At 37.4% G+C, this 57,671-nt stretch carries 54 protein-coding genes, 6 pseudogenes and 2 riboswitches (1 of these 62 running past the window's edge); of the genes and pseudogenes, 35 read left to right on the top strand and 25 right to left on the bottom strand.

Translation table 11 applies throughout. The features are described 5' to 3' along the window. Together G5W_RS0113770 and G5W_RS0113765 are read right to left on the bottom strand one after the other, a co-directional pair. Window positions 1-91: the start of a hypothetical protein gene (locus tag G5W_RS0113770; protein WP_010097533.1), read on the bottom strand. 131 nt of this gene lie to the left of the window's left edge; the window shows 91 of its 222 coding nt (coding positions 1-91); it begins with the start codon at window positions 89-91; the stop codon falls past the left edge of the window. 24 nt (window positions 92-115) lie between these two features. Then, on the bottom strand, window positions 116-829 hold the full coding sequence (locus G5W_RS0113765; protein ID WP_010097531.1) for a GAP family protein: 714 nt from the start codon (window positions 827-829) through the stop codon (window positions 116-118). A 96-nt stretch (window positions 830-925) separates the two neighbouring features. Between G5W_RS0113765 and G5W_RS0113760 the strand changes: the two genes are divergently transcribed. From G5W_RS0113760 to G5W_RS23365, 6 genes and pseudogenes are all read left to right on the top strand, one after another. Continuing rightward, entirely contained in the window at window positions 926-1,531 is a 606-nt protein-coding gene (locus G5W_RS0113760) for a TetR/AcrR family transcriptional regulator (protein WP_010097529.1), read from the top strand. A gap of 281 nt (window positions 1,532-1,812) precedes the next feature. Continuing rightward, window positions 1,813-2,399 (top strand): annotated as a pseudogene (locus G5W_RS22315) (GrpB family protein). Between the two features lie 279 nt (window positions 2,400-2,678). Then, window positions 2,679-3,500 (top strand): helix-turn-helix domain-containing protein, encoded by an 822-nt coding sequence (locus tag G5W_RS0113745; RefSeq protein ID WP_010097527.1) that lies wholly within the window; start codon window positions 2,679-2,681, stop codon window positions 3,498-3,500. A gap of 128 nt (window positions 3,501-3,628) precedes the next feature. Beyond that, window positions 3,629-4,072 carry a VOC family protein gene (locus G5W_RS0113740; protein WP_010097526.1) on the top strand — a complete coding sequence of 148 codons (444 nt, stop codon included), beginning with the start codon at window positions 3,629-3,631 and terminating at the stop codon, window positions 4,070-4,072. A gap of 393 nt (window positions 4,073-4,465) precedes the next feature. Next, a complete protein-coding gene (locus G5W_RS0113735) occupies window positions 4,466-5,164 on the top strand; it encodes a DUF2306 domain-containing protein (RefSeq protein WP_010097524.1) in 699 nt (232 codons plus the stop codon). Window positions 5,165-5,320: 156 nt separating this feature from the next. Further along, window positions 5,321-5,500, top strand: a complete 180-nt coding sequence (locus tag G5W_RS23365) for a TetR family transcriptional regulator C-terminal domain-containing protein (protein ID WP_010097522.1) — start codon at window positions 5,321-5,323, stop codon at window positions 5,498-5,500. 230 nt (window positions 5,501-5,730) lie between these two features. Here G5W_RS23365 and G5W_RS0113730 read toward each other — a convergent pair whose 3' ends face one another. Together G5W_RS0113730 and G5W_RS23360 are read right to left on the bottom strand one after the other, a co-directional pair. Next, window positions 5,731-6,243, bottom strand: coding sequence for an SRPBCC family protein (locus tag G5W_RS0113730; RefSeq protein WP_010097521.1), 513 nt, complete (start codon window positions 6,241-6,243; stop codon window positions 5,731-5,733). A 19-nt stretch (window positions 6,244-6,262) separates the two neighbouring features. Continuing rightward, window positions 6,263-6,502: pseudogene (locus G5W_RS23360) on the bottom strand (ArsR family transcriptional regulator); the annotation flags it as partial. On the opposite strand from G5W_RS23360, the gene G5W_RS21185 reads away from it, so the two are divergent. Together G5W_RS21185 and ppsA are read left to right on the top strand one after the other, a co-directional pair. Continuing rightward, complete coding sequence (locus G5W_RS21185) at window positions 6,470-6,760, top strand: GNAT family N-acetyltransferase (RefSeq protein ID WP_010097519.1); 291 nt, start codon at window positions 6,470-6,472, stop codon at window positions 6,758-6,760. The pseudogene G5W_RS23360 and the gene G5W_RS21185 overlap by 33 nt on opposite strands. Window positions 6,761-7,145: 385 nt before the next feature. After that, window positions 7,146-9,760, top strand: a pseudogene (gene ppsA, locus G5W_RS22310) (phosphoenolpyruvate synthase). A gap of 248 nt (window positions 9,761-10,008) precedes the next feature. On the opposite strand, the gene G5W_RS23810 reads toward ppsA, so the two are convergent. Next, window positions 10,009-10,185: a hypothetical protein gene (locus G5W_RS23810; RefSeq protein WP_010097518.1), complete on the bottom strand. Its 177-nt coding sequence runs from the start codon at window positions 10,183-10,185 to the stop codon at window positions 10,009-10,011. A gap of 295 nt (window positions 10,186-10,480) precedes the next feature. Here G5W_RS23810 and G5W_RS23805 point away from each other — a divergent pair, with 295 nt between their 5' ends. Continuing rightward, window positions 10,481-10,729: a hypothetical protein gene (locus G5W_RS23805; protein ID WP_157998052.1), complete on the top strand. Its 249-nt coding sequence runs from the start codon at window positions 10,481-10,483 to the stop codon at window positions 10,727-10,729. Between the two features lie 98 nt (window positions 10,730-10,827). On the opposite strand, the gene G5W_RS0113705 is transcribed toward G5W_RS23805, so the two are convergent. The 15 genes and pseudogenes from G5W_RS0113705 to G5W_RS0113640 form a co-directional block, all read right to left on the bottom strand. Beyond that, a complete protein-coding gene (locus G5W_RS0113705) occupies window positions 10,828-11,739 on the bottom strand; it encodes a conjugal transfer protein (RefSeq protein ID WP_010097516.1) in 912 nt (303 codons plus the stop codon). 14 nt (window positions 11,740-11,753) lie between these two features. Then, window positions 11,754-12,764, bottom strand: a complete 1,011-nt coding sequence (locus G5W_RS0113700; RefSeq protein WP_029191135.1) for a bifunctional lytic transglycosylase/C40 family peptidase — start codon at window positions 12,762-12,764, stop codon at window positions 11,754-11,756. A 70-nt stretch (window positions 12,765-12,834) separates the two neighbouring features. Continuing rightward, a pseudogene (locus tag G5W_RS22305) lies at window positions 12,835-14,944 on the bottom strand (CD3337/EF1877 family mobilome membrane protein). Between the two features lie 4 nt (window positions 14,945-14,948). Further along, window positions 14,949-17,401, bottom strand: a pseudogene (gene tcpF / locus G5W_RS22300) (conjugal transfer ATPase TcpF). Next, on the bottom strand, window positions 17,385-17,777 hold the full coding sequence (locus G5W_RS0113685; RefSeq protein WP_010097511.1) for a conjugal transfer protein: 393 nt from the start codon (window positions 17,775-17,777) through the stop codon (window positions 17,385-17,387). Before G5W_RS0113685 ends, tcpF begins: the two are co-directional and overlap by 17 nt. A gap of 61 nt (window positions 17,778-17,838) precedes the next feature. Beyond that, a complete protein-coding gene (locus G5W_RS0113680; RefSeq protein WP_010097510.1) occupies window positions 17,839-18,339 on the bottom strand; it encodes an antirestriction protein ArdA in 501 nt (166 codons plus the stop codon). Between the two features lie 166 nt (window positions 18,340-18,505). Further along, window positions 18,506-18,727, bottom strand: coding sequence for a hypothetical protein (locus tag G5W_RS0113675; protein WP_010097509.1), 222 nt, complete (start codon window positions 18,725-18,727; stop codon window positions 18,506-18,508). 298 nt (window positions 18,728-19,025) lie between these two features. Further along, window positions 19,026-20,366 carry an FtsK/SpoIIIE domain-containing protein gene (locus G5W_RS0113670; RefSeq protein WP_010097507.1) on the bottom strand — a complete coding sequence of 447 codons (1,341 nt, stop codon included), beginning with the start codon at window positions 20,364-20,366 and terminating at the stop codon, window positions 19,026-19,028. Then, window positions 20,366-20,746: a YdcP family protein gene (locus G5W_RS0113665; RefSeq protein ID WP_010097505.1), complete on the bottom strand. Its 381-nt coding sequence runs from the start codon at window positions 20,744-20,746 to the stop codon at window positions 20,366-20,368. Before G5W_RS0113665 ends, G5W_RS0113670 begins: the two co-directional genes overlap by 1 nt. A 13-nt stretch (window positions 20,747-20,759) precedes the next feature. Continuing rightward, complete coding sequence (locus G5W_RS0113660; protein ID WP_010097504.1) at window positions 20,760-21,074, bottom strand: YdcP family protein; 315 nt, start codon at window positions 21,072-21,074, stop codon at window positions 20,760-20,762. 107 nt (window positions 21,075-21,181) lie between these two features. After that, on the bottom strand, window positions 21,182-21,385 hold the full coding sequence (locus G5W_RS0113655) for a hypothetical protein (RefSeq protein WP_010097503.1): 204 nt from the start codon (window positions 21,383-21,385) through the stop codon (window positions 21,182-21,184). A gap of 78 nt (window positions 21,386-21,463) precedes the next feature. After that, the gene (locus G5W_RS24330) at window positions 21,464-21,955 is read right to left on the bottom strand and encodes a DNA cytosine methyltransferase (protein ID WP_237706222.1); all 492 of its coding nucleotides are present in this window, start codon (window positions 21,953-21,955) and stop codon (window positions 21,464-21,466) included. A gap of 42 nt (window positions 21,956-21,997) precedes the next feature. Continuing rightward, on the bottom strand, window positions 21,998-22,552 hold the full coding sequence (locus G5W_RS24325) for a DNA cytosine methyltransferase (protein WP_237706221.1): 555 nt from the start codon (window positions 22,550-22,552) through the stop codon (window positions 21,998-22,000). An 87-nt stretch (window positions 22,553-22,639) separates the two neighbouring features. Then, entirely contained in the window at window positions 22,640-23,743 is a 1,104-nt protein-coding gene (locus tag G5W_RS0113645) for a UvrD-helicase domain-containing protein (protein ID WP_010097501.1), read from the bottom strand. Next, window positions 23,743-25,380 (bottom strand): ATP-dependent nuclease, encoded by a 1,638-nt coding sequence (locus G5W_RS0113640; RefSeq protein ID WP_010097500.1) that lies wholly within the window; start codon window positions 25,378-25,380, stop codon window positions 23,743-23,745. The genes G5W_RS0113645 and G5W_RS0113640 overlap by 1 nt, the downstream gene beginning before the upstream one ends. Window positions 25,381-25,784: 404 nt before the next feature. Next, window positions 25,785-25,885, top strand: a riboswitch (purine riboswitch). Between the two features lie 148 nt (window positions 25,886-26,033). Between G5W_RS0113640 and G5W_RS0113635 the strand changes: the two genes are divergently transcribed. After that, complete coding sequence (locus G5W_RS0113635) at window positions 26,034-27,323, top strand: NCS2 family permease (protein ID WP_010097498.1); 1,290 nt, start codon at window positions 26,034-26,036, stop codon at window positions 27,321-27,323. 83 nt (window positions 27,324-27,406) lie between these two features. On the opposite strand, the gene G5W_RS0113630 is transcribed toward G5W_RS0113635, so the two are convergent. Then, entirely contained in the window at window positions 27,407-28,570 is a 1,164-nt protein-coding gene (locus tag G5W_RS0113630) for an MFS transporter (protein ID WP_010097496.1), read from the bottom strand. 131 nt (window positions 28,571-28,701) lie between these two features. After that, window positions 28,702-29,226 (bottom strand): peptide-methionine (S)-S-oxide reductase MsrA, encoded by a 525-nt coding sequence (msrA, locus tag G5W_RS0113625; RefSeq protein ID WP_010097495.1) that lies wholly within the window; start codon window positions 29,224-29,226, stop codon window positions 28,702-28,704. Between the two features lie 194 nt (window positions 29,227-29,420). Between msrA and G5W_RS0113620 the strand changes: the two genes are divergently transcribed. The 13 genes and pseudogenes from G5W_RS0113620 (at window position 29,421) to fabG (ending at window position 43,846) form a co-directional block, all read left to right on the top strand. Continuing rightward, window positions 29,421-32,678 (top strand): AfsR/SARP family transcriptional regulator, encoded by a 3,258-nt coding sequence (locus G5W_RS0113620; protein ID WP_010097494.1) that lies wholly within the window; start codon window positions 29,421-29,423, stop codon window positions 32,676-32,678. A 43-nt stretch (window positions 32,679-32,721) separates the two neighbouring features. Next, window positions 32,722-33,429, top strand: a complete 708-nt coding sequence (locus G5W_RS0113615) for a hypothetical protein (RefSeq protein ID WP_157998051.1) — start codon at window positions 32,722-32,724, stop codon at window positions 33,427-33,429. A gap of 237 nt (window positions 33,430-33,666) precedes the next feature. Beyond that, window positions 33,667-34,011: a YhfM domain-containing protein gene (locus tag G5W_RS21160; protein ID WP_010097492.1), complete on the top strand. Its 345-nt coding sequence runs from the start codon at window positions 33,667-33,669 to the stop codon at window positions 34,009-34,011. Window positions 34,012-34,166: 155 nt separating this feature from the next. After that, window positions 34,167-35,144, top strand: a complete 978-nt coding sequence (locus tag G5W_RS0113605) for an HD domain-containing protein (RefSeq protein WP_010097491.1) — start codon at window positions 34,167-34,169, stop codon at window positions 35,142-35,144. 140 nt (window positions 35,145-35,284) lie between these two features. Continuing rightward, complete coding sequence (locus G5W_RS0113600; protein WP_010097487.1) at window positions 35,285-35,986, top strand: class I SAM-dependent methyltransferase; 702 nt, start codon at window positions 35,285-35,287, stop codon at window positions 35,984-35,986. Between the two features lie 292 nt (window positions 35,987-36,278). Continuing rightward, window positions 36,279-37,427, top strand: coding sequence for a substrate-binding domain-containing protein (locus G5W_RS0113595; protein WP_420178510.1), 1,149 nt, complete (start codon window positions 36,279-36,281; stop codon window positions 37,425-37,427). Window positions 37,428-37,804: 377 nt separating this feature from the next. Then, a pseudogene (locus G5W_RS22290) lies at window positions 37,805-38,570 on the top strand (ABC transporter ATP-binding protein). After that, entirely contained in the window at window positions 38,554-39,261 is a 708-nt protein-coding gene (locus tag G5W_RS0113575; RefSeq protein WP_010097480.1) for an ABC transporter ATP-binding protein, read from the top strand. The pseudogene G5W_RS22290 and the gene G5W_RS0113575 overlap by 17 nt, the downstream one beginning before the upstream one ends. Before the next feature lie 13 nt (window positions 39,262-39,274). Beyond that, window positions 39,275-40,135 (top strand): branched-chain amino acid ABC transporter permease, encoded by an 861-nt coding sequence (locus G5W_RS0113570; protein ID WP_010097479.1) that lies wholly within the window; start codon window positions 39,275-39,277, stop codon window positions 40,133-40,135. Next, window positions 40,135-41,133: a branched-chain amino acid ABC transporter permease gene (locus G5W_RS0113565; RefSeq protein ID WP_010097478.1), complete on the top strand. Its 999-nt coding sequence runs from the start codon at window positions 40,135-40,137 to the stop codon at window positions 41,131-41,133. The genes G5W_RS0113570 and G5W_RS0113565 overlap by 1 nt, the downstream gene beginning before the upstream one ends. A 15-nt stretch (window positions 41,134-41,148) precedes the next feature. Beyond that, a complete protein-coding gene (locus tag G5W_RS0113560; RefSeq protein WP_010097477.1) occupies window positions 41,149-42,159 on the top strand; it encodes a 3-oxoacyl-ACP synthase in 1,011 nt (336 codons plus the stop codon). 14 nt (window positions 42,160-42,173) lie between these two features. Then, window positions 42,174-43,088 carry an intracellular short-chain-length polyhydroxyalkanoate depolymerase gene (gene phaZ, locus G5W_RS0113555; RefSeq protein ID WP_010097475.1) on the top strand — a complete coding sequence of 305 codons (915 nt, stop codon included), beginning with the start codon at window positions 42,174-42,176 and terminating at the stop codon, window positions 43,086-43,088. Between the two features lie 14 nt (window positions 43,089-43,102). Continuing rightward, complete coding sequence (gene fabG / locus G5W_RS0113550) at window positions 43,103-43,846, top strand: 3-oxoacyl-ACP reductase FabG (protein WP_010097473.1); 744 nt, start codon at window positions 43,103-43,105, stop codon at window positions 43,844-43,846. Window positions 43,847-43,948: 102 nt separating this feature from the next. Here fabG and G5W_RS24520 read toward each other — a convergent pair whose 3' ends face one another. Next, a complete protein-coding gene (locus G5W_RS24520; protein WP_010097472.1) occupies window positions 43,949-44,080 on the bottom strand; it encodes a hypothetical protein in 132 nt (43 codons plus the stop codon). A gap of 55 nt (window positions 44,081-44,135) precedes the next feature. On the opposite strand from G5W_RS24520, the gene adh reads away from it, so the two are divergent. The 3 genes from adh to G5W_RS0113530 all read left to right on the top strand — a co-directional run bounded on the left by adh (window position 44,136) and on the right by G5W_RS0113530 (window position 47,800). After that, complete coding sequence (gene adh / locus G5W_RS0113540) at window positions 44,136-45,656, top strand: aldehyde dehydrogenase (protein WP_010097471.1); 1,521 nt, start codon at window positions 44,136-44,138, stop codon at window positions 45,654-45,656. Window positions 45,657-45,787: 131 nt separating this feature from the next. Then, window positions 45,788-46,150, top strand: a complete 363-nt coding sequence (locus tag G5W_RS0113535; protein WP_010097470.1) for a DUF779 domain-containing protein — start codon at window positions 45,788-45,790, stop codon at window positions 46,148-46,150. Between the two features lie 150 nt (window positions 46,151-46,300). Beyond that, complete coding sequence (locus G5W_RS0113530; protein WP_010097469.1) at window positions 46,301-47,800, top strand: class I adenylate-forming enzyme family protein; 1,500 nt, start codon at window positions 46,301-46,303, stop codon at window positions 47,798-47,800. Between the two features lie 40 nt (window positions 47,801-47,840). On the opposite strand, the gene G5W_RS0113525 is transcribed toward G5W_RS0113530, so the two are convergent. Then, window positions 47,841-48,665, bottom strand: coding sequence for a MerR family transcriptional regulator (locus G5W_RS0113525; RefSeq protein WP_010097467.1), 825 nt, complete (start codon window positions 48,663-48,665; stop codon window positions 47,841-47,843). Between the two features lie 124 nt (window positions 48,666-48,789). Between G5W_RS0113525 and G5W_RS0113520 the strand changes: the two genes are divergently transcribed. Continuing rightward, window positions 48,790-49,977: an MFS transporter gene (locus G5W_RS0113520; RefSeq protein WP_010097465.1), complete on the top strand. Its 1,188-nt coding sequence runs from the start codon at window positions 48,790-48,792 to the stop codon at window positions 49,975-49,977. Between the two features lie 65 nt (window positions 49,978-50,042). On the opposite strand, the gene G5W_RS0113515 is transcribed toward G5W_RS0113520, so the two are convergent. Beyond that, window positions 50,043-50,477, bottom strand: a complete 435-nt coding sequence (locus G5W_RS0113515) for an Hsp20/alpha crystallin family protein (RefSeq protein ID WP_010097464.1) — start codon at window positions 50,475-50,477, stop codon at window positions 50,043-50,045. A 146-nt stretch (window positions 50,478-50,623) separates the two neighbouring features. Between G5W_RS0113515 and G5W_RS0113510 the strand changes: the two genes are divergently transcribed. The 8 genes from G5W_RS0113510 to purL all read left to right on the top strand — a co-directional run. Then, on the top strand, window positions 50,624-51,184 hold the full coding sequence (locus tag G5W_RS0113510) for a DUF2179 domain-containing protein (RefSeq protein ID WP_010097463.1): 561 nt from the start codon (window positions 50,624-50,626) through the stop codon (window positions 51,182-51,184). 166 nt (window positions 51,185-51,350) lie between these two features. Continuing rightward, a riboswitch (purine riboswitch) is annotated at window positions 51,351-51,450 on the top strand. Between the two features lie 251 nt (window positions 51,451-51,701). After that, window positions 51,702-52,193, top strand: a complete 492-nt coding sequence (gene purE / locus G5W_RS0113505; protein ID WP_010097462.1) for a 5-(carboxyamino)imidazole ribonucleotide mutase — start codon at window positions 51,702-51,704, stop codon at window positions 52,191-52,193. Next, complete coding sequence (gene purK, locus G5W_RS0113500) at window positions 52,180-53,301, top strand: 5-(carboxyamino)imidazole ribonucleotide synthase (RefSeq protein WP_010097461.1); 1,122 nt, start codon at window positions 52,180-52,182, stop codon at window positions 53,299-53,301. Before purE ends, purK begins: the two co-directional genes overlap by 14 nt. Beyond that, window positions 53,298-54,599: an adenylosuccinate lyase gene (gene purB, locus G5W_RS0113495; RefSeq protein WP_010097460.1), complete on the top strand. Its 1,302-nt coding sequence runs from the start codon at window positions 53,298-53,300 to the stop codon at window positions 54,597-54,599. Before purK ends, purB begins: the two co-directional genes overlap by 4 nt. A 5-nt stretch (window positions 54,600-54,604) precedes the next feature. Further along, window positions 54,605-55,318 carry a phosphoribosylaminoimidazolesuccinocarboxamide synthase gene (gene purC / locus G5W_RS0113490; RefSeq protein ID WP_010097459.1) on the top strand — a complete coding sequence of 238 codons (714 nt, stop codon included), beginning with the start codon at window positions 54,605-54,607 and terminating at the stop codon, window positions 55,316-55,318. After that, complete coding sequence (gene purS / locus G5W_RS0113485; protein WP_010097457.1) at window positions 55,315-55,566, top strand: phosphoribosylformylglycinamidine synthase subunit PurS; 252 nt, start codon at window positions 55,315-55,317, stop codon at window positions 55,564-55,566. The genes purC and purS overlap by 4 nt, the downstream gene beginning before the upstream one ends. Beyond that, window positions 55,563-56,249, top strand: a complete 687-nt coding sequence (purQ, locus tag G5W_RS0113480; protein WP_010097455.1) for a phosphoribosylformylglycinamidine synthase subunit PurQ — start codon at window positions 55,563-55,565, stop codon at window positions 56,247-56,249. Before purS ends, purQ begins: the two co-directional genes overlap by 4 nt. Continuing rightward, window positions 56,233-57,671 (top strand): phosphoribosylformylglycinamidine synthase subunit PurL (gene purL / locus G5W_RS0113475; RefSeq protein WP_010097454.1); only part of this gene is annotated, 1,439 nt, incomplete at its 3' end. The genes purQ and purL, both read left to right, overlap by 17 nt.

Here is a 57,671-nt window from a genome sequence, read left to right as displayed (position 1 = left end):
AACTTTTTCCACCATTAGTCAAATGATTGATTAATCCGCCTACTCCCTGTATAACAAAAAGTAGACCAAGTCCACTGATTATTTCTTTCATGATGAACACCTCATTAATAATTTTTTAATTTAATATGCCTCTAAGACCGATATTGAAAAAAACCGCACCTACTACTCCTATCGCTACCAAGAGTGAGGAAATCGGAGCTTCATTTAATTTTGATTTAATTTTATTTAGAAATTGTTGCAGTCTCTCTTTAAATATAATATTAACCCCTAACAAAAGAAGAGAAGGAAGCACCATTACAAGATTGTAGCCAATTATAATAAAGATAGAAGAGGAAGACTCAATTGTTAGGTGATTCATTAACAAAATGGAATAAAAGTAAGGCAATGCAGTTACAAATTCAATTAGAAAAACAATGATACCTAATATGATCATCCCTTTCATCGTTGTTTTTTGAGGTATAAATGAAATTAAACGTTTTTTTGTAGTATCATTTGGTTTACAGAAGCTAATTAGAACAATAACTGCTCCAAAAAGGAGATAAAACCAATTGATAAAGTCAAATTCAGATAATTTTCCAATTCCTTTCAATAGTGAATCTCCACCAAAGTATAGTAATAAGCCCACTACGAAGTAGCCAAACTGCGTAATAAATAAAAAAACAAGCAAGCGAGATGATAATTGATCAGGCTGTGTCAATAATAAATAAGCTGTTACAGCAAGTACACCAGGACTTAATATATCAATTAATGCGCAAATAGAAATAATTAGCAAAGCTATCGATGTGTCTATTGATGAAGAAGGCATCAATGCTTCAATACTTTCGATCAAATATAGAGTCCCTCCTTTTTATATGTTATAATTTAAATAGCACAGTGTGTTAAAATTATAATAACACACTGTGTTAATAAAAGGAAGTGATTTTTTATGCCAAGGATTGTTAATCATGAAAAAAAGAGGAAGTCAATTGCTGAAGCCGCTTGGAATATAATTAAGAAAGAGGGAACAGAAAAAGCCTCCATAAGAAGAGTTGCGATTGAAGCAGGCATGTCTGCTGGAGCGTTAAGACATTACTTTTCAACTAAGGATGAAATGTTATTATTTATCATGGATTACTATCTGGAAGAAGGTAAAAAACGATCTCAAAGTAAAAGTTGGTCAGAAAATCCATTGCAAGCTGTCGAAGAGGTTTTATTGGAGCTTGTACCAATTGATGAAGAAAAGAAAATCGAAACGAGTGTTTGGTGGATTCTTGCACTTCAGTCACTTACAAGTGATACATTAAAAGAAAAGAAAGATGAAATGACTAACGGTACATATGAATTAGCAAATTCAATGATTGAGATATTAGTCCTAAAAGGGATTTTATCTGATTCAACTAATGTAAAATTAGAAAAAAGTAGGCTAGCGGCATTAATTGATGGATTGTCCATTCATGCTCTGTTAAGACCTGATGTCTACTCTCCAGAAAAGGTGAAGGAAGTAATCCGTTATCATTTAGAAACACTCTGTAATGAAAGTCAATTGAATTGATTTTGCAACCGTTAATCTTCATTTGTTTGCCGATTACATACAGTGATGGCATTGGCGTCAATATTCTTTGATGAGCCATTTACAATAACTATAGATTATTTTATACTTCTCTTTACTTTTGGAATTGCTCTACAGCTATATAAAAAGTATACAGGAACATTATGGATGAGCATTATCTACCATATTGTTTATCTTGAAGTGGCTAGATATATTTCCATGGGTGGTATGTTGAAAAGTGCGGTACGTTTGAATGCTATTGGAGGGAGATTTAATTGACTTTGATGCACGATAATTTAAAATCTAAAAATGAAGAAAAACTGCAAGAAGTAATGGTTGGAGAGCTAAAATCTCACAATGCACAAATTACGCTCCTTGACTATGATCCGAAATGGCCGAAGTTATTTGACCGAGAGGCTAAAAGAATTTATTCCATACTTGGTAAAAAGTACTTCAATTGGAGCACGTTGGATCAACTTCAGTGCCAGGTTTATGTGCTAAGCCAATTATTGATATTCTATTGGTTGTGAAGGATTCTGCTGACGAAAGTGCTTATGTTCCTGACTTGGAGGAAGCCGGCTACACTTTACGTATTCGAGAACCAGATTGGTTTCAACACCGACTTTTTAAAGGCCCCGATACAGATATTAATTTACACGTATTTAGTAAAGGCTCATCTGAGATAGACCGAATGTTGCGGTTTCGCAATTGGCTAAGAATTAACCATTCCGATCGAGATAAGTATGCAAACGTAAAGCGTAACTTAGCTCACCGTAAATGGAAACACGTCCAAGACTATGCGGATGCAAAAGGTTCAATAGTACAGGAAATTATGGAGAGAGCAAATGTGGTCGATGAGAAGAAGGGTTGAAACTTACAAATTCCTTTTATAAGGGTGAAGGTATTTAATAATATTACTTATCAGTAAGATAAGTTTGTAAAATAAAAAGTCCTGTTATCACGTCATAACAGGCAACTTGATTTTTCTACACTTATTAAGAAAATGGAAAAGGGTTAATTATAAGTCCTTTTCTACCAAATAATCCGAATACCCTAAAAAATAAGGATTTAAATGACATTGTTGATCGAAATTTTATTTCAAGCCAACAATAATGGTGCTTTTTAGAATAAATTAAAGGTAGTGATTGCTATGGTTGTTTTTCAAACCTACCACCCCCCGCCTCCCTTGTCGAATTTTATAAATATTTTTTGGTATTACAAAAGTTATAAGCCGCCTCATGAAATGGAACGCGTCCTTCCAGACGGCTCTATGGAATTAGTTATCAATCTAGAAGAGGACTTGATAAAGGTATACGATCAAAAGAATCAGGACCGATTCAAAAGTTTTCGTGGGAGCGTGATTTCTGGACCGCATTCAGATTTTACTGTTATCGACACAGCATGTCAAGCTTCCACAATAGGGATTCACTTTAAGCCAGGTGGTGCTTTTCCATTTCTTAATATATCAGCCAATGAATTATATAATAGGCACGTATCTCTAGAAACACTTTGGGGGGCAAAAGCGGTCGAAATGCGAGATCAGCTTCTTGAAGTTGAAATGCCAGCTGCCAAATTTAGAGTTCTTGAACATTACTTATTGGAGATGATAAATCAAGCCTCGGCTCTTCATCCAGCAGTTGTCTTCGCGTTAAAGAAATTTCAGGATTTCCCTTATCAGTTAAAAATTGCTGATGTGACTGATCAAATTAGTTTGAGTTCACGCCGTTTTATTCAGGTATTCAAGGAAGAAGTGGGAATGACACCCAAACAATTTTACCGCATCCAACGTTTTCAGAATGTACTTCAGCTCATTAATGATGGAGAGCAAATTGATTGGACAACATTTGCGTTAACTTGCGGTTATTATGATCAGGCCCATTTCATCCACGATTTTCATGCATTTTCTGGTCTTAGCCCAACAGTCTACCACATGAATCAAGAGAAACAACAAAATCACGTTCCACTTAAATAGGGTCATTTTTTTACAATACAATTCATTCCACCGTAATTTAGAATAAATTTGATGCAATCATTCCCAATATCTGACCTGTTTCTTTGGAATAATTGCATCCAAATTTAAATTCATTGGAGGAATATTTCATGACATCGAATACAAAAGGCATTCCAGCAGGATACCACACAGTGACACCGTACATGATTATCAAAGATGCAACAGCTGCCATTTCATTTTATAAAAAGGCATTTGGAGCTACTGAACAGATGCGTGTTACAGATAACAGCGGTAAAGTTCAGCATGCAGAAATCAAAATCGGTGATTCACCAATCATGATTGCTGATGAGTTTCCAGCATACCCGATTATGCAGAGCCCCCAGTCTCTTAAAGGAGCTGGGATGCATATTTTTCTCTATGTTGAGGACGCAGATGCACTTTTTGCACAAGCTATTGATGCAGGAGCAAAGGAACTGGAGCCCGTAGAAGATCATATTGAAGGCGATAGACGTGGAGGTGTAATGGATCCCTTTGGGCACATTTGGTGGATTGCAACACATATAAAGAATGTGCCGATTGAGGAAATACAATAGCACTTTGTAGGTTTTGTTAATCCTATTTGATGGGAATAAAACTACAACTTAATTTGAAGTGGGAATGCTGATTTAACAGCATTTAACCTTATATAAAACGGACATATTGATTAAAAATAGTATAGTTCCCTGCCAAAAACCCTGCCAATAAAAAATTTTGGCAGGGAACATTTTTAGTAGGAAAAATAGGGTATCGACTTATAAGAAATACAGCTTACTGTTTCTCGTGTTAATTTACTGACATAAAAATAAGATTCCCTTGGCCAGGAGAATCTTGCGGTATGAACGTACTTCATGAAAACTAGAAGTCTATATAAAAATTAGCTATATGACTCGTTTATTGAAAAAAATTTTAGAATATGTAAAGGTATCCTGTAAGGGGGATGAGAATTGATGGAGTTTATGTTTATGGTTGCTCGGTGGTCTCATGTTTTAGGGGGATTTTTGGCATTATGTGTGTTTTGGATTCCAATAGTTACGAAGAAAGGGAGAAAGACGCATCGACGTAGTGGTTGGGTATATGTGATTGCCATGAGCATTGTATCCATTTCAGCATTATATATGGGGATTTATCGCCTTGCTTGGGATCCGTCATTTCACGCAGAGGATGTTCCATTTTCTTGGTTTCTGATTTTTATTGCTATTTTAAGTGGAGGAGCAGCATGGTATGGCATACGAGTCCTTCGATATAAAAGACGCCGAAATACTCACAAGCATGTGATTGATTTGTTTTTTCCGATACTATTACTTACCTTTGGTATCGCAATTAGCATATACGGTTGGAAGATTGATTTTCCGTTATTGAAGTTTTTCCCTATTATAGGTGTGTTTTTGGGAGGAATCCAACTGCAATATTGGCTGTCTGCTCCAACCAGAAGATCTCATTGGATAGTGGAACATATAATAGGTATGCTATCATGCTGTATCGCAACCGTTACTGCATTTGCCGTCTTTGGTGCACCAAGACTTCTTCAAATTGAATCTGTCAGTTTAATTGTATGGGTCATTCCAATCCTTGTATTTGCTCCGCTTATTTTTGGATTTACCAACTATTATACTAACAAAATGGATGGAAAACGTTCTGCATCTTGAACGTGTGAAAAGAATACCAGCACTAATCAATGAATAAAATCTTTTATGTTCCTCGCGGAAAATAGGTGCGATTTTCCATATCTCATTTTTTAAAAAATAAGGTATGGGGAGAAACAAATGAATAATAATTAAGTTACCTATAAATTAGCAAATTCAATGAGTGAGATATTAGTTCTACAAGGAATTTTATCTGATTCAATTAATGTACAATTAGAGATAAGTAGGCTATCGGCATTAATTGATGGCTTGTTCATTCATGCCCTGTTAAGACCTGATGTTTACTCTCCAGAAAAGGTAAAAGAAGTAATCTGTTATCATTTAGAAACAATTATCTAGGTTACCTTGCCTACCTTATTCCCTTTAATAGGATCGCCAAATTATTGGCATTGGTCTACAGTATCCTGAAATTAGCTGAACCTCGCAGGCTACTTTTCGAAGATTTTTTAGAAACGAAAAACAAGAGGAAGAAAGATATTTTCCCCTCTTGTTTTATTTTCGAGACTTATTAGACAGCCCTTTGTGAGTGTTTTGTCAAAAATCATATTAAATGATCAAAGCTTTATTCTCTATTTTAATCTCTCTACCAATACATCTAAATTATTCCACGTTTGTGTGATTCCTTCCAACAATCCCATGTCCAAAACAGCTTGCAGGGAATCCGCTGAATCGAATTCAGAACGGCTGACCAATTTTGTTTGACTGCCTAAATCGATGAATTCCATCGTGACCTCTGGAGAAGGCATGGACTCATTGATATTGCCTTCTGCATCCGAAAAATAATCGTTATAAACAATCTTTTCTGGCTCAATAATGTCTTTATAAATGGTTTTGTTCCAAGATTCCATTCCATATTCTTCTTGATTCTTATCAACACATTTCATGCAATAGTGCCATACGCCTCCTGGGCGAAAGTCCATGTTGCAAACGGGCAGTTCCCAACCATCCGTACTCCACCAGCGCTTTAAATGCTCTGGTTCCTTAAATAGTTGAAATAGTTGATCACGTGGCATATCATAAACTCGTTCTAAAACAAGAAACCTTTCATTCTCTACTCTTGAAACCATTTTGTTATTTGGCATAATTTTTCCTCCTTATTTTTCACTTGTTCCTTTTTTGTTTGTTTTGCAATTCTTGGACATAGTCGTCCAAGTTGTCGAGTTTCCTTTCCATATCCTTTTGAAAGGAAGTCGCCCAATATTCTATTACTCGGAAGGGCTCAGACCGTAGCTTGTAATATCGACGATTAGCTTCTGGCTTCACTTCTACAATTCCATTGTCACTCAGCACTTTTAAATGCTTTGAAACATGCGGCTGGCTCAATTCCAACCGATTAGCAATATTGGGATTTTATGGGTATATATACAGGATAAAAATCAAGAAAAGCAAGCCTATATCTATGATATCGAACTTGATGAAGATCAACGTGGAAAAGGACTCGGTAAGGCAACAATGTTGGCTCTTGAAGAATATGCAAAATCAGAGAATATCAAACAGATACGATTACACGTTTTCGCTCATAATCAACGAGCCATAGCACTTTATAAAAAGATGGGATATGAAATGACAAACCATCAGATGCTCAAGCGACTACCCTAAACGTGGAAGATCCTTTTGTTGAGGGTTTAAAGCCTGCCAATTGAAGAATTATATAGTATTCAAAAAGAATTCGTTGACAAAGTGAGGTAAATCTAAAATTGACCGATATTATAAGAAAGCCGTGGCCAAGGAGAATTAGGAAATTATAAGCCTTGGCTGACGATCCAAGATGTTCCGTCCATAAAAAAGGGACAGTTACGATAAATAATCAGTAACTGTCCCTTTCCTTGACTTAATTATATCATGATTAATCAAAAAATTCAGTCTTTTTTAAAATTTTTTACCTGCTAGTATTAATCAAGCGGTGCAAACGCTTCGATGAGACATTTAGTATGGTAAGATAAGCTTTTTTGTTAAATGATTTATCTCGAATAGGAGGGAAGAAATGAGGAAATATGTGCTAGAGTTTCAAGAGATTGATAAATCGAGACAAATGGTGGTTGGGGGAAAAGGGGTAAACTTAGGGGAGTTATTGAAAATTCAAGGAATACAAGTGCCAGAAGGATTTTGTGTTACGACAGAAGCCTATCAAAAAGCCCTTGAACAAAACGTAGTCTTCCATGCATTGTTAGACCAACTGACAATGCTAAATGCAACAGATCGAGATAAAATTGGTAAAATCAGCAGAAGGATTCGACAAACCATTATCGAAACAGAAATTCCTTCTGATGTTGCAGGCACAGTTGTTTTTTATCTCTCCCAACTTGGCGATGAACATGCTTATGCAGTGCGTTCCAGTGCAACGGCTGAAGATTTACCTCATGCTTCTTTTGCCGGTCAGCAAGACACCTATTTAAATATCATTGGCAAAGAAGCAATATTGAAGCATATCAGCAAATGTTGGGCATCCTTATTTACGGATCGTGCTGTCATTTATCGCATTCAAAATGGATTCGACCATAGTCAAGTATATTTATCCGTTGTTATTCAAAGGATGTTTTTTCCACAGTCTTCAGGGATTGTATTTACCACTGATCCGATTACTTCTAACCGAAAGCTGCTATCCATCGATGCTAGCTTTGGACTTGGAGAAGCACTCGTCTCTGGCTTGGTATCTCCCGATTGTTATAAAGTGTGTGATGAGGAAATCATCGAGAAGAGAATTGCAACTAAAACATTGGCTATCTATGGACGAAAAGATAGCGGAACAGAGACACACGAGATCGATCCAGATCAGCAAAAGACTCAGACCTTGACTGACCAACAAATTTTGCAGCTGGCACGCATCGGCAGACAGATCGAAGCTTATTTCGGCCAGCCGCAAGATATCGAATGGTGTTTGGCCCAGGATACATTCTACATTGTCCAAAGTCGGCCCATCACGACTTTATACCCCATCCCAGAAGATAATGATAAGGAAAATCACGTCTATGTATCTGTTGGTCATCAACAAATGATGACCGACCCCATGAAACCATTAGGATTATCTTTTTGGCTGTTAACGACTCGTGCCCCAATGCGTACGCTGGCGGAAGGCTGTTTGTTGATGTAACACCTATGCTGGCTTCACATGCTAGCAGAGAAATGGTATTAAATAACCTAGGACAATCCGATCCGCTTATCAAAGACGCACTGATGACCGTCATTGAGCGAGGAGATTTTATAAAACCATTACCAAATGACAAAAAAGAACAGAGTGCCGTTAAAAGCAAAGAAGCTATACCGCCTGCGGGTTCTCAAGCACAACTCAAAATCGATCCGACAATCGTTTCTGATTTGATTCAGCGTAGTCAAACATCGATCGAGGCATTAAAACAAAATATCCAAACGAAATCAGGAGCGGATTTACTTAATTTTATCTTGGAAGATATCCAGCAATTAAAGGAAATGTTATCTGACCCACAAAGTATGGGTGTGATTATGGCGGCACAGGATGCTTCATCGTGGATTAATGAAAAAATGAGCGAATGGCTAGGTGAAAAAAACGCAGCAGATACGCTTGCTCAATCTGTACCGAACAATATTACTTCGGAAATGGGTCTGGCGCTATTGGATGTTGCCGATCTGATTCGTCCCTATCCGGAAGTGATCGAATATTTACAACATGTAAAAAATGATAACTTTTTGGATGAACTGGTTGAGTTTGAGGGGGGAAAGGAAACCCGAGACGCAATAATCGCTTTTCTTGACAAATACGGCATGCGATGTGCCGGAGAAATCGATATTACCAGAACCCGATGGAGCGAAAAACCAACTACACTTGTCCCATTGATTCTGGGTAACATCAAAAACTGTGAGCCTAATGAAAGCCTTCGGAAATTTGAGCAAGGACGGCGAGTCGCTTTAAAAAAAGAACAAGAGTTATTGGAGCGATTAAAGCTATTACCGGATGGTGAACAAAGAGCCAAAGAAACCAAACAAAGGATCGACTTCATCCGGAATTTCAGCGGGTTTAGGGAATATCCGAAATACGCCATGGTCAATCGCTACTTCGTTTATAAGCAGGCTTTGCTGACAGAAGCCGAACAACTCGTACAAGCAGGCGTGATTCACGAGAAAGAAGATATCTACTATCTCACTTTTGAAGAACTTCGCGAAGGCGTACTCACAAAAAAACTGGATGACCGAATCATCAGCAAACGAAAAGACGAGTATAAATTATTTGAAAAATTAACTCCGCCGCGTGTAATCACATCCGATGGTGAAATTATTGCAGGTCAGTACAAGCGAGAAAATCTCCCAGCTGATGCGCTTGTGGGTCTACCTGTGTCTTCCGGAGTTATAGAGGGGAAAGCACGTGTCATCTTAAACATGGAAGATGCTGATTTAGAAGATGGAGATATATTAGTTACCTCTTTTACTGATCCTAGTTGGACACCATTGTTTGTATCCATAAAAGGCCTAGTCACCGAAGTTGGTGGATTGATGACACATGGAGCAGTTATTGCACGTGAATACGGTTTGCCCTCAGTTGTCGGTGTAGAAAATGCCACCAAGCTGATCAAGGATGGACAAAGGATCAGAGTAAATGGAACTGAAGGGTATATCGAAATATTATAATTGCTAAATACCTTACAGTAAGAAAGATGTTTTAAGGATTTTTGTTCGACTATACCAGCTAATATCAGAAAAGACTAATCCATTAATGGGAGCGATTGTTGAACAACCTAATACGACTTTATTGTAACCATCTGTAGACTGTTATCAGCAATTGCCCCAAAAATTAAAAAGCTTTATTTTTACACCGTCCATATTTTTGGACGGTGTAATGCGTGTTTTCAGCTTCAAAATAAACAACTTTATTGTCATTATACATCAGGCTTTCGGACAGCAATAGAACGATTTAAGATAGAGCATTCGGCACAAGCCTTTCCATTAGCTTTATCTGCTAACCTAGCTTTATAACTTTTCCCTTTAATCCTTCCATCAAACAATCTTCCGGCCTTTCGGTGGTACATCATAGGGAGAAAGATCCATTTTTTCATAGCCCCACTCTTTTACTAAATGGGGAAATGTTAAAGCAAATGATTTTTTCAATTTTTTTACCTACTATAAACAAAGAGGGATTGAAAGCAATTCCTAACTTACAATCTCTTTTAATTATTCTTCCCTGAATTACTTTTTCACATTAGTTATCCTGGCTTATCTATACCTACTATTCTTACAGACGTATTGCCTCGCGTTTGTTCTTTAACGCTGTAACAGAGCCACCTTTTTCATTTTCATCAGTTACTTGTTCAATGTTGCCAGTCGAATTATTTTGATTGGGAGAATCGTCTTTTGCTTCGCTATCTTTTTTTGTTATCTATCTTGTTCGCTATATTATCAACTAAATTATTATTATCTCCGTCATTAGGAGAAGGCGCTTTGCTTCCACCAGAACCATCAGAGCGACCTTTATTATTCACGCCATCATCTATCTCTCTCCAGCTTCTTGTCATGAATCTGGAACATAGGTTACGAGCTCTCTTGTTGGCTATTTTCCGATGGTTTGCTTTTCGCCATTCTGTTGTCACTGAAGTTGTTTAAAAAATTGTTCAGCAAGCCCTAATTTAACTATGGGTCTACGGGTTGTTTTTGATCAAACAAATTTATTCTAAAGCTACAGTAAATAAACTAAATCATTTTTACTCGACAATCATCCAATTAGTATCTTTTTCTAACGTGAGTATATATTGCGAAAACTGTGTTACTTTTGTTGTTTCATCAATATATTTAACAGTAACCCATACTTTTATTTGATGATCTACTGTTTGGAATACTGGATGAACTAGCTCTGAAAATAGATAATCCTTACCAATCGGTGGTAAAGCATTATTTTTCACATAATAATCAAGTTCCTGTTTTGTTGCAGTCGGATAAAATGTAAAGAACGTCTCCAAAAACTCTGTCACTTCCTGCACAGTATCGGAATCAACTGTACCATTACTTTCAGGTTGTTGTGGCTCATAGTCTGATTTATTCGGTATGCTCCATAAGGTAGGGTTTTGTTTAATAACTAAGTTACCTATATTATCTTGATGTAGTATGATTCGATAGGTGGATCGGACCTTTTCGCTATTTTTATCTTCCGTAATTTTTTGATCTACCGAATAAACAACCGCATAGGTATTATCATTCTTTGGTGACACTGACCAGATATCAATACCACTCACACTGGAACTAGTAGGAATATCCGCTCTAACAGTATCGGTATTTAAAGCTTGTAATTCCTCTGTCAAATAGTGACTAATCTTTTCCGCTCGTTGTTCAATGGAATCTTTTTCGTTTTGCCAAGTGTAGTAGTCTTTCACAAAGTTTTTTGTAAAGCTCTCAATCGCATTCGTATCCATGATCTTGGTTTCAACGATTTCTCTTTCATGTATGGTATGCTGATCAATCGCCGTAAAGTTATTATAAATCCCAAATACAAGGCTTCCAATGAGAACTATCCATAAAATTATCACCGACTTTTTGCGTGGTCCAAGCGTTTTTCCTTTTATTTTTTTAGGTTTTGTTTTCATTTGTCGCTTTCCTTGCTTCTTAAATAATCCATTCATCTGAACCAACCCTTCTATTGTTTAATACGTCCAGCTCCAATTAAATGCTTTTGCCAGTATGAAGAAGTCACATCTGCATAACCGATTGGATCTCCAGCATTATACATCTGATTATTTCTAACATAGATACCAACGTGAGTGACATATGTGCCGGCGTTATAAGTGGAATGAAAGAACACTAAATCCCCTGGCTTTGCTTCAGATAAAGATATATGCTCGGTCGCGTCATACTGCTGCTGTGCTGTTCGGGGCAAGTTAATTCCTGCCTTTCGATAACTCCATTGCGTCAGTCCGCTACAATCAAATGAGGTTTTTGGATTATCTCCTCCAAAGACATAAGGGAATCCTTCATATTTTAAGGCCTCATTCATAACAACTTGAACCATTTGATCATCGAATTGGGGTGAAATAAAATATTGACTTACTAAATCGACATAAAACATATTGCCATAACGGTAACGCCAACCGCCATTTTTCTTTACGGCTATTGGGTTCGAGTAAGTAACTTTGCTGCCGCCTGAACGTTCTTTCGCAAAACTTTCGGCTAGTCCAAAGCTATATCGTGCTTCTCTTTTTGCAACGTAATCAATAAAAGCACCTCCATAGTTATAGGATTGGATGACTGTGTTACCATCGACACCTTTTGCTTCTGCGGAACGCAACAAATCTGCAAAGTATTTTGTTCCTTGTTTAATAGAAGCTTCGGTATCCAATGTATTAGGCGGTAATCCCAACGATTCACTGGCCTGCATTACGTCTGGCAATTTACCGCCGCTTTCCACTTCAATAATCGCGAGTAGAGTAGAGACATACTCACTAATTCCATATTCTTGTGCATACTTTTCTACCATTGGCTGGTGCTTTAACACATCGGCGGATACTGATATGCCACCTATATCATGAATGAAATCACCACCATCTGATGAGTGTTCTTCGTCTGATATAAAAATAGCTACAAATGCTAATAGCCCTAAAAAGGCAAGAAAACCTAATCCCCCAGCAATTAACATAACCTTTAATCTCATGACTTTCATTAGCGTTTCCTCCTAGTTGTATGGATTGGACGCTTACTAATTTGTTTCTGGTTTGTACGTTTCAACGGTTTAGAGGGACGCTTAATGATTTTCTGACTATTTTTTGATCGAGAACGTTCTTCATTGGGAGATTGGTTTTCTTTTTTAACAGGTTGTTTGGGATTATCTGTAAAATGCTCTTTTTGTCTGAACTCGATAACTGTCGTTGTAATTTGAATTGCTTCATATGCTCGCTTTTTGTGACAGGTCTTGTCTTTTCTTTTTGTTGAACAGTTGGGTTCTTTAATCTATCTTGATGTGCAGATTCATTGACATCATGCGTGACTGGTCGTTCATAACTAGCAGTCTTTCGAGATGGGAAACGTTTTTTAGCCAATGCTTGCCGCCTATCTGCAATGGTTTGACGATGTTTTGCTTGACGGTCTGCATGTGTTTTTGTCTCTTTTCCTTTGCTTGCTTCATACCTTCTTTAAAATCACGGGCAGGTTTTGTAAGCTGTTCTTTTCCTTGCATCACCGCATATTGAGCAGTAGTAGGCAAATCATGCAGTTGTTCTTTACGATGATCTATATTTGCACGGAAATGACTTTTCGCACTAAGCATTTTTCCTGTGACTTGACCTACTTTATGACTTAAAGATGTTAATTTCATGCGATCAGTTGGCCGTTGTTTGTTATTTTTTGTAGTCGATGTTAACCGTAGCAATGGACGTAGGGGAGAGGATGAACCCTTTGTTTTCTTTGATTTTCCAACCATTGCCCCGACCGTTGCTCCTGCTGTTGCCCCTGCAAGGGTGCGCCCGATTGTTCGCTGTAATCGACGGCTGCCACGATTGAACATTCGGTAGGGACGACGCATGACTTGACGTCCGACTTGTTGCGAATCATTACTTTGCAGTTTAAACATGCTCATAATGTCACCGAGTTTCATGTAAATGCCTGCAAATGTCACGATCTGCAAAAAGGCAATCAAAAAAAACGGATAACTCGTTGTTAAGCTGTAAAGCATGGATGAAATGCTAAAGGCAATTGTAATAATCAATGTAATTCCAGCCCGAAGCATAATCACATTAAACAATTTCATAATCGCCTGTTTTCCCATGTTTTCAAAAGTCGGTATCATGGAAAGTAAAAAACTAATGGGCAGAAACATCGCATAGATAATAAACAGAATTTGCGAGAAAATCATAGTTCCCGATAGAAGAAATACGAAAATGGAAATCCCGATATTGAATAGAAATAAAAAGAAGACCATTCCTAAACGTGTGGTGGTCTTCGTAATGGTTAAGTTTTTATTGTCATGATCTTCAATTTCTGTTTTTACAGCATCTTCCCGATCTTTTCCGTTATTCGTATCAGGATTAATAGAAACTAGAGCTTCGACACGTTCTTCACCAATCGTTTCTTTATCCGAATCATCAAATTGTAATAGCATTCAAGGTTGCTCCACTTGAAAAGAAAAAGGTTATTCCGTATCATATCGACACTATCTTTTCCTTGGCTACTCGAATTCGGCATCAAGATTTTTGTTCCTAAGTCCAAACTTGCTTGACTAATATCGGCAGAAAAATCATTGATCTTAGCAATATACGTTGGTGCATAGGCGATAAAGGAAGCCGACAAAATAAACACGACTAAAAAGTTTAGAATCGCCCGAATCGCTTTTGTTGTTTCCCGTTTCATTAAGCCTGTATAGGCCACGTAAATACCAATGACTAAAATAAACAGAAGCAAGAAACCAACATAAAAACCTGAACTACTAAACCCACTTGCAGTAATCCCAGCTAATGTTTGCATGTTTTTCCCGATAGCGTCTGCCGTTTGTGAAATGAAATCGAGTGAATAAGCTTGTTGGATTAAATAGCCTGTTGCATTAGATAAGTACAAGCTAATAATCCAGATAAAATTTGTAATCGTATAGAGCCCATACATGACTTGTTTTCCAATTCCATCGTTCCAGTTCCATGGTAACCAATCCCAATCAGTGTCCACATAAAAATCAAGTTGGTAATGGTCGAGTGGGTATTTAGAATAAAGATTGTCTTCCGATACCGTATCATCTACTAATCCAGCCGCTTGAGCGAATGTTCCAAGTAAAAGAAGACATAGAAAAACGGCGGCACCAATGAGTACCGCCGTTAGGATGATCTTTTTCCATTTTTGTTTGTTCATATTCTCACCGCCTTTCTTTCTCTTTTACAGGTGGTCGAGTATCGAAAGCATGGAATAAATCTTCAAAGACAGGATGGACTTGAATAATTCCAACACGTCCATATAAATCCTGCATCAGACATTGTCCATTTTCAAGTTCCCGTAGTCGCCTTTGATTCGCTTCATCTTCCGAATCTACTCCAAAGAATTGAAGTGTTTTCTTAATTTCTGTTATATCTCTGGAACGGAAAGCAAACTTCACACCGATATTATTTTTTAATTTTTCGTCGGTTAGATCATCTGCATTCTGGGTAACAAAGTAGACACCAGCATTCATGGCACGTCCTGCACGAACCAATTTATTAGAAAGTGTTTTCCCTTGTGCAACTTGCAGGAAGGACCAGGCTTCATCCAAATCGACGATTTTAAAAATACTGCGATCCGAATGAATAAAATCTAACGCAAAAGTAGAAATGACAATCAACATGGCAACACTTAATAATTCCATCGTTGTATATTCCTCAAAACTTGTTTCTGCGTCTGGTAACACTAAATCCGCCACTTGAATCATATTCAACTGTTTTTCTAAACTAATCGAATTTTTCACCGTTCCATCTGAAAACAGAAGGTGGGCAAAGTCATAATCGGTAAAACTTTCGATATGGTCAGCGATGGGGCCAGCTAATGGATTGGGATCACTTCTTAATTCATGAATCACAAGGAGTAAACCACGTTCCTCTTGTTGACCAACAGCTCGTATCGCTCGTCGTAATACAGGGAATTTATCTCCATCCCGACTTGATATTCCTGTGAGAAAGGTAAGAATATCAATCGCAAGACTTTCTGAATCCTTTTTCTTTTTCATGATGACAAAAGGATCAAGTAGTCCTTTATTGCTTTCTTCACTCGTTAAATTAACAATATTTATTTCATGAGCAATTTCGGGCAATGTTTCTTTCCATTTTCCTCGTTCTGCCTTTGATCAACAATAAGTACTTGACCACCATAGAGAACCGCATAATAGACAAGTAGATTATTGGAAAAAGATTTACCTCCACCAAGTGAGCCTAAGAAAGCAGAAGCTAAGGCGTTCGTGACCGAACCTTTGACGCCTTGACTAGCAAGGCTAGGGTTGAGATATACATTTCTTCCCGTGTCCAAGTTGTAGCCAAAATATATACCTTCTGTTTCTCCAAGCATTTGTGTTGCTCCAAATCCGAGACCTGCTAAAAAGTCAGAAGTCACGTATTGGATATAATCATTCATATACCGTTTACTGGATGGGATAAATTCACTGTGTAAACCAATCTTATCTCCAAATGGACGAACAAGTTTTACATTCAAATCATCGTAAAAATCTTTGACCTCATTACAACGCTGTTTGAGTTCATCCAAGTTAGGGGCAGATACTCGAATGACATAGCTTAACTTATACATTGATTCTTTACTTTGGTCGAGCACATCTTCTAATTCATTGACCTGTTCCAATGCGTCGATAACATTACTGCCCGTTTCGTTATCGGATTCCCAGGCATGATTATCCAAGTCTTTCAATTCCTTCTTCTTATTCCGAACGGTAGATAATGCTTTTTTATTCGTTACAATTTCTACGTTCATGGAAGTATCAATTGGAAAATCAAATTGTTGTTGTTGATAATAAAAGATTTCATCTGACGGAAATTCAAGGTCACCGACAATGGAATTAATCGTAAAGTAGGCCACATACGTGATTTGTTCTTCCTGTTCAATTTTTAAATAACGTTGATTTTCCTCAATTAAACAACGAGTCGGTTTAATCAGGTCATAACGCTTCACTAAAGTTTCCTTTTTTAATTTCCTTAGAGGTAGGGCATAGTCATATTCGTCATAAGCAATTCCAGTTTGACCGTGAAGATGTTCAATTAGATAACCAAAGTCATTTTTATCTAATGGCCGGACCTTAAAACGCCTAGATATTTTGTTTTGTAATAACGATTCCATTTTAGAAAAACGTCTAATTTCATCATGGGGCATAGAGACAAAATCCCCCATCAGATGATGGTTTACGTCACGGATAAAAGAAGATAGGGAAGAAGTCACTGACTTTCCCATCGATTTTATATTTATTTCTTCTTCATTCAGCAACAGTTTAAAACCGATAAAGAAACGATAGTCTACTTGATGTTCACCAATCATGGAAACAAGCGCTTCTGTTTGGTCGTCAATGCGCTCATAAGCAACCTCTTGTAATCGTCCTGTCACCAACTCTTTACTTCGTTCCTGTGCTGATCGGATACTGCTTGCGGTACTAATCTGTAAAGCATGAATTTTACCGTCCTGATTTTGCGCAATCAACTGACGGAAGTGATCATGTACCTGCATTTTTTCTTCTGGTGAGAGAAATGAATAGTTATAGGGAAGTAATTCATAGTAGGCAAAACATTCCCCATGATGGTTAAAGACAAGATTATTTTCCATGTATTTAATCGGATAACGCATCCAATTCACTCCTTACAGCTGTCATGTTTTCATTTATTTTCACACGTTGTAGTTTGACGGGTTTACCTGCATAGGTGATTTTGGTCCGGAACAAATAAGTCAATACAGACTTTAGAAAGCTATACGGTTTTTTGCCATCAAACGTTTTCTGGCTCATAAACCATGTCAAACCAACTGGAATTCCGACATATTTTAATAATGCCCCATCAATCAAAGAAAGTGGAGGAAGATTTCCTAACAACATGACGACTAAGAGTGAAAGTACAAACCATGACATTTGATTGAATGTTACGGGAAAAGGTAAACGAAAATCATTAATGGCATAAATCACTTTTTCGACTGACCAAATACGAGTATAACTTTTTAGTTTTTTCATATAAAATCACCCTTTCGTACATAGAAAAAGCAGCCTGTACGAGAACAAGCTGCTTCTTCATCTATTGAACATATTCAAATACACCATGTGACGTCACGAGAAAGTTGCCTTCAATTTCAAGGTCACGTCCAAAAGCTCTGTAATCAATATAATTCCGTAAGTTAACAGGGACTTCTCCAAGTACGCCTGTTTCTTCTATCAAGTATCTCGCAACATCTTCCATATCTTCACAATCAGAATAACAAATGATGTCATCCTGATGTTCCAGTAATTCTTCCAAACTTTCAAACCAATAGCCTTGCACTTCTGATAGTGCATCATATAAAGGAGAGCCTTCGATTTCTTGAACCATTGCACATAACCGATTGATTTCAGAAATCGTCGTATATTCATCCACCTCAAAGGGCAACTCGAAATCATGAATTGCATATTCTTCATATTCGTCATTTAAACCAATACGTTCTTTCACATCTTCCATATCAATGGGTGGGGTAAACCAAGCACCAACCAATTCACCCTCATTATATTTTCCGAGGTTAGCTATATAGACCTGCATTTCCATTGGTTATCACATCCTTTTTATTAAAAATAACCATAAAAAAGCAGCAGCTTATTATCTGCTGATACACAAATGAGGCTTGTTAATCCCTACCGCACTACCGTTTGGTCCACCATTTTTTTGCAGAACATAAGAAGACCACTTATCTTCCACAATAAAACGGTATAATTTAAGCCCCTATGATTCGATTAAATAGGTTTAACAACACATCTTTCACTCCGGCCGCATTAAAGACTAATCCAACCGCAACCAAAGCAATAATTAAAAAGCCTATCAATTTGGAAAACTCTCGTTTAAAGCCTAAATAAATGCCAATCACGACAATTGCCATTAATACTAACGATTGTGCATTACTTAGAAACCAGTTGTATAAATTCTGCCCAAAATTCATCTGGATTTTCTCCCTTCATAAGTTAATCATTCGTTACCTTTAATTGTTGATACCAAGGTACTTGGTTCATGTGCATTCCTCCAAACTAAAAAAAAGATGTCAACTAAATCGTAAAAGTTGACATCTTATTAATATGCTCCAAACCATTGTGCCATCAGGTGTTATTGGCTTTTGGAACAGTTTCTTATTGTTTTTCTACCCCCCTGTTAGAAATGGGGGGTTAAGGCGTGGCTGTCGCCACGCAGGCTTAGCCCAGCACGTCGGCTTTCGCTTCGCACGCCGCCGCACTGGGCAGCCTTTATGACACTAACTTTCCAATTTCTTTTAGAAAATCATGTCCTTTGGGGACAAGAGGTGTGTAAAATTCAGAAATGACACCATCACCTTTATCCACGTAACCACGACCTTTAATCTGTTTTAAGAAAAAATGTTTTTGTACGTCCGACCCAAACATCATTCCATATCCGAGCTCACTCATACGTCCTAAAGCAACCCGAAAATTAAATTGATCTCGAATGCCGTCCCCAAGGTATTTTGCGTCTGGTCGCTGACAGGCGAGGATAAGAAAGAAGCCAGCTTGTCGTCCTAACATAACAATCTGTTTTAGCTTAGTTAACACCGCTGTATTTTCCTTAGAAGCAAGTATTTCCATAAAAGCTACGTACTCGTCAAAAATTAAAAAGTGAGGAGATAGGCCTAAATAAGCATAGTTTTCTCCTGTTTTATAACCCTTCATCTGTTTCATTTCTTCACTACGAACCATCGTAGCTTCATAAAATTGGTCAATACATGCCATCATGTCTTCCTTTTTATAATAGATATCTGGCATAACAGTGGCTAAATCCGCTAAATCTGCATTTTTCGGATCTAAGATATACAATTTTGCGTCTGTTTTGAGTAGGGCTTCAATCAAAGTTAAAATAAAGTACGTTTTCCCACCGCCTGTTCCACCGGCGATTAACATATGCGGCAATTTATCATATTCCCAATAGAGTGATTTCATCAGTTTTAAGCTGCCATTTTGTGCAATGACTTCCTCAATCGGAATACGGTTCACACTCATATCATAAAAAAGGATATACTCCACATAGGAATCGTGTAACTCTTTTGAAACTAATTCACAATACAGCCCACTTTCCAGTTTGTTTTCAAGATTCAACAACTGATCTTGATATTTCCCAAGTGTAATTTCCACTTGAATATGAAGTAATCCTTTTTCAAATCGGTAATATATCTTTGGAAAATGGCTGATTTTTTCCTTAGTCTTATTGGATGGAATGTCCTTAAAGAAACCCTCTTGTGTAACTTGTTTCGTTTCGTACCAGCCATTTTCCAGAATCATTTTTGCGAGCTTTTGACGATGAATGACTTGCTTTATCTTGTCATACCGATAGCGATAATAGAGATACGCACATCCAGCGGTTAAGGCAAGACTGATTAACAAGGTCACCCATCCATATGTGCTAAAAAAGTGTATTTGAAACACATCCAATTGCCACGTGGTAGAGAGTAAAAATGACAGATGAAAAGGGATAAAGGAAACGAGCCATACACCAGTCAATCCAAAGAATATAAATTGAACGACGAGGGAAGCATCTTTTTCTTTAATGCGTTTCCCTCGTCTCTTAAAAGTTTTCATTATTTTTCCTTATCAGGGGTAGATTTTGAAACATTACTAGTCGATGTTGCCGCTTTTCCCTTTAAGACTAAATCATCTGCTTTAATGTACCAATCAACATCTGCGCCACGGAATGTTGCATTTGCGACGGTATCTGCGACAGGGTTAATGAGTTCCACTTCTGCATTGTAATCAAATTCTTTCAAGGGAATGGAAGCAGGAATACTCACTTGAATCATGCGACCTTGTTCACGAGACTTTAAATCATACGTGCGTTCCTTGACTTCTGTTGATACCGTGCCATCTTCATTTTGAAGAAATACCTCACGACGTAATGCCGAAAATTTTAATAAACCAAACGTTTTTTCCTTATCAATGACAATACCTTGTGCTAATCTCATCTCTTTTTCCTCCTTATGCTTTGACCATGTCAACTGCATGTAAAATGTATTTTGTAAAACCTCGATCACCAATTTTATAGCCTTCTGCGGTAATTCTTGCATTGACTAATTTTACTTTTTCTTCATGTTCAAAGAACTTTTCTCCTGCTTCTTGTGGGAGAACTACTTCAATATCATCTGCACGTTGAATATCGGAATACAAATTATAACTCCTGGATAGCGTGGTCATACGTCCATTAATTCGGCGTTGTTCGACTTTGCCTTCTCCTGCGTATTCTAAATTTCCAAAAGTTTTTTCCATATTTGGAATGACATATTTTAATTCCATCATATAAACCTCTTTTCTTTTTTTAAGTTTTGGTTATTTATTCATATGGAAAGCAAGGACAGAAGGGAGGGGAACGAGAAAAATACATCTTCATTTGTCAATCACTCCTATGCTGCTTGTAGTCGATAATCCACACGCCCATAAATCACACACCAAAATACAACCATTGTTTCTCCATTTTTATCCCGTATCAATTTCCCATAAGGAAAAAAAGGAAAGTCTTCAATCTCAATTTCATTCATAACAAAATGGTCATCGATCCATTCCATGACCTTTTCTTCGTATATATCTTGTTCATTCAAAGACATCATGCAACTTTCCCCTTTCTATGAATCCATAAAAAAAGCACGTCAGATGAGAATAATCCAACATGCTCAAAAATTGATTTACTATAAACTTTCCGCAATACCAGCCATGATATATTCCGCACATGGCAAGGCAATCGCATTTCCAATCGCTTTATATCGTGCATAATCGCTAATCGTTTCATCTTTGTGTCCTAAAGCAGTCCAACCCTCTGGTAATCCCATCAAACGTTCACATTCTAATGGGGTAAGCTGACGAATAAATCCTTCTTTTTCTTCCCCTTCATACCAGAATGAAAAATAATTTACGGAACCTGCAAGCAAAGTTGGAAAAGGGTCATCGGTCCGTCCAAAACTTCCAATGAATCCTGTTTTGTTTTTGTCTATTGCGGCACTTCGCATGCGTCTTTCTTGAAAGGGGCGGACGATGGGTATTTTCCCCCTTGCTTTTTGAGTAGATATTCCACTTGTAATGGTGGAGGACAGCCTGCCCTTTCCGCAAGACGTAGGAAACGATTGCAAATCGCGGGCTTTAAATAGTATTTCTCTGGCACTTGTTCCTCTAAAATCTGCCACGAGGAAGATACGTCTTCTTCTTTGAGCGAGCGTGGGGATTCCTCAATATCGGGCATCCAAGAGTCGCCAACACACACCAACATCCTTCCCTCGGACCATTCCAGCGTTTGCCCATTCTCCAGAAGTAGGCATTGGAATATCGGTTTTTGTGAACGACTCCAGCACGGCTTTAAAATCCAGCCGGTTATTTGATGAAAAAGCTCCCATGACGTTTTCCCAAACAGTGATAACTGGATATGCTCCATTCGTTGCACACCTCATTTCTTCAATAATTCGGATTGCATGATAAAATAAACTAGATTGACTTCCTGCAAGACCTTCTCTTTTTCCGATATTTGATAAATTTTGACAAGGCGAAAAAGTAATGACATGAACAGGCGGTATTTCTCCACCATCTATTTTTGTAATATCTTCCAGATGGAGCATATGAGGGAAGTGTCGTTTTGTAATAGATACAGGTGCTTTCTCTATCTCACTTGCCCATGTTGGACTAATGCCATAGCGGGAAGCAGAGAGGGGGAAGACACCTATTCCATCAAAAAGGCTTCCTATTGTTAAATTTGTGTTATAATCCATTTTAATCATGTCATCTTTCAAATATTTCACCTCCAATTTAAAAACAAAAAACGCCATCTGTCGGTAAGTAAATACCGTCCAAATGGCGTTGCAAGTAAAAATTAATTACTATTCGTATATGGGGAGTATATCTGTTTCGATATTATTTTTACATACAATTGCAACACTATATCGTGCTCTCGTTACAGCTACATAAAATTTACACTTAATATCAAAATTATCAAACTTTTTATCATTAAATAACCAGTCTGATATCTTTTGAGTTGGATATATTAATACTCTATCACGTGTTGTACCTTTGGATTCTCCAAAATTCATAACTTCATAATTTGAGTTTACTATTTTAGTTCGAGAATATCTTAATTGTGTTGGAGAATATTCTTTTAAATAACGTTCAATATCTTTTTCTCTCACAAGAAAAACCCCATCATGTCCCGTAATTTCATTATGGAGTGAATCACAGGATGGATATTCTGGGAATAGACTGTTGGCAAAATCACAGATAGTCTGGCTATTACGCCAACTGTCTCTAAGAGTTTCTGTATCGATATTAAAATCTATAGATCTACATTCATTTAATATAAAATCTTGTATTTTCCCATCAGAATATTTTTTATATTTGTCGGGAAAATGAGTGTGATATGTTACTTGTCTAGGGTCACCAGCAATTTTAATAATTGAATCAGATTGAAACAAAAGTTTTATTATCTCTAAATCGTATCCTGCCATATCTTGTACTTCATCTATAAAGATATATTTAAATAACTTAGCAATCCGTTCAATTACATAGCCATTATTTTTGTCATTACAACGAACAACAAATTTTGAGAGCTTATCAGAATATATTTGGAAATCATTTGAAAAATAATGTTTCTCAACTTCTGCCTCTTTGTAGTACACTGGGAATTTTCCATTTCTATATCTTAATCCCGATTTTTTATTCATCAATAACAAACCGTTTATATTTTTATTTGTTAACTTTCCTTGATATGGTTTTGCGCCATGCTCTATTAAAAATGAAAACCATGTTCTAATAGTAACGTTATGTGGAATAACACCATTATTTAACTCAAAAAATTTCTTTTTTATTTCTTTTTTATTTTCTTCAGTAAAAGTAGTAATTAGGACACTTTCTTTAAGCTTTATAGCTTCTTGTACGAAAAGAGTTGTTTTTCCAGCACCAGCCGCAGCAACTAAAAGATTATTTTTCATCACAATGCCCTCATAATAAATTCTGGATAATTAATCTTATCTTGAGATGAAAATATTTTTAATGCACACTCAGTCTTATTTGATTTCATGTACTTAAGTAGAGAGTCCTCAGTTTCATATTTAGTATCGAATATGGCATTCAACTTTTCTAAACTGTTTGCACGTAATAAGGCTGGTTCTAAAGTATTATAATTAAAAGGTATATTATCTTTTCCTATAGTTAGTGATCCAGTGTGTATTTTTTCTTCGTAGCAAATCTCGATATTTGATTTTTTGTTTTTTCCCAAGTAATTATTATATTTCCGTTTTAAGGACTCTAAGTCTCCATCATTGTCTGTAACAACTTTTACAGGTATCTCTAAACACTCAGCAATTTCTAAGAACCTTAGGAAAGATGTTCCTACGGAAATGATTTCTACTTCATCTTCAATAGGTAATTTATCATTGTTGTTGTCCCTATATGCCCTTTGAAGTACTAATTCGTCAGAATCTCCCTCAACTAGAATTGCTTTCTTGCATAATATTAACCGCAAAGTGTCATATCCTGATACTTTTTCAAAAAAATCTTTGGATCTTAAATGATCAAATTTAACAGTTTTTTGTTTATTTAATAATATTAAATTATCTAAACCTAATTTATTAGAAACAAAACTGCTATGAGTAGATAGTATAATCTGCTTATCATGATAATTGTTTTTGATGTTATTTAGCAGTTGGTTAAGTCGTGTGTGGCTAATATGACATTCTGGTTCTTCAATTAGGATTATAGATGAAGCTTCTGCCCTTTTGTTTGACAAAGCTAAATCAGCTTTTATAATAGATTGCTCTCCTTTACCGATAAAATCAAAGGGGATTTTGTCGAGTTGCGTTATTAAACTACCGTCCCAAGTTGAACTTGAACCTAAATCAACTGTCAATTCAATTTCTTTATTGCTTAATTTTGAAATATTAGTTATTTTTGAGTTAATGTCAGCAATCGATTGGTCTTTTGAAAAAGTTTCTTTTACCTTTCTATAGGCTTGTGCAACTTTAGTTTTTTCATCAGTATCTAAAATGTTTTGAACAATTCTAGATATATAAATATCCGATCCATTTCGAAACTTGCTAAAACCTACATCAATAAATGATGATTTAATTGGAATGCTTCTAGAAGTCAATGCTTTTCTAGCGAAAGAGTACCATTCCACATCATAGTATTCAATTGGAAGACTTTCTATATTTCCCGATTTAATTAATGATTCATATTCTTCATTATATTTTTCATCTAAGGCAATTTTTAACGCGATTCCACTTGTTTTTCCTAGGGTCTTTTTTTCGGAAAACTTATCACCTTCCAAAATAGGGAGAACTTCATCTAAATATAATTCAATTAAAAAATAAGGTGGTTCAGATGCCTCTCCATTGTTAACATTCTCTATATATTCTTTCACAACATCATAGTTAAATAAATATTGAGTTAGGTTTCCTTTGACTAACTTCCCCCTAAATATACCGCTAAGAGCCAGATGTATTGCCTCTAAAATGGTAGATTTTCCAGCTTCATTATTTCCAACTAAAATATTTATTCCCTTTTTAAAATCTAAAGTGAAAGAACCCTTGATACATTTAAAATTCTCGATTTTTACACTTCTGATCATTGTCTCTCTCCTATATTATATTCTATAAATTTATTATCAGGTACTTTTTGAGAAAAGACAATCTAATGCACTTTAAATTAGAATCTATTCAAATTTCCCAATGAAAAAAGACGCTTCAATATGAAACGTCTCTTGTTTTAGATATCAAATATTTTAGTGATAACCTTAAGAAGTGGTTTGCATTTATTGCATTAAAATTGCATTATTTTAATTTTTTATATCAATTTATATGGATTGATACTTCTTTAAAACCCTTTATAATCAATGATATTGCTCTATACTTGGTACAGTGAAAGTAGAATGGGAGTAAGAATAGTGCACTAAACGCGAACGTTCCATCGTGTTTTGTTAAAAATGTTCGGAAATAGTTGACTTAATCAAAACTGAATAGTAAAATAGTATCAGAAGTTAATCAAATATCTTTGCGTATAATTTAGGGGATATGGCCCAGAGTTTCTACCAGACCGCCGTAAATGGTCTGACTACGCAGATTAGTAATAGATCACAGCTGGTAGTTTTCTAGTTTACAAGAAAGCTATTATCTATTTACTTTTCTTGCATGGTTTTATGGTAGGCGTGCTTAGAGCCCTTAAAGGGTTTTAGGCACGTTTTTTGATTGCATTTATTTCTTTTTATTAATGGGAGGAAAAGTAATGAAGAAGTATTTTGAGTTTGAGAAGTTAGGCACTAATTTTCGTACTGAATTTATGGGAGGTTTAACTACCTTCTTAGCTATGGCTTATATCTTATTTGTAAATCCTGATATTCTAAGTGCAGCTGGAATGGATAAAGGAGCGGTATTTACAGCGACTGCAATTGCAGCTGCTGTAGGTACATTATTCATGGGGCTTATCGCTAAATATCCAATTGCACTTGCACCAGGTATGGGATTAAATGCATTTTTTGCATTTTCAGTGGTTATAGGAATGGGAATACCATGGGAAACAGCTTTAGCTGGCGTATTAGCTTCTGGGCTTATTTTTGTTCTACTAACATTAACTGGACTTCGTGAAAAAGTGATTAATTCAATTCCTGCAGAATTGAAAAAAGCAGTCGGTGCTGGTATAGGATTATTTATTGCATTTGTTGGTCTACAGAGTGCTGAAATAGTCGTGGGAAATCCGGACACTGTAGTCGGCATTGGTGATTTAACATCCTCTACCGTATTACTTGCCATTTTTGGTCTTGTTGTTTCTGTAATCTTAATGGCATTAGGTATAAAAGCCGGAATTTTTTATGGAATGATTATTACTGCTATTGTTAGTTTAATATTCGGTCTTTCGGAATTTAACGGTATCGTAGGGAACATTCCAAGTTTAGCCCCTACATTTGGGCAAGCTTTCGAACACTTTGGTGACATATTTACATTGGAAATGCTCGTAGTTATTTTAACATTCTTGTTTGTAGACTTCTTTGATACTGCAGGTACATTAGTAGCTGTTGCATCTCAAGCTGGCTTGGTGAAGGATAACAAATTACCACGTGCAGGTAAAGCGTTATTTGCTGATTCTGCGGCAACAGTAGTTGGTGCAGCAGTAGGTACTTCAACAACTACATCATTCGTAGAATCGACAGCAGGTGTTGGTGTAGGTGCGCGTTCTGGTTTTGCATCCGTCATTACAGCGGGATTCTTTTTGCTTGCTCTATTCTTCTCACCTCTACTTAGTGTAGTAACTTCTGCAGTAACTGCACCTGCATTAATTATTGTGGGAGTATTGATGACGACAGCATTAAAAGATATTGATTGGAATGACTTTGCAATTGCAGTTCCGGCATTTTTGACTGTCTTAATGATGCCATTAACTTATAGTATTGCTACAGGAATAGCAATTGGATTTATCTTTTACCCAATAACAATGCTTGTATCGGGTAGGGGAAAAGAGATTCACCCCGTCATGTATGGATTATTTGTTATCTTCATTGCGTACTTTATTTTCTTATAAGTTTAAAAGCGAGGCCATATGAAGATGGCCTCGCTTCTTTAATAGTTAAAGAACTGTGAGTAAGTTACACTTATCCCAAAGTATTAATAACTAGTAGCTTTCACTTTAGAAAACATGACATGATATATGAACATTGCACCTGTACCAACCAATGATACACAACCTAAGATGGTATATAGTGTTCCACCACCAAAATGATCCATAATGGCACCGCCTGATAGCGATCCGATAATACCACTGATACCAAAGAATACAGCATAGTAAACAAGATGACCAGTCGATTGAAGATGCTTCGGAATTAGACGAGTCACATAATCTAATGCTGCTAAATAAAATACCCCGAAAGTAATTCCGTGTAAGAATTGTAGTCCTATAACATACATGGGATCGTCAAGTGCCCCATAAACAAACCAACGAATGCTATATAATACCCCAGCAATTAAGACGAAGACTAGCGTTTTTAGCTTGCGGAACCAAAGGCCAGCTAAAGCAAATACCAAAGCCTCACTTGCAACACCTACAAACCACCCTAGTCCAACTAGTGCTTCACTTCCACCTAATTCCGAAATATATAATCCTATATAACTATCATTGGTACGATGTCCGACCGATAGAAAGATAATAGCTAATAAAAAGAATAAAAAGCCTTTGTTCTTAATTAAGATGCCAACATCTTTGAGCTTAACTGGATCTGTTTCCACCTTGACATCCTTCAAACGAGTAACCACCAGAAGAGCAATAAAACCAAAGAATAAGTACGGCCAAATCATATACTGTACACCGTACCGTGACAATATCTCGCCAATAATTAAGGAGGATAAGGCAAAACCAATCGATCCCCATGTCCGTATGGTTCCAAATGAAACTCCAAGCTCGTCCGCCCTTCTTTGAGCTAGGCTATCCCCTAATCCACCAATGGGTGTGGTGAAGAAATAAAATACTGCTCCCATAAACATGATAGATATTAGGCTGTTCATTTGAAAAAAGACCGTACTAAAGATTAATAGACCCGTAATACAGATGAGTAATATTCGTTTAACCGTTTTGTATTTATCACTTAAATATCCCCAAAATGGTTGTGCAAAAATGGATGCAAGAGGTCCGATTGCCAGTACCCAACCGATTTCCGTTCCGTTTAGCCCTTTATATGCTAAGTAAAGTGGTAAGAAGCTTAATATAATGGTATTTGTTGCATGAAAACTAAATAATAGCATTTTTAATGGTACTAGCGATTCCTGTTTTGCCAAGTTGTCATCCCCTTCAATTATCTGTTTCAGTAGGTAATTATACTACTTTCATGTAAATTGTGGAATAGTGTCGGAACCAATCTGACAACGGAAAAAAAGCACCCTCTTTAGAAGGTGCATCGATAAATGTGTTATTTCCAATTATCTTCAATAAACTCGTCGCGGCCAGATTTGGCACGATCTTCTTTGTACTCTTTTTCGCTTTTTTTATAGAAATCTTGGTGATAGTCTTCTGCAGGATAAAACGTAACGGCTGGTAGAATTTCTGTTACGATAGGCTTGGTGAATCTGCCACTTTCTCCTAAAGCTTTCTTAGAAGTTTCTGCTTGTTCTAGTTGTTCTGGATTATGATAGAAAATAGCTGTACGATATTGATCACCACGATCATGGAATTGTCCGCCGGCATCTGTCGGATCAATTTGTCTCCAGTAAACTTCAAGAATCTCAGAATAAGAAATAATGCTTGGATCAAAGGTGATTTCAACCGCCTCGTAATGTCCAGTAGTGCCAGTTTTTACTTCTTCATATGTAGGATTTTCTACATGTCCACCTGTGTATCCAGATACAACGGAATGCACACCATCCCACTGATCAAACGGTTTCACCATACACCAGAAACAGCCACCTGCGAATGTTGCTTTTTGTAGTGTTGTCATTAATGTTTTCCCCCGTATCGTACTGTGGTATAACCACATGATTTCACTAAACATAGAATATATATTTATAAAACTATACCATATTTTATGATGACCATCATAGGAAGAGATTCCTTGAAAGGAAATTTGTGATAAAATGTATAGAAGATTAAGATTATAATGGTAATTTAATGAGTGTAGAAAGGAGGGGGAATGTGAGAAATATTCCGATCGTACAAAGTCAATATGCTCCACCACCAATACGGGAACGATTTATACGCCGTGGTCAATTAAATCGAAAGCTATCGGCTATTTCCAAACACACCCTAACACTCCTTCATGCTGGGGCAGGCTATGGGAAAAGTACAGCACTAGCCTTATATCTACACGATACAAACATAAAGGCCTGTTGGTATTCTATCTCCGCTACAGATGATGATATTCTCCCTTTCTTTACGAAAATCGTAGAATCAGTAAGAATGCACTATCCAAGTTTCGGAGAAAGCATTCATCAGAAATATCAAGATTTAGGACATTATGTGGATGGAGAGCAAATCTATTCCCTTGCCTCGGCTTTTATTAACGAATTAATGGATTTAAAAGAAGAAATAACGATTATATTAGATGACTATCATCATGTAAATGGTTCTTATGAGATTGAAAAGTGGACACTATTTTTACTAGAACATGCACCTGCCAATGTCCATATCGTTTTATCAAGTCGAAACAAACCGAAGTGGGCTATTTTACCAAAACTAAAGGTAAGAGGAGATTTAATTGAAATCAGTCAAGAAGACTTATTATTATCGGCTAATGAAATGTATTTTGTTTTAGAAGACGTCCTAAAAATAGAGTTAAATGATGAGAAGGTAGAAAAGATTTATGAGCTTACAGAAGGATGGGCAATAGCGTTTAATATGCTGATGCAACAAATTGTCGATGAATCATCTATCGAAGAAATCTTTTCTAATCGTCAAACCTCGATGGAAGACCTGTTTGAATATCTAGCGTCAGAGGTTCTTAGTAAGCAATCCTTAATTATTCAACAGTTTTTATTACAATCGAGTGTCATGGATGTCTTAATACCAAAGGCTTGTGATCATGTATTACAAATTAATGGATCCGAGAATATTTTACATGGCTTATTAGAGCAGAATTTATTCATTGCAGAGGGCGAGGAAACTTACTTCCGTTATCATGCACTATTTAAGGCTTTTTTAGAAAATCGTTTATTAAAAAACTATCCTTCTGAATATAAGAGTTTACATAAAAAAGCAGCGCAGTACTATGAGCGGCATGAGGATATAGAGAGTGCACTGTACCATTATAAAAAGATAGCACAATATCCAAAGATGGCGTCTCTACTACAGGATTATGGCTTAACAATGCTTCAATCTGGTAGATTGCAAAGCTTATACGACCTCATCACAACCATACCAGATGAGTTCAAGCAAATATATCCTGTACTCTATTTTTATCAAGGGGAAATTGAACGATATCGTTCGCAATATGATAAAGCGGAAAAGAATTTTGACCGTATTATCAGTCTTATCCCTGGATATGATCAGGAAAATTATAATTTAATTGGTCTTGCCTTTGAAGGAAAAGCAAAAATCTATTTGGATACGATACAACCTGATCAAGCTGAGCGCTTTGTTAAACAGGCTATCTATATGCGGGAAAAAGCAAATGCACCAAAAGAGGAAATGGCACAGCTTTATCAGTTGTTAGCAGAAAACTTGCTAAACTTGGGGCAAGCAAAGAAGGCTGAAGCTTGGTTTGACAGGGCTAATTCTTTAAATATCCCGATAGATGATGGAAATTTAGAAGCTAGAATACTATTACGAACCGGTAGACTAGCGAAAGCACAAGAGGTATTACTGAGGAGAAAAGAAACTTCTAGCACAACCAATACGAAGCATTTACCTCAGTCTCATCGTGAAACTGATTTGCTTCTATCCATCATCGAAGCTTTTATGGGCAATGCGGAAGAAAGTAAAAAGCTCGCTTCCGATGGGATTCAGCTTGGCTTAACAACACAATCCCCCTTCGTAGAGGCTTGTGGCTGGATGCGAATGGGTCATGCGGTACAATTATTAGAAAGATATGATTCTAAGCTAGCCGAGCAATGCTATGAAACTTCACTGGATATGATGGAAACAATCAATATATCCAGGGGGAAAGCAGAGCCATATATGGGTTTATCCATTTTGCTTGGTAAAAACCTAGAATATGAAAGAGCGGTGGAAGCGGCCAATAGGGGACTAGTGGAAACGGAAAAGGTAAAAGATAAATGGCTAAGTGCCCTAATAAAGCTAGGGCTATTAATGACAGAGGTCTATAATCATCATTATGATCGGGCCAAGGTAATATTGGATGATGTTCGAGAGGATTTTGTCAGCTGTGGTGACCGTTATGGCATCATGGTAACCAATTTTTGGAAGGCATACCTTGCTCATAAGGAAGAGAATGATCCTGTATTCCTGGAAGAAATGACTCAATTTATCGATGCTATTCATACGGATAGTTATGAATTCTTTTTAAAGAAACAGACTGTATTTGGACCAATGGATTTGCAAAATATTGCCCCACTACTGTTTAAAGCCAAACGCCTTGGCATTAAACCTCAGCTTGTTTCGAGATATATGAATGAGCTCCAATTAGATGTAGATAGTAGTAATCACCCAGGATATACACTAACAATTGAAGCATTAGGCTATTTGCGTGTTGGGCTAGGTTCAAAATATTTAGAGGAACGGGATTGGCAAAGGGGAAAGGCAAAAGAACTCTTTGAACTATTTGTTACTAATCGAAATAAGCTGTTATCCAAAGAAGAGATTCTTGCTAGCTTATGGCCGGAACAAGATCTGGAAGCATCGAACAAGAACTTTAAAGTAACTTTTAACGCTTTGCTAAGAGCATTAGAGCCAAATCGAAAAGCTCGTGAAGAATCCTATTTTATTCTTCGAAAAGGAAGTTATTATGGTCTGAACCCAGATTCTGGCTATGTGCTAGACATAGACAACTTTGAAAGTTGGACTTCGAAGGCAATAGAGGAAAAAGAAGATAAGCAAGCAAAGGAGCTACTGGAAAAGGTTATCAAACTGTATCGAGGTAGTTATTTAGAGGATTTACGGTTTGCATCCTGGTGCCAGTCGGAAAGAGAAAGATTGGAATTACTGTTCCTAAGAGGAGCTGAAAAGCTTGCTCAAATTAATGTGCGATTACAGGATTATCATGCATGTATCCAGCTATGTGAACGAATTATTGCGATTAATCACACATGGGAAGAAGCGTATAGACTATTAATGTTTAGCTATTATCAATTAAACAATCGTCCGCAGGCTATCAGGTGGTACGAGAAGTGCTGTGAAGTGTTAGAAGAGGAATTAGGTGTTGAACCTATGACCCCGACAAGAGAAATGTATCATGTCATTATCGAGTCAGAAGAAGTTGATCGGTATTTATACTAGGCTAATGGTAAAAGCAGGAACCAGTGCTGTGGGGGCGAGTCACTTGTTACGAAGAATATTATTTATCATAATTTCTCTAATTAGCATGTCATTTATTTCAGCTTGCACGAATAGTACAGAAGTTCATGAAGAATATCCTTACGGTCATTATGAAGATGATAAAATGATTGGAACAGTATCGGAAGTTAATAAAAGTGAGAATAGCATTGTTGTTGATATTTCGGAATGGGAAAAACGAGGCCGAAAAGGTCCTGATATGACAGATGAGGGCTATTCATATACAGCTTTGATAACAGACAAAACTCTTATTAAACATGAAAACGAGAAGGAAGCATTTATTGACGATATAAAAAAAGGACAAAAAGTGTTAGTCAATCCACCAAGAGGGAATGATTTTGAAGGTCAACCAAACCAAATTATCTTATTAGAAATGTCATACGAAGAAAAATACGCACGACTTCTATCTCAGAAAGATGGGATTAATATTGTCATTATGTATACGAATGGGACACCATTACCCGAGGAGATGTATGAACCATTGTATGATAATGTGACGAAAATATTAGAGGGGACAGAATATAGCCCTTCAGCTTCATGGGTACTTTATGATGAGAATTATATTGTAGATTATAAAGAAGAAATGGAAATCAAACAATTTCCAGCAATGCTTGTGTTTAATGAAAAAGAACTCATTTTCAAAGATTATAGTGTTGAAGGGTTATATGAGTTTTTAAGAAACCTGAGGAATTAATGAACGCTTTTATATGGTAAAAGTGCACTTATTCTTCCTAATTAAGGCGATCAAAATCGATCGCCTTTTTCTGTAAAAATTGTTTTATGAATAGGGTCCTATTGAAGGTGAAGTTATTGAACTATCTTAACAGGTTAATTCGAGTAGTATTAAGCAAGGAGGGAGTAGAATGAGAAAGATAGTACTGTTACTTTCTTTTTTGGTATTCTATTAATTATTTTTGGGTTTTTGAATGAAATGATTGGGCAAAAAGTAACGATCCAAAAACGAAATGGTGAAGAAAACAATTTTGAAGACTTCAGAGAAGTTACTCAAAAGAAGCAGGTGAAAAAAGCAATAGCTATTGTTAAAAATGCTAATTGGGAGAATACAAAAGTTGAAATGGCAGGCTATGCAGACTACCGATTTCAATTTCCATCCGGTAATTATAATAGTAGCGAAGAAAAAATAGCTTCTTACTTATTATGGATAAGCCCAAATGGTGAAAATCTAGAGATAGTTATGGATAATGGTAGATATGTGAAATTAACAAAGCAAGATTCAGCAGACCTATATGAAATTTTAACAGGAGAAGTATTATGAAAAAGTTCCACATCTTATTTACCCTTTAACTAACTGGTACGTTACTTGAAGTAAATGATGTACTCGTTATTTAACTATAGGGTATTTTAGTGGAAGAAGAAATAACTATTCATCTAACTCACATTATTATTTTATCCGAAGGCATGGTGGAAATATTGATTATAAACGATAATATATATGGCGAATTTGAAGTAGATAAAGTAATAGAAGAATTAATTTTAAGTGAGCCAATGCAAAGACTAAAGGGTATTCATCAGGGTGGGGCAAGTTACTTGGTTAATAAAAAGTGGAATGTAACACGTTTTGACCACTCAGTAGGGGTCATGCTTTTAATAAAAAAACTTGGTGGATCTATAGAAGAGCAAATTGCAGGTTTATTGCATGATGTTTCCCATACAGCTTTTTCTCATGTAATTGATTTTGTTTTTGAGAATAAAGAAGAGGACTTTCATGAGGAGATATTTAGTTCTTTTGTTAAAAATTCCAAAATCCCCGCTATTTTAGCTAAATATAACTACGACTATGAGGATATATTGTGTGATGATACAAAGTGGACATTGTTAGAACAGCCGGCTCCAGAAATATGTGCGGATAGGGTAGATTATACTCTTTGTGATATGTATATGTATGGACATATAACTCTTGAAGAGGTCTATCGTTTTTTGGAAAACTTATTAGTTCGAGACGGGAAAATGTATCTTCGTAGTATAGAAACTGCTGAATGGTTCGTTGAGACGTATTACAAAGAAGTTATTGATTTCTTTTTAGACCCATTAAATATTTATGGTTATGCTATGTTAGCTAAAACCTTAAAGCTATCGATGGAGAAAAATATTATAAATCATCATGATTTCCTAAAAAAAGATGATGAATTGATAGCTAAAATAAAAGCATCAGAAGATAAGGAACTACTAAGTTTGATAAGTAAACTGAATCCAAATGTAAGAGTAAGTGAGGATAGATCAAATTACGATATACATCAAAAAAAGAAAGTTCGTATTATAGACCCTTGCATTTTAATGGATAACAAATTAATACCAGCCTCGAAACTATCAGAAAATATAAGAGTAAGGAATAATGAAGCATATGAAAAAGCCACTAGAGGAATGTTTATAAGAATAAAATCTAACTAAGATATTGTCTAATCTTTTCCGAGCTAGCAGGTTCAATTATTTATGAATCTACCAAGTCTGATATGGTAGTTTTGGTAGAAGTGATAAAGAAAGATTTGTATATTAATTGAAAAGAAGTGAAATCATACGGGGTGTTTTTTATGAGTAGAGTTGCATTAATTCGTAAAGAAGAAAAGAAATACCATGATTTTTGTTATGAAAATTATAAATTATTTGAGGAAGGTACTTGGTTATACAAACCAGTTAAAACAGTAATAGATTTACTACCATTGCTCGAAGGGAAAAGTAATCCTAAAGTGCTTGATTTAGGTTCAGGAGTAGGAAGAAATAGTATCCCAATTGCAAAAGAAATTAAAAGTAAAAATGGAAAGGTTGTCTGTGTAGATTTATTGGATTCTGCAATAGATAAATTAAAACTATATAGCGAAGAGTATGAGGTAGAAGAAGTAATTGAAACAATAAAAACAGATATAGGTCATTACGATATTGCTAAAAATGAATATGATCTAATCGTTGCCGTTTCAACTTTAGAGCATGTTGAATCAGAAGATATTTTTGAAGATGTAGTTAGAAAAATGGCTTCGGGAACAAAAAATGAAGGACTAAACTGTATCATTGTTAATTCAGAAGTAGAAGAAATTGATATTGATACAAACGAGAAATTAGATGCAATGATGGAAATAAACATTAAAACAGAAGATATGTTGAGTAAATTAAAGGAAATATATTTTGGTTGGGAAGTAGTTAATCAATTAGTAAAACAATTGGAATATAAAATTGTTCGTGATGAAAGAGATGTTTTGTTAAAAACAAATGCTATTACTTTCGTTGTGAGAAAGTAACGAAATTTTACTAAGGATGCTTTAGTAAATTAAGTAAAATTAAACAGCAAACTAAAACGCTCAGATTGTTCTGGGCGTTTTAGTTTGCTGTTTAACTTATTTTCGAGAACAGAACTTAGTAACAGTGGAATCGACTTTACTTTATGGAAGATATGCAATTCTCTTCTTTGTAACTTCTCTGTAACTACCTTGTTCTATGATTTCCTTAAGTTTCACCACAATTGGAGGGGGATTAATGATGAAGGTAATAAGATTAATAGGATTCTTAGTTATGATCAGTTTCATACTTGTAATGAGTGCTTGCGGTAACGAATCACCGGGAGATTCAGATGATACGATTACAATTGGTGTACTTGCTTCTGTAACAGGTGCTTTAGAATCTTACGGGAAGCAGACAACCAGAGGATTTGAGTTAGGACTTGAATATGCAACAGATGGAACGATGGAGGTTGCCGGTAAGAAAATCAAAGTTATTATTGAAGACACGGAAACAGACCCGGAGGTTGCTCGTCAAAAGGCATTGAAACTATTAGAGGATGATGGGGCAGATTTTCTAGTGGGATCTTCAAGCTCAGGTGATACATTGGCCGTAACACCGCTTGCAGAGGAATATGAAAAGATTATGATTGTCGAACCTGCTGTGGCTGATAGTATTACAGGATCTGAATATAATGATTATATTTTCCGTACGGCTCGTAACTCTTCACAGGATGCTGTTGCAGCAGCTGCTGCCATTGCAGGTGAAGGGGTGAAAATTGCAACGCTAGCACCGGACTATTCATTTGGCCATGATGGTGTATCTGCATTTGTGGCAGCAGCTGAAGAGCTAGGCGCTGATATTGTTCACCAAGAATTCGCTGATCAAGCTGCAACAGACTTTACAGCGAATATCCAAAAAATTATTGAAGCAGACCCAGATTATCTTTTTGTTGTGTGGGCAGGAGCGAACTCCCCATGGAACCAAATTGCTGATATGAAGCTTCAAGAGCAAGGAATCAAAATCTCAACTGGTGCACCGGATATTCCTGCACTAGCTACAATGAATGCATTAATCGGTATGGAAGGTTTCTCAGTTTATTACCATACGCTTCCTGACAATGAGATAAATGACTGGTTAGTAAAAGAGCATAAGGAACGTTTTGATGGGGAAGTGCCAGATCTATTCACACCAGGTGGCATGAGTGCGGCAATCGCCATTGTGGAAGCACTTAAGAAGACAGAGGGCGATACAGATGCGGATACATTAATTGAAACAATGGAAGGAATGAGTTTTGAAACACCGAAAGGAACCATGACATTCCGTCCAGAAGACCACCAAGCATTACAAGAATTGTATGCGGTTACACTGGAAGAACAAGATGGGTTTGATTACCCTGTGCCAGTATTAAACCGAGTATTGACACCAGAAGAAACCGCACCACCAATAATGAACGAGAAATAAGGGTGTGTAAATCCTACAGAAATACTTTTGGTGAAGCTATTATCATCAATCGAGATGAGGTTAGGATTAACAAGTTTATATTTTTCAAATATCGTACTAGGCACTGATTAAGCTCCGGTAATATACGTAGACTCCTGCGGGAGGAAAGGCATCGGTGAGACCCCGCAGTGCGTAAGCACGAGGAGGCTCACCAGCCGCCCGCGGCAAGGTAGACACTGCGACGGTGTTGTCGAGCAGATGTCGCCCCTGTACTGGAAGTGAACGCGAAGTATATTTCCGGAGCGGTTTTTTTGCCAAATTAGTATGCGCATAATTGCTTGAACTAATTCTTAACTTCTAGAATTATGACACAAATCACTATATAAAGGAGGACCTACATGACGTTCCTATTAGAAACCAAGAACTTAACCATCAACTTTGGGGGACATACCGCGGTAAATAGCGTAACAGTTCAAATACCCGAAAAAAATTCACCTCGATTATCGGTCCCAATGGTGCAGGGAAAACCACATTTTTTAATCTACTAAGTGGGCAACTATCTCCAACAGAAGGCTCCATCTTTTATCGAGGAAAAGAAATAACCAAAAAGTCTGCTACGGAAAGAACGAGGCTCGGTATTGGCAGGTCCTTTCAAATCTCGAATGTATTCCCTAATTTAACAGTTCTAGAGAATGTTCGTTTAGCCGTTCAATCGCAGGCAAATGTTCGATATCAAATGGTGAAGCATTACTTAAATTATAAAAAGTTTGAACAAAGGGCACATACGATTTTAGAACGCGTATTACTAGACGATAAAGCAGACTATGTTGCCGCAAATCTAGCACATGGAGAAAAGAGAAAACTAGAAATTGCAATGCTACTAGCGCTAGAAACAGAGATTTTATTGTTAGATGAACCAACTGCGGGAATGTCTTTAGAAGAAGTCCCGGCAATTATAGAAGTCATTAAACAGATAAAAAAGAAGAAGACAGAACCATTGTATTAATTGAGCACAAGATGGATATGATTATGGACCTGTCTGATGAAGTCCTCGTACTGTTCCATGGAGAGTTAATTGCAAGAGGTACGCCAGGAGAAATAGTTGAAAACGAAACCGTCCAATCAGCATATCTAGGAGGAATGTACGATGAACAACTTACTTAAGGTATCCAAGGTTAAGGCTAATATCCAACAATTTCATATTCTGCATGATATTAATTTCGAAGTACCAATCGGGGAGGTAACCGTCTTACTGGGTAGAAATGGTGCGGGTAAGACGACTACATTAAGAACGATTATGGGGTTAAACCCAGTTCACAATGGTTCCATTCTGTTTAAGGACGAGGAGATTGCTAATTTAAAACCACATTTAATAGCTAATAAGGGAATTGGTTATGTGCCGGAAGACCAAGGTATTTTTGAAGACTTAACCGTTGGCGAAAATCTTCGTGTTGCAATGAAACGAGAGGATCAGGAAACAACCGAACGATTAGACTGGATACTCGATTTATTTCCAGACTTGAAAAAGTTCTGGAAGAAACCCGGTGGCCAGTTAAGTGGTGGACAAAAGCAAATGTTAGCCATTGCTAGAGCATATGTGAATGAAAATGACCTTCTATTGATTGATGAACCAAGTAAAGGACTTGCACCTATCGTTGTAGAGAAAGTAATGGAAACCATTTTACAAATGAAGGAAAAAACGACAATTCTATTGGTCGAGCAAAACTTTCATATGGCGAGTAAAATAGGGGACCGCTTTTATATCATTGATGATGGGCAAACCGTGCACAATGGATTAATGGAAGATTTGAGACAAGATAAGGTCCTCATGAAAAAATATCTAGGGGTATCGTAAGGAGGGAAAATGCATGGACTTAATCGTTACGTTAGGTGTTAACGGACTAGCAACAGGTATGTTGATTTTCCTCCTTGCAGCAGGATTAACATTAATTTTTGGTTTAATGAGTGTCTTGAACTTTGCACATGGAGGGCTGTTTATTTGGGGTGCTTATGCTGGTGTTTGGATTTATACGGCTACGAATAGCTTCATCTTAGCTATTATTCTAGCAATTCTCACGGGTCTAGTTCTGGGGCTCGTTACAGAAAGATTAATAATCAGACCTGTGTATGGTAACCATATTCAACAGATTTTAATTACCCTAGGCTTCATGCTTGTATTACAGGAATTAATTAAAGTTGTTTTTGGCCCTGATCAGAAAGCGGTTGATCCACCGGCATGGTTGGCGAGCAGTTTTCAAATTGGCGATGTCATTCTAATTAAATATCGTTTATTCATCATAATTGTGGGGTTACTCCTATTTTTCACCATCTTCTTCCTATTGAAGAAAACTAGAATCGGTTTGATTGTGCGTGCGGGGGTTATGAATCGGGAAATGGTTCAAACACTTGGGATTAATATTCGATTTGTTTTCATGGCTGTCTTCATGGTTGGGGCAGCACTTGCAGCGCTTAGTGGTGTTCTCCATGCTCCGTATTCTGGAGTGATATATGCTGAGATGGGACTGGAGTTTTCGATTCTTGCCTTTATTGTGGTTGTAATTGGTGGTATGGGAAGCTTTACTGGTTCACTGTTTGCTGCGTTATTAGTTGGGCTAGCACAGGCGTTCATGGCCTATTATGTACCAGCTCTGTCGCTTGCTGTGAATATGCTCATTATGACAATTGTTTTGATTTTTAGACCTCAAGGTTTATTTAAGGTGAAGGGGTGATGAACTTGATCACACGTATGATGACAAAAAGTAATATGATTTATCTCGGAATTGCTGCATTATTGCTGATTCTACCGTTCTTCTTGACTGGCAGAAGTGTGCAATTCATGATCACCCAAATCTTTATTTTTGCTATTTTTGCCATGAGCTATGATCTCTTGCTTGGTTATACAGGGATTATCTCCTTTGGTCATGCAATGTTCTTTGGAATAGGCGCATATACGACGGCTATTTTTATGGACCGTTTTGATGCTAATATTCTAGGGTTGGTTTTAGCAATAGGAGTTGCAGTATTGTTTGCTGCTATTGTTAGCTTTATCGTAGGAATTTTAACGCTCCGGTTAAAGAGTCACTTCTATGCCATGCTAACACTCGCATTTGCTGGATTATTTCTTGTTGCAGCGGAAAAATGGCGTGATCTAACAAAAGGTAATGATGGATTTACCTTTAGAATACCGGAAATATTAAGAGACTCAACGGTCATGTATATCGTTAGTTTAGTTTGTTTAGTTTTGATTTTCTTTGGTTTAAGAAGGTTAACGAATTCACCGTTTGGACGGGTATTAGTTGCGATTCGTGAAAATGAAAGTCGAACAGAATCACTAGGTTATAAGGTGCTTCATTATAAAGTGCTAGTTAGTGTTGTAGCTGGTGTGGTTGCTAGCTTTGCAGGTGTCCTTTATATGCTGTCTTTACGTTTTGTCAACACGAGCGTGTTCCATACAGATGTCACGATTGATGTGTTATTAATGACAATTATCGGTGGAGTAGGAACATTAGTTGGACCGATTATTGGTGCAGCATTAATCGAGTTAGCGCATCACTGGATTTCTGGATTAGCAAATGTGCATTGGATCTTTGAGCGTTGGATTATTCTGTATGGAACAGTTTATATTCTTGTTGTTATTTTCTTCCCATTAGGAATAGTTGGTACGATTCGGGCAAAGTTATCCGGTCGTTCGAAATCGAATGTGCTGGAGAAGAAAAGAGCTAGTTAGGGGAGGGAAGTATCGATGGAAACAGTAGGAATACTAAGCACGGGTGTCTATTTACCTAATAAACGCATGACTTCAGTTGAAATCTCGGAACAAGCAGGAATTCCACTCAAGGTTGTCGAACAAAAGATGGGAATAAAGGAAAAGCCAATTCCCGATGAAGATGATCACACAGTAGAAATGGGAATTCGAGCTGCAAAGGAAGCGATTGATAGGGCTGGTATAGACCCAAAAGAGATTGACTTAGTGATGTATATAGGCGAAGAGCATAAAGAATATCCACTCTGGACAGCTGGGATTAAATTGCAGCATGAAGTTGGTGCAGAAAACGCTTGGGCATTTGATACGGCTCTTAGATGTGGAACAACCGTAATGGGGCTGAAGGTTGCAAAGGATATGATGCTCGCAGATCCAAGCATTCATACCGTTCTTCTGGCTGGTGGATATCGCAATGTGGATTTTATTAATTATAAGAACCCTAGAACTAGATTTATGTACAATCTTGGTGCCGGCGGCGGAGCTATAATTCTAAAAAAAGGCAATCCAGAGAATCATTTATTAGAGTCTCATTTCATTACCGATGGAGCATTTTCAGAAGATGTTTATGTCACGACTGGCGGAACAAAGAATCCGATTACAAAAGAAACACTGGAAGCGGGATTATATCAATTGGATGTAATAGATCCAGTAGGAATGAAGGAAAGACTAGAAGAAAAGTCGATGAAGAATTTCATTACATGTATTGAAAAAGCATTAGAAAAAAGTGGCTATCAAAAGAAGGATATCGGCTATATTGCAATGCTACACATGAAAAAGTCAGCTCATTTATATGTGCTTGACCAATTAGGGGTTAGCCATGATAAGTCTATTTATCTTGAAGACTATGGGCATATTGGTCAAATAGACCAGATTCTCTCCATACAGCTAGCTGAGCAGCAAGGAAAGTTGAAAAAAGGAGATATCGTTGTTTTGGTTTCAGCAGGCATTGGCTATGCATGGGGAGCTAATATTGTGAAGTGGGGAAATTAAGGGAGGTTATAATAGTGTCGCATGTGGAATTGAAAAAAGTTGTTTTGCCAAATGGTGAGGAGATTGCTTATCGGGAAAGAGAAGGTGGAGAGGAAATCGTTGTTCTTGTACATGGCAATATGACCTCTTCTGTTCATTGGGATGTCGTAATCGAGAATCTACCAGAAAACTATAAGTTATATGCAATAGATTTACGAGGATTCGGACAATCTAGTTATCACCAGAAAATCACAGCAATTAAAGATTTCTCTGAGGATTTAAAGCAGTGGGTAGATTTGATTGGAATAAAAGAGTTCACATTAGTTGGCTGGTCTATGGGCGGTACTGTTAGTATGCAATTCTGTGCAGACTACCCTGGTTATTGCTCGCGGCTATTTTTACTAGCTTCAGGCTCTACTCGGGGTTACGGTTATTATCCGCTAGGGGAAGATGGGATGCCAGACCGGAATAATCGAGTTAGCACAATGGACGAAATCTATGGAGATACAAAATATAAGACGGTTCAACATGCTTATGATACGAAGAATTATGATATATTACGCCAGACCTGGGATATGGTCATTTACAACCATAATCGTCCAGATGAAGAGCGTTACCTGAAATACTTGGAAGATATGACAACACAACGGAATTTAGCCGAAGTATACCAAGCATTAAATCTATTTAATATTAGTGCGGTTCATAACGGCTTAACAGATGGGGCAAATCGTGTGAAAGATATTACGGTGCCTGTTCTCATTACTTGGGGGGAGCATGATTTAGTCGTTACAAAGGATATGACGCAGGAGATAATAGAAGATTTTGGTGATAAGGCCATTTATAAAGAATTAAATGGATGCGGTCATTCACCTTTAATAGACGACCTTAAACAGTTATTAACGGTAATGGAGGAGTTCTTTTCTGGGGTATCAAGTGTCAATAATGGGTAGAGGAGTTTTTGGGGATGAAAAGATTACAAGATAAGGTAGCAATCATTACTGGTGCCGCAAATGGAATTGGGTATGAGGCAGCTCGTAAATTTGGCAAAGAAGGAGCAAATGTTGTAATTGCTGACTTCGATGAAACAAAAGGATTAGAAAGTGAAGAAGTATTAAAAGCGGGAGGGCTAAGTGTTAGATTTGTACAAGTGAATGTATCGGACCCTGAAAGTGTTGATGAGATGGTTAAGCAAGTGATTACCGAATACGGCAAAGTGGATATTTTGGTAAATAATGCAGGTATTACAAGAGATGCGATGCTATCAAAGATGACACTAGAGCAGTTCAAGCAGGTCATTGATGTCAATCTAACTGGCGTATTTAATTGTACACAAGCAGTATTAGCATCCATGCTTGAACAAGGAAAAGGCAAAATCATCAATACATCATCAGTAACGGGAACTTACGGTAATGTTGGTCAAACAAATTATGCTGCCGCAAAAGCTGGACTGATCGGTATGACCAAAACATGGGCAAAGGAATTAGGGCGTAAAGGTATTAATGTAAATGCTGTTGCCCCCGGGTTTACAGAGACTGCAATGGTATCCGCTATGCCTGACAAAGTGATTGATAAGATGAAGGCAATGGTACCAATGAACCGTTTAGGAAAACCAGAAGATATTGCTAATGCTTATTTATTTTTAGCTTCGGATGAATCGGATTATATAAATGGGCATGTGTTACATGTAGATGGCGGGATTATGATGTAATAGGGGAGCGTTTGGATTAAGAGTCCAAGCGCTTTTCTTTGTTGTTAAATCTGTTTGTAGCCACCAGGAACTTGTTGGGTTGACATAATCTTTGGCGAGGATTTAGGAATCTTTAGCAAAACCAATCAGAACTTTAGCGAATTTGGGATGAATTTCAGCGATATCAAGCCCTTCTTTAGCGAGTGGTAAAAGTTTACCATTAAGGAATAAATTCCTACCAATTGGAATAGCCATTTAATAGAAGCTTCTTCTAGTTTCTTCATCAAAATAGTTGAGGGGGAATTATTATATGAAGTATGCAAATCCGAATACAGATGGGGCATTAGTAAACTTTAAAGAACGGTATGACAATTTTATTGGTGGCGAATATCGTCCACCAGCCAATGGCGAATATTTTAAAAATGTTAGTCCTGTTACAGGTCAAGTATTCTGTGAAATTGCTCGTTCGACTAAAGAGGACGTAGAAGCGGCAATTGATGCAGCGTATGAAGCGAAAGAAAGCTGGTCAAAAACCTCTGCCAGCGAACGTGCCAATATTTTAAACAAAATTGCTGATCGAATGGAAGAGAATTTAGAGATGCTAGCTGTTGCTGAAACATGGGATAACGGAAAAGCAGTTAGGGAAACCTTAGCGGCGGATTTACCTCTTGCGATTGATCACTTCCGTTATTTTGCAGGAGCTATCCGAGCGCAAGAAGGAGGAATTAGTCAAATAGATCATGATACCGTTGCCTATCACTTTCACGAACCATTGGGAGTAGTGGGACAAATTATCCCATGGAATTTTCCACTTTTAATGGCAACTTGGAAATTGGCACCTGCACTAGCAGCTGGAAATTGCGTTGTGATAAAACCAGCAGAGCAAACACCAGCTTCGATTCACGTGTTAATGGAGTTGATTCAAGACCTACTGCCACCAGGGGTAGTAAATATTGTGAATGGGTTTGGGCTTGAAGCTGGTAAGCCGCTTGCATCAAACAGTCGTATCGCGAAGATCGCCTTTACCGGAGAAACGACGACCGGACGATTGATTATGCAGTATGCATCAGAAAATCTAATTCCAGTTACTTTAGAATTGGGTGGGAAATCACCAAATATATTCTTTGAGGATGTAATGGATCAAGACGATTCCTTCTTAGATAAAGCGATTGAAGGTTTGGTTATGTTCGCCTTAAATCAAGGGGAAGTATGTACTTGTCCATCAAGAGCCTTGATTCATGAATCTATCTATGATCGCTTTATGGAACGAGCAATCGAGCGAGTCAATCAAATTAAGATAGGTCATCCTTTAGATACGGAAACGATGATGGGAGCCCAAGCTTCTTCAGAACAAATGGAAAAGATTTCTTCCTACCTAGAAATTGGAAAGCAAGAAGGGGCTGAGGTACTTGTTGGTGGAACGGTCAATTCCTTAGAAGGAGAATTGTCAGAAGGATATTATGTGAAACCAACCATTTTTAAAGGTAATAATAAAATGCGGATTTTTCAGGAAGAGATATTTGGACCAGTTCTTTCTGTAACAACTTTTAAAGATAAGGATGAAGCAATGCAGATTGCCAATGACACGTTATATGGTTTAGGTGCGGGTGTATGGAGTCGTGACATTAATACTGCCTATCGATTTGGTCGTGGAATTGAAGCAGGAAGAGTGTGGACTAACTGTTACCATCAATACCCAGCCCATGCAGCGTTTGGTGGATATAAGAAATCTGGAATTGGAAGAGAAAACCATAAAATGATGCTTGACCATTACCAACAAACAAAAAACCTTCTAGTAAGCTATAGCGAGGGACCAGTTGGGTTGTTTTAATAGATAAGTGACTATCGATATTATTTTCACTTTCAAGAGGATATCTTGGTTATGTGGAAAGTGAGTGCATATAGGCTTCAGGTAACGAAACTTCGCATATAGTAGTAAAAATGGTAGAAGAGGTGTGGAAAATGGTCAAACGAGTAACTGCAACCGATGAAACTCTTCGACTACTCGCGAAATTAAAAGCTAAGTATGGAGACTTAATGTTTCATCAATCAGGTGGCTGTTGCGATGGAAGTTCACCTATGTGTTACCCACGAGAGGAATTCCGTGTTGGTGATTCGGATGTTCTTCTAGGAGAAATTGGGAATACTCCATTTTATATGGCGAAGGATCAATATGAATATTGGAAACATACCCAACTTATTATTGATGTAGTGAATGGCAGAGGTGGCATGTTTTCGCTTGAAGGTCCCGAAGGAAAACGGTTCTTAACGAGATCGAGAGTATTCACAGAGGAAGAATTAGCGGAATTAGATATGGCTAAATAAACGTTTTCCTAAAGATGTCAAATCTAGTTTAATCTAGGTTTGGCATCTTTATCATAACAGGAAATAATGTCTCTCCCTAGAAATATCACATCTGTAACCATCTTGTAACTCCTATTCTATAAACTATTCTTAGAAAGTGGAGGGATAGGGATGTACGCAAATTTAGATTGGTTACAGAGTAGGGTCAATATATCTCCAGATACCCAAGCAGTAGTGGATGCTGTAAAGGATGATTCTTGGACGTATAAAGAATTGCATGAACGTGCAACAATCATAGCAAACTTCTTTTTAACAAATGGTATTGAAAAGGGAGATACTGTAGCAATATTAGCTCCCAACCATATCAGTTATCTGGATTTCTTTTTTGCTTGTATGCGAATTGGAGCTATTTTTATCCCCTTAAATTGGCGGCTAGGTGAGGAAGAATTAGTATATGTATTGGAGGATTCCAAACCAAAAATCATCGGAGTTGCTCCTGCGTTTATTCATAAAGTGGAACAGATTCCAATAAACACAGAATTAGTGGAAATAAGTCATAACCAGTATTGTCATTCACTCTATTATGAAAATCATATGGATCGAACAGAAATTAGCGAAGAAGATCCGCTTGCAATCATCTATACAGGCGGAACGACAGGACAACCTAAAGGGGTTGTTTTATCGCATCGGTCTATTTTATGGAATGCGTTGAACACGATAATAAGCTGGGATCTTGGGGCAAGTGACGTAACATTAATCACCACACCAATGTTCCATACTGGAGGATTAAATGTTTATACATTGCCACTATTGCTAGCTGGAGGGAAGGTCGTTCTGTCCCCTGAGTTTAAACCAGAAAAAGCTGTTGCAGACTTACTAAAGTATCAATGTACCGTAGTGTTATTTGTTCCAACCATGTACCATATGATCATTCAAACGAAAGAATTTCAAGAAGCAGATTTTACTCATATGCGTGTGTTTGTTTCGGGAGGGGCACCATGTCCACATAAGATTTATGATGCCTTCCGGGAGAAAGGACTCGCCTTTAAAGAAGGATACGGGTTGACAGAGGCAGGTCCAAATAACTTTTATATTGATCCCATAGACACCGTGCGGAAGATGGGGTCGGTTGGAAAACCTATGATATTTAATGATATTAAAATAGTGACAGATGATGGAATGCAGGCAGATGTCGGAGAAGTTGGGGAATTAGTCCTGCGTGGCTATCATTCTTTTGAATATTATTGGAATAAGCCACAGGAAACAGCAGAGGTAATAGAGGACGGTTGGGTATATACAGGTGACCTAGCAAAGCAGGATGAGGAAGGATATATTTATATAGTTGGACGTAAAAAGGAAATGATTATAACAGGTGGAGAGAATGTTTATCCATTAGAAATCGAGCATTGGTTAGAGGCGCATGAACTCATCGATGAAGCGTGCGTAGTAGGGCTGCCAGATGACAAATGGGGAGAGGTTGTTACGGGGTTTGTTTCCCTAAAGGGGGAGGTAACAGAAGAAGAATTAAAAGTATACTGCAATCAAAAACTCACGCGATATAAAGTTCCGAAGAAGTTCTACTTTTTAGATGAAATCCCCAAAACCCATGTGGGCAAGATGAACAAAGCGTATTTAAAAGCAACTTACTCTGTTGAGAAAAGTAATAGATAAACAAGTAAGCGTTAATCTGAATTAGATTAACGCTTTTTCCTTATTTCTGTATCTGGATCATAATTTTAGTTACAAATTCTTCTTCATGATTTTTCACAATTGTATCGTAAATATATTCTTCATAAACATAATCTCCGAGAGAGAAATTTAATCGATCCATTTCCACAAGAAGCCGTTCATAAGTTTTATGAATCGATTTGTCATCCCCAACATGATACCCAATTAGAAAATCCCCTTTAACAGCTTGGAAATAAGGATATCCTTCTTTAGGATTGGGTTGTTCCATATATAAATAACTATAATTTGTGTATTCGCCCTTCAATATATGTTCTTTTTTCGTCATTACGCCGATTGGAAATCCGGAATCTAGGTTTGATACATAAAGCTCTTCAATAAAGTCCGAAACAACCTCAAAAAATTCCTCATTTGAGATATTCTCAATATTTCTGCTTAAATAAAGAGTCGCTTCTGGAAGCTGTTCAACAGATACTTGATTAAAATCCGTAAGTAACGCTTCCTCCATTAAGTTAATTTTGGTTTTAATGATTCTTTCCTTCATTTCGATTTCTTTGCGTATCTTCACTATTTCATCTTTTTTACGATGCATTAGTGTTAAAAAACTCTCAGGCGATTTATTGTTCATGTATTCTTGGACATCACTTAGTGACATACCGAGATCCTTTAGTAAATCAATAACATTAAACAGCTCTAATTGGTGAATGGAATAAAAGCGGTATCCTTTTTCATTTCGTAATACCGGTGTTAATAGTCCAATTTGATCATAATAAAAGAGAGTTTGCTTGTTTACCTTACAAAGCTTAGCAAATTCACCTGAGCTTAGATATTTTTCATTTTTTTCATTCATTTGCATACCCCCCTTGACTATATAGTTACTATATACATTAGGATAGTTAGTTGTAAATAAATAAATATTAGTGCTTTAAACATACGTGTTTAGAATTGTTTATATAGATGAAGGAGAAAGAAAAATGAAAACTAAAAAAGTCACCTTATGGTTATTACTACTCAATTTATTTATTGCTTTTCTAGGTATTGGTCTTGTCATACCAGTATTACCGTCTTTGATGAATGAACTAGGAATTACTGGGAAAACAATAGGTTATTTAACAGCAGCTTTTGCGATTGCACAATTAATCTTCTCGCCAATTGCAGGAAAAGCAGTTGATAAATTTGGTAGAAAAATTATGATGGTTATTGGTCTTTTTATCTTCGGTATTTCGGAGTTTTTATTTGGACTAGGAAAGGAAATTGAGGTTCTGTTTGTTTCACGTATTTTAGGGGGCATAAGTGCAGCATTTATTATGCCAGCTGTAACAGCATTTATTGTAGATATTACGACAAAGGATACTCGTCCGAAAGCATTAGGGTATATGTCGGCGGCTATTAGTACTGGATTCATAATTGGTCCAGGTATAGGTGGGTTTTTAGCTGATTTTGGTATACGAGTACCATTTTTCTTCGCTGGTGTACTAGGAGCAGTAGCTGGAATACTTTCGATTATTTTACTAACTGAACCAGAACGTAATAAAGAATTTGAAGAGGAAGAAGCTCCAGAACAAAAGGCAGGTATTGGTCGTATATTTGCTCCGATGTACTTCATTGCATTTATTTTAATATTTATTGCTTCGTTTGGGTTAGCTGCTTTTGAATCGTTCTTTAGCTTATTTGTAGACCATAAGTTCCAATTTACACCAACTGATATAGCCATTGTCATTACCGGTGGAGCTATATTTGGTGCGGTTGCACAGGTTGTACTATTTGATCGACTAACACGGTTATGGGGAGAAATTAAACTGATTAGATATAGTTTAATATTATCAGCTGCTCTCGTCTTTTTAATGACGATGGTAAATTCTTATCTCTCTATATTACTAGTAACCTTTATCGTGTTTGTTGGATTTGATTTGTTCCGTCCAGCCGTTACATCTTACCTTTCTAACATCGCTGGGAATGAGCAAGGTTTCGTTGGCGGGATGAACTCGATGTTTACAAGCTTAGCCAATATTTTCGGACCCATTTTAGGTGGAATCCTATTTGATATAGATATTAATTATCCGTATTATTTTGCCGCAATCGTACTTGTTTTCGGAATAGGATTAACGATGTTCTGGAAAATGCCAGCCCATGTTATCCGAAAGAATACAGAGGAAGTATAATGAAACAAACACCCCCCATAGGTTATGGCCCGCAAGTGATTTGGGTCACACCTATTGGGGGGTATTTACTTATCATCGATGGTCTCGATTTTCACACGATTTTTTCGACTAGAATCAGAAATAAGACGATGTAGCTGTATAAATAACAGACCATTATTGTAAGTTGCTTTGATTTTATCGGAACGGACTGGGAATGGTAATGATACGGTACGCTCAAATACGCCTTGTAATATTTCTTCTTTTACAACGGTTCCACCTTGAAGACCGATATCAATTGCACCACGAAGCTCAAGTGTTGCATAATCTACGTAAATATCCATCTTATCTAGATTTCTTAATCCAGGAATACTAGCAATACATAATATTTCATTGTCTGTTTGATAAAGATTGATTTGGGGAATGGTCGGTTTAAGGATACCTTCAAATTGATCCCAAAACTGTTCGCCAAAAAAATGGTCCATGTTTCGTTTCCAATCTGACATCTGTTGAAATGGATCCATTATAACACCTCGTTTTTCGGTATGATAGTCATACTATATGCAAATTCTAGAAAATAGGTGTCTGCCTACTTTTCTAAAAAATATTTAGCTTGAAGTACAGTCTGTAGTCATCTAAATGATTTATGTTTAAAAATAGGAGTGATAACTTGCTTGATCATGCACTAATAATGGTAACCATTATTTTAATAGTTAACGTGGTTTACGTATCAATGTTTACCATTCGAATGATATTGACACTAAAAGGACGCCGCTATGTTGCTGCGTTTGTTAGTATGTTTGAGATTATTGTCTATATCTTTGGATTGGGATTAGTATTAGACAATTTAAATGAAATACAAAATGTGATTGCCTATGCATTAGGTTATGGGATAGGTGTTGTAGTTGGGTCAATTATCGAAGAAAAATTAGCATTAGGCTACATCACAGTCAATGTTATTTCAGGGAATCCAGACTTGAATTTTACTCGTAGACTACGTGAGAAAGGTTACGGTGTTACAAGCTGGTCGGCTTATGGAATGGATGGAGACCGTTTATCAATGCAGATTTTAACACCAAGAAAATATGAACTAAGACTATATGAAGAAATTAAAATGATTGATCCAAAGGCGTTTATAATCTCGTACGAGCCGAAACAGATACATGGAGGTTTCTGGGTGAAGCAAGTCAGGAAGGGGAAGCTGCTGAATCCTAAGAAGAAACAGCAATAAGTTATGCATAAACTTGTTATAAAAAAGCATGAAAACGAGCTGAAAGGACTTGAAATCTCTCTATTATTATACAAATGATTGTATAAAACCGAACAATGGATTGAAATAATTAAAAAATGTTCGATTTTATCATTGACCATCAAATTGTTCTTTGTTATGCTAAACTCAACAAATGCATACGGACCCTCATATATTTCTTGGGATATGGCCTTGAAGTTTCTACCTGGCACCGTAAATGCCGGACTATGAGGGAAGATGAGTCATTGGTAATTAGAAAAAACTACTTGCGAATGAGTTAGTTTTTCTTGTGTAGGTGAGAAGGATTCCTTTCTCTAACTGCCAATGAAAAGCAGATTTTCTAACGTAATCTGCCCATACAAAAGAGGTGCTATTGATATCGATTGCCCTACTTTTGTTGACCCAATAAGGTCTATTCATCTTCTCTCATAACATGGGGGAGTTGGATAGACCTTTTTTTGTTTACGATTATCTTCACATGATGAAGGAGGAATTAGATATGGCAATGGTTAGTGTTGTGATGGGAAGTATTTCGGACTGGGAAACGATGAAGCATGCTTGTTTCGTCCTAGATGAACTAGAAATAAGTTATGAGAAAGATATTATTTCAGCACACCGGACACCGGATGAGATGTTTACATATGCCAAAACAGCAAGAGAACGTGGTTTGAAAGTGATTATTGCAGGTGCTGGCGGTGCTGCCCATCTACCGGGAATGATAGCATCCCAGACAACATTACCAGTGATTGGTGTACCAGTTCAAAGCAAAGCATTGAATGGATTAGATTCTCTACTCTCCATTGTTCAAATGCCTGGTGGAATTCCTACTGCAACAGTCGCCGTTGGTGAAGCAGGAGCGTTAAATGCAGGATTATTAGCAGGGCAAATATTGGGAACATTTCAGGCGGAAATAGCAGAGAGACTAGCAATTTATCGTTCCAATCTAAAAGTTAAGGTGGAAGAAATGAGGGAAGATCTTGCGAAACAATAAAGTTATTTTACCTCCTCAAACAATTGGAATTATTGGTGGCGGACAGCTTGGTCGTATGATGTCTATGGCGGCAAAGTATATGGGCTATAACGTTATCGTTTTAGATCCCACACCAAATTGTCCAGCAGCACAAGTCTCCGATGCGCATATCATCGCCGCTTATCATGACATGAACGCGATAAAGGAACTAACGGAGAAAAGTGATGTCATCACGTATGAATTTGAAAATGTGGATCTACATGCTGCAAACTACATAGAAAATAACGGAAAACTCCCACAAGGTGCATATGCACTGGAAATAACACAAAATAGGGAAAAAGAGAAGAAACTGATAAACGAGCTTGGATTACCAACTCCTAAATTTACGATTGTTCATCAACCTGGTGAATGCAAGGAGGCTCTGGCGGACTTTAGGCTGCCTGTTGTTGTAAAGACTTGTCATGGTGGCTATGACGGAAAAGGGCAATTGAAGATAGATAAACAAGAGGACATCGAACAACTTGAGAGTTTTGTAGCGGAACATGGTCATTGTATCCTTGAGTCTTGGTTAACCTTTGATAGGGAGATATCGGTTATATTTACCCGTACAGCAGAAGGAGAAATGGCTTTTTTTCCAATAGCGGAAAATGTGCACCAGGACCATATTCTGTTCCAGACGACAGTCCCTGCAAATATATCCCCTGAGGTCGAGGAGAAAGCTTATCAAGCAGCAAGAACATTAGCAGAAAGAATGCAAGTAGTAGGTACTTTTGCTATTGAGATGTTTGTCGATGGGGAGTCTATCTATTTAAATGAGATGGCACCACGTCCGCATAATTCGGGCCATTTTACAATAGAAGCTTGTAATATATCACAATTTGCACAACATATTCGGGCAATCTGTGGATTACCGCTACTAGCAGTGAAACTATTAGAACCAGCTACCATGGTAAACATTTTAGGAGAGTCAGTTGAAGCCACAGTACGGTCCATGTCAAAAGTAGGTAATGGGTTTGTCCACCTATATGGAAAGGATGAACCAAAAACAAAGCGGAAAATGGGGCATATTACATTTATAGGTGAAGATTATAAAAAACAACTGGAAATGTTTGAGGAGGCAAAAAAATGATTGGACGTTATACAAGAGAAGAAATGGGACGTATATGGACGGAAGAAAATAAATTCAAGGCATGGTTAGAAGTGGAACTACTAGCATGTGAAGCATGGAGTGAGCTTGGGGTTATTCCGAAAGGGGATGTTAGGAAGCTTAGAGAGAATGCGTCATTCGATATAAATCGGATTTACGAAATCGAAAATGAAACAAGACATGATGTTGTTGCATTTACTCGGGCCGTATCAGAAACACTTGGTGAGGAGCGTAAATGGGTGCATTACGGTCTCACCTCTACAGATGTTGTAGATACAGCATTATCGTATGTATTAAAGCAAGCAAATGAAATTATACGAAAAGACGTACATAACTTTTTGGAGATTCTTAAAAACAAGGCAATCGAACATAAACATACGGTGATGATGGGAAGAACCCACGGTGTGCATGCGGAACCAACAACATTCGGCTTAAAGCTTGCTTTATGGTATGAAGAGATGAAGCGTAATCTGGAACGATTTGAGTTAGCTGCAAGTAACATCGAGTTTGGAAAACTATCTGGTGCTGTTGGGACTTATGCGAATATTGATCCTTTTGTGGAAGCGTATGTTTGTGAAAAACTAGGGCTTTCCCCTGCACCAGTATCTACCCAGACCCTGCAGCGTGACCGTCATGCTGCATATATCTCTACTTTAGCACTTATCGCAACATCCATTGAAAAATTCGCGACAGAAATCCGCGGTTTGCAGAAAACAGAAACACGTGAAGTAGAGGAATATTTTGCAAGAGGACAAAAAGGATCTTCTGCTATGCCACATAAACGTAATCCGATTGGTTCAGAGAACATGACAGGGATAGCAAGAGTCATACGGGGACATATGGTAACAGCTTATGAAAATGTTTCGTTATGGCATGAACGTGATATTTCTCACTCTTCAGCAGAACGAATCATCCTACCAGATGCAACCATCGCACTGAATTATATGTTAAATCGTTTTGGAAATATCATCAAAAATCTAACCGTGTTTCCTGAAAACATGAGACGCAATATCGACAAAACACACGGCGTAATTTTCTCTCAACGTGTTCTGTTAGCCTTGATTGACAAAGGGATGAGCAGAGAAGAGGCCTATGATATCGTACAGCCTAAAGCAATGGAAGCTTGGGAAACAGAGATTCATTTTAGAGAACTGGTGAAGAAAGAAGAGCGCATAACGTCCTTACTAACAGATGATGAAATAGCGAATTGCTTTGATTATACGTACCATCTAAAAAATGTTGATGTGATATTTAATCGCATTGGCTTAAACCAGGGGTGATTATCGTGAAGGCAGAGCTTTTATATGAGGGGAAGGCAAAGAAGGTTTACCTTTCAACTACTGATTCCGAAAGATTAGTATTGTCGTACAAGAATGATGCGACAGCGTTTAATGGCAAGAAAAAGGAAAACTTTCCAGGTAAGGGAAGATTAAATAATGAAATTACCTCTGTTATTTTTCCTTATTTACATGAAAAAGGCATCAAGAGTCACTTTGTAAAAAAGTTAAATGAAACAGAGCAACTCGTCCTAAAAACGACCATTATTCCGTTAGAGGTGGTTGTTCGAAATCTAGCAACAGGTAGTATTACAAAACGACTAGGCTTCAAGGAGGAAACACCATTTTCCCCTCCATTAGTGGAACTTTTTTATAAAAATGATTCTTTAAATGATCCTTTAATTAATGATGATCATGCTTTGCTTTTAACAAACATTTCTGCGGAAGAACTACGTGATATTAAAGCGAAGGCAATAGAGATTAATACGGTATTGCAGGGGTTCTTCCGATCAATGAACTTGATTTTAGTAGATTTTAAACTGGAGTTTGGATTGCTTTCGGATGGAACTATTATACTGGCCGATGAAATTTCACCAGATACTTGTAGGCTATGGGATATAGAAACGAAGGAAAAAATGGATAAGGATGTATTTCGGCAGGGGATAGGAGACTTAATCACAGTATACGAGAAAATTTTACAGAGACTGGAGGCTAGGGTATGAGAAAGGTAACTGTTTTTGTAACGCTAAAGCAAGGGGTGCTAGATCCTCAAGGAAAGCAAATCCAAGCATCACTGAACTCTCTCGGCTTTCAAGAAGTGGAGGAGGTCCGTGTCGGGAAATATATGGAGCTTACTGTGGAAGACGGACCAAATCTAGCGGTTCGTGTTCATGAAATGTGTGAAAAGCTGCTTGCAAATCCAGTGATTGAAGATTATCGCGTTGAGCTGGAGGAGGCTGAAGTTCTGTGAAATTTGCAGTCATTGTTTTTCCAGGTTCCAACTGTGACCGAGATATGTACCATGCTGTAAAGGAAGTGTTACATGAAGAAGCAGACCTAGTATGGTATCAAAATAGTAATCTAGAAAGCTATGATGGTATTCTCTTGCCTGGTGGATTTTCGTATGGAGATTATCTTCGTTCGGGAGCAATTGCAGCTTCTTCTGATGTAATGGTTCAGGTTCGGGAGCATGCAGCAAAAGGAAAACCGGTACTTGGTGTTTGTAACGGATTTCAGATTTTGACTGAGGCAGGATTACTTCCTGGTTCGCTGATGAGAAACAAGACACTTTCTTTTATGTGTCACCAAGAAGAATTAATTGTTGATAACAATGAGACAATCTTTACAGCTGGTTATGAAAAGGGGGAAATAGTTCGTTTTCCGATAGCACATGGCGAGGGGAATTATTTCTGTGATCAAGCAACATTAGCAACATTAAAAGCAAATAATCAGATTGTATTTTCTTACCGGAACAACCCGAATGGTTCAACAGCTAATATCGCTGGGATTACGAACAAGCAAGGAAATGTCTTGGGAATGATGCCACACCCTGAACGTGCAGTCGAAGCACTTTTGGGAAGTGCAGACGGATTAATGTTATTCCAATCAATTGTACAAAATTGGAGGGAGTCCAGCTATGTTACAAACGTATGAGATTAGCCCGAAAACCGTGGAACAGGAAAAGTTATACCGAGAAATGGGCCTTACCGATCAAGAGTTTGAAATGGTTAAGAAAATCTTAGGACGATTGCCTAATTTTACCGAAACCGGGATTTTCTCTGTTATGTGGTCAGAACATTGTAGTTATAAGACATCAAAGCCTTTATTGAAGAAGTTCCCAACTAAAGCACCACATGTTATACAAGGTCCTGGTGAGGGAGCTGGTATTATTGATATTGGTGATGAACAGGCGGTTGTGTTTAAGATTGAGAGTCATAACCACCCCTCAGCGGTTGAGCCATATCAGGGTGCTGCAACAGGTGTTGGGGGAATTATCCGTGATGTCTTTTCAATGGGAGCACGACCCATTGCATTGATGAACTCTCTTCGATTTGGGAATTTAACGACGGACCGCGTGAAATATCTGTTCAAAGAGGTCGTGAATGGGATTGCTGGTTACGGTAACTGTGTTGGCATACCTACAGTTGGTGGGGAAGTACAGTTTGATGATTCTTATGAAGACAATCCATTAGTGAATGCGATGTGTATCGGATTGATTAATCATGAAGACATTCAAAAAGGAGTAGCTACGGGAATTGGTAATACCGTGATTTATGCGGGAGCACCAACAGGTCGTGATGGAATACACGGTGCTACCTTTGCATCAGATGACCTTGCGGAGGATGCAGCCAAGGATAGACCTGCCGTTCAAGTTGGCGATCCATTTATGGAAAAGCTTCTCATTGAAGCATGTCTTGAAGTAATTCATTCCGATGCATTAGTTGGTATGCAGGATATGGGTGCAGCTGGTCTAACCTCTTCTGCGAGTGAAATGGCTAGTAAAGCAGGAACTGGCATCGAGATGAATCTTGACTTAGTTCCCCAACGCGAAGAGAATATGACTGCTTATGAGTTAATGTTATCAGAATCTCAAGAGCGTATGCTTCTTGTTGTTAAACAAGGTAGAGAACAAGAAATTATCGATATTTTTAATCGTTACGGTCTGCATGCGGTGGCAGTGGGGCGTGTCGTGGAAGAGAAAGTATTTCGTATCGTCCAGCATGGTAAGGTTCAGGCAGAAATCCCAGTAGATGCTTTGGCTGAGGATGCACCTGTTTACCATTTACCAGCTCTTGAGGCTACGTATTTTCAAGAGTTTCAGAAGATTGGCAATAGGGTGCCGAAAGTGGATAATCATGGTGACATGCTAAAACGACTTCTAAAGCAGCCAACCATTGCCAGTAAGGAATGGGTCTATGATCAATATGATTCGATGGTACAAACAAACACAGTTTTAGGACCAGGATCAGACGCTGCAGTCATTCGTATAAAAGGCACAAATAAAGCATTAGCCATTACAACAGATTGTAACGCTCGTTATATTTATTTAGATCCGGAAACAGGAGGCAAGATAGC

The sequence above is a fragment of the Ornithinibacillus scapharcae TW25 genome, assembly GCF_000190475.1.
Classification (GTDB): Bacteria; Bacillota; Bacilli; order Bacillales; family Amphibacillaceae; genus Ornithinibacillus; species Ornithinibacillus scapharcae.
Note: the sequence above shows the minus strand (reverse complement) of the source record. Positions and strands in the feature narration are given on the sequence as shown.

Excerpts from the sequence above, each read along its gene's own strand:
- G5W_RS0113760 (WP_010097529.1), top strand. The coding sequence starts at position 926 with ATGCCAAGGATTGTTAATCATGAAAAAAAGAGGAAGTCAATTGCTGAA.
- G5W_RS0113745 (WP_010097527.1), top strand. The coding sequence starts at position 2,679 with ATGGTTGTTTTTCAAACCTACCACCCCCCGCCTCCCTTGTCGAATTTT.
- G5W_RS0113740 (WP_010097526.1), top strand. The coding sequence starts at position 3,629 with ATGACATCGAATACAAAAGGCATTCCAGCAGGATACCACACAGTGACA.
- G5W_RS0113735 (WP_010097524.1), top strand. The coding sequence starts at position 4,466 with ATGGAGTTTATGTTTATGGTTGCTCGGTGGTCTCATGTTTTAGGGGGA.
- G5W_RS23365 (WP_010097522.1), top strand. The coding sequence starts at position 5,321 with ATGAGTGAGATATTAGTTCTACAAGGAATTTTATCTGATTCAATTAAT.
- G5W_RS0113730 (WP_010097521.1), bottom strand. The coding sequence starts at position 6,243 with ATGCCAAATAACAAAATGGTTTCAAGAGTAGAGAATGAAAGGTTTCTT.
- G5W_RS21185 (WP_010097519.1), top strand. The coding sequence starts at position 6,470 with ATGCGGCTGGCTCAATTCCAACCGATTAGCAATATTGGGATTTTATGG.
- G5W_RS23810 (WP_010097518.1), bottom strand. The coding sequence starts at position 10,185 with ATGAAAAAATGGATCTTTCTCCCTATGATGTACCACCGAAAGGCCGGA.
- G5W_RS0113705 (WP_010097516.1), bottom strand. The coding sequence starts at position 11,739 with ATGAATGGATTATTTAAGAAGCAAGGAAAGCGACAAATGAAAACAAAA.
- G5W_RS0113700 (WP_029191135.1), bottom strand. The coding sequence starts at position 12,764 with ATGAGATTAAAGGTTATGTTAATTGCTGGGGGATTAGGTTTTCTTGCC.
- G5W_RS0113685 (WP_010097511.1), bottom strand. The coding sequence starts at position 17,777 with ATGAAAAAACTAAAAAGTTATACTCGTATTTGGTCAGTCGAAAAAGTG.
- G5W_RS0113680 (WP_010097510.1), bottom strand. The coding sequence starts at position 18,339 with ATGGAAATGCAGGTCTATATAGCTAACCTCGGAAAATATAATGAGGGT.
- G5W_RS0113675 (WP_010097509.1), bottom strand. The coding sequence starts at position 18,727 with ATGAATTTTGGGCAGAATTTATACAACTGGTTTCTAAGTAATGCACAA.
- G5W_RS0113670 (WP_010097507.1), bottom strand. The coding sequence starts at position 20,366 with ATGAAAACTTTTAAGAGACGAGGGAAACGCATTAAAGAAAAAGATGCT.
- G5W_RS0113665 (WP_010097505.1), bottom strand. The coding sequence starts at position 20,746 with ATGAGATTAGCACAAGGTATTGTCATTGATAAGGAAAAAACGTTTGGT.
- G5W_RS0113660 (WP_010097504.1), bottom strand. The coding sequence starts at position 21,074 with ATGGAATTAAAATATGTCATTCCAAATATGGAAAAAACTTTTGGAAAT.
- G5W_RS0113655 (WP_010097503.1), bottom strand. The coding sequence starts at position 21,385 with ATGATGTCTTTGAATGAACAAGATATATACGAAGAAAAGGTCATGGAA.
- G5W_RS0113645 (WP_010097501.1), bottom strand. The coding sequence starts at position 23,743 with ATGAAAAATAATCTTTTAGTTGCTGCGGCTGGTGCTGGAAAAACAACT.
- G5W_RS0113640 (WP_010097500.1), bottom strand. The coding sequence starts at position 25,380 with ATGATCAGAAGTGTAAAAATCGAGAATTTTAAATGTATCAAGGGTTCT.
- G5W_RS0113635 (WP_010097498.1), top strand. The coding sequence starts at position 26,034 with ATGAAGAAGTATTTTGAGTTTGAGAAGTTAGGCACTAATTTTCGTACT.
- msrA (WP_010097495.1), bottom strand. The coding sequence starts at position 29,226 with ATGACAACACTACAAAAAGCAACATTCGCAGGTGGCTGTTTCTGGTGT.
- G5W_RS21160 (WP_010097492.1), top strand. The coding sequence starts at position 33,667 with ATGATTGGGCAAAAAGTAACGATCCAAAAACGAAATGGTGAAGAAAAC.
- G5W_RS0113600 (WP_010097487.1), top strand. The coding sequence starts at position 35,285 with ATGAGTAGAGTTGCATTAATTCGTAAAGAAGAAAAGAAATACCATGAT.
- G5W_RS0113595 (WP_420178510.1), top strand. The coding sequence starts at position 36,279 with ATGAGTGCTTGCGGTAACGAATCACCGGGAGATTCAGATGATACGATT.
- G5W_RS0113575 (WP_010097480.1), top strand. The coding sequence starts at position 38,554 with ATGAACAACTTACTTAAGGTATCCAAGGTTAAGGCTAATATCCAACAA.
- G5W_RS0113570 (WP_010097479.1), top strand. The coding sequence starts at position 39,275 with ATGGACTTAATCGTTACGTTAGGTGTTAACGGACTAGCAACAGGTATG.
- G5W_RS0113565 (WP_010097478.1), top strand. The coding sequence starts at position 40,135 with ATGAACTTGATCACACGTATGATGACAAAAAGTAATATGATTTATCTC.
- G5W_RS0113560 (WP_010097477.1), top strand. The coding sequence starts at position 41,149 with ATGGAAACAGTAGGAATACTAAGCACGGGTGTCTATTTACCTAATAAA.
- fabG (WP_010097473.1), top strand. The coding sequence starts at position 43,103 with ATGAAAAGATTACAAGATAAGGTAGCAATCATTACTGGTGCCGCAAAT.
- G5W_RS24520 (WP_010097472.1), bottom strand. The coding sequence starts at position 44,080 with ATGGCTATTCCAATTGGTAGGAATTTATTCCTTAATGGTAAACTTTTA.
- adh (WP_010097471.1), top strand. The coding sequence starts at position 44,136 with ATGAAGTATGCAAATCCGAATACAGATGGGGCATTAGTAAACTTTAAA.
- G5W_RS0113535 (WP_010097470.1), top strand. The coding sequence starts at position 45,788 with ATGGTCAAACGAGTAACTGCAACCGATGAAACTCTTCGACTACTCGCG.
- G5W_RS0113530 (WP_010097469.1), top strand. The coding sequence starts at position 46,301 with ATGTACGCAAATTTAGATTGGTTACAGAGTAGGGTCAATATATCTCCA.
- G5W_RS0113525 (WP_010097467.1), bottom strand. The coding sequence starts at position 48,665 with ATGAATGAAAAAAATGAAAAATATCTAAGCTCAGGTGAATTTGCTAAG.
- G5W_RS0113520 (WP_010097465.1), top strand. The coding sequence starts at position 48,790 with ATGAAAACTAAAAAAGTCACCTTATGGTTATTACTACTCAATTTATTT.
- G5W_RS0113515 (WP_010097464.1), bottom strand. The coding sequence starts at position 50,477 with ATGGATCCATTTCAACAGATGTCAGATTGGAAACGAAACATGGACCAT.
- purE (WP_010097462.1), top strand. The coding sequence starts at position 51,702 with ATGGCAATGGTTAGTGTTGTGATGGGAAGTATTTCGGACTGGGAAACG.
- purB (WP_010097460.1), top strand. The coding sequence starts at position 53,298 with ATGATTGGACGTTATACAAGAGAAGAAATGGGACGTATATGGACGGAA.
- purS (WP_010097457.1), top strand. The coding sequence starts at position 55,315 with ATGAGAAAGGTAACTGTTTTTGTAACGCTAAAGCAAGGGGTGCTAGAT.